Raw genomic sequence first — 57,671 nt, 5'->3', positions numbered from 1 at the left:
CAACATCGGCCCTGCCGTTTTACGCCAATCCGCCACAGCGAGAGCCAGGGCTGCAAGCAAGACATCGTTGACACCACAGTTGAACAACGCCGGCACTTCACCCAACAATCGTCTGGTCGCACGGGCATTCAGACGGCGCACCACACGACCGGCGTCGCCTGCCGTGTCTTGTGCGGATAATGGCCGGTCGCCAAGCTGGAGTTCGTCTACCGACAGCGTCTCGTGCCACCAGTCAAGCTCGGCCAGGCGTTCCGGGGCGTAGGCTTGAGCCTGCAGGTGTGTGGTCCAGTGTTTGAATGAAGTGGGCACTGGCGGCAAGGCAATGGCCGCCGCCGAACTGGCTTGGTCATACGCCTGCGCCAGATCTTCGATCAGGATGCGCCACGAAACGCCATCGACCACCCAATGATGCAGCGTCAATAACAGCCACCCGGCTGCATCGCCACGGTCAAACCAGGCAATGTGTGCCATCCGGCCTTGCTGCGGTGCCAGACGTTGTTCTGCATCCTGCTGGGCCGCAGCGATGGTGTCGGATAACGCCCGAGATATCAGCGTCGTCACATCGATACGCTTAACAGCCGTGTCGGTAATCGCCTGCTGCGCAGCCGGCACCTCCAACCCGCCATCCGGAGCCAATGTCGCCCCCAGCAATGCATGATGCTGCAGCACGGCCTGCAAGGCCTGGAACAACGGCTTTTGCTGAACGCCTTGAGGCAACTCGATCAACATCGACTGACTGAACTTGGCCAACGGTCCGCCACGCGAGCCAAACCATTGCATGACCGGCGTCGGTTCAATCCTGCCGGTTCCATCATCCCAACCCAGGGCAACCGGCGTTTGGCTACGAACCACCAGGGCCAGCCGGGCGGGCGTGCGTTGCATAAACACATCGGCAGGCGCGAAGGTAAGCCCGACCAGTCGAGCCCGACTTACCAATTTAATGGACAAGATACTGTCCCCGCCCAGGGCAAAAAACGAATCGTCCACCCCTACCTGCTCCAGCCCCAACACTTGGGCAAACAGCTGCACCAGCTGTGCTTCCTGTGCCGTTGCCGGTGCCCGGCCCGTACCCGCTGCACTGCGCGGAGCCGGCAATGCCTTGCGGTCAAGTTTGCCGTTCGGCGTCTGTGGCAGTGCGACCAGGGTCATGAACAGACGGGGCACCATGTAATCCGGCAGCACCAGAGCCAATCCGGTCTGAACCGACACTTCGTCATAATCCTCCCCAGGCACCACGTAGGCCGCGAGCCGTCCGTCCCGCACCGTCACGGCACACGCTGTCACTCCTGCCTGTGCCGACAGCTGCGCTTCAATTTCGCCCAGCTCAATGCGGAAGCCACGGATCTTCACCTGCTGATCGCTACGCCCTTGAAACATCAGGCTACCGTCTGCTCGCCAGCATGCCAGGTCGCCGGTACGGTACATGCGAGTCCCTCCGTCAGCGAACGGGTCGGCCACAAAGCGTTCCGCCGTCAACACCTGTTGCCCCAGATAACCGCGCGCCAGTCCTGCGCCCGCAATATAAAGGTCGCCGCTCACCCCCACCGGGCATGGCAGCAGGCCGCTATCGAGCACATACACCCGGGTGTTCCAGATTGGGCGCCCGATCGACAGTTGCGCCGATTCCTGCGCACACAAAGGCAGAGTCATGGTGGCACACACGGTCGACTCGGTCGGCCCGTAAGCGTTGATGAGCCTGCGTCCCTTTGCCCAACGCAGGACGGTATTGGCATTCGCGGCCTCACCTGCCATCACGATGGTGCAGTCGCTCGGAAATGATTTCGGATCCATGACTGACAGCAACGCCGGCGGCAATGTCGCGCATGTGATGTGCTGGCGCTCGACCAACCCGGCCAGCCTTTGCGCCGACATCAGTTGGGCATCGGCCAGCACGAGCCGGGCACCGCTGAGCAATGTGATAAAGACTTCAGAGACTGAAGCATCGAAGGACACCGACGCGAACTGCAAGACACGTGCTTTGCTATCGATACCGAAGCGCTCTGCCTGAGCCTCCACCAGGCTGGATATACCTCGATGTGTGACAGCAACCCCCTTCGGCCTGCCAGTCGACCCCGAGGTGTAAATGACATAGGCCAGTTGGTCTCGATCATTCCGGGGCAATACCGACGGCCGTGTCGTGGCCAAGGGCAGCACCAGGCTGTCCAACACGCGCTTAGGCCGTGCATCCTCGAGCATCGCCTGCAAGCGTTGCGGCGGGTAGCTGGGGTCGAGCGGCAAGTAAGCCGCGCCGCTCTTGAGCACCCCCAGTAACGCCACCACCATCGCCGGTGTCCGCGGTAGCATCACCGCCACCAGATCCTCGGCCCCGATCCCTTCTTGCAGCAGCGTCTGCGCCAGGCGGCTCGACTGATCATCCAGTTGCGCATAGGTCATGCACTCATCGCCCTGTTCAATCGCGATGGCCTGCGGCGTCAGCTTCGCCTGCGCCATGAAACGTTCGACCACGTCCCATGCCCCAACCTCGCGGTCTGTTGCATTCCACTGCTGCAGCGCTGCCTTTTCCTGCGCGCTGAGTGTGTGCAACTGCGCCAACGACCGCTCACCCGGCTGGGCCAGGCCCTGCAAAATCGTTTCCAGGCACGTCAGCCAGGCCCGAGCCTGCACCGGCGTGACGACATCCGGCCGATAATCCAGGCGCAACGTGAGTTGCTCTGCAGGTTGCACCATCAAGCTCACCGGGTAGTGCGTCGCATCGTGGGCATCCAACGCACTGAGCGTGACCCCACGCACCGTCGGCCACTGGCCTTCGAACGGGTAGTTTTCGAACACCACCAGGCTGTCAAACAGTTCGCCGTAACCGGCCTGACCTTGAATTTCTGTCAGCCCCAGGTGTTGATGCGCCAGCAGGTTCGCCTGAGCCGACTGAATGCGGCCCAGCAAGTCCATCAACGGCTCCTGCGGCGCCAGCACAACCCGTAGCGGTACGGTGTTGATAAACAACCCGATGCGCTGCTCCACTCGCGTCAATTCAGCCGGACGGCCCGAAACCGTGATGCCGAACACTACATCGTGCTGGCCTGTCTGACGGCTCAACAGGATCGCCCAAGCGCCCTGCAATACGGTACCCAACGTCAACTCATGACGTTTGGCCAGAGCCTCCAATGCGCTGGTCAGGCTCGCATCGAGGTCCACGCTTACTGCCTGCTGCCGCAAGCCCGTCGGCGACACCGTCAACGCCTGCCCCGCCAACAGCGTCGGCCCCTCCAGCCCGGCCAACGCGTCTCGCCAGGCGCTGTGGGCCGCAGCTTTGTCTTGGGTCGCCAACCAGGCAAACTGCTCACGCAGCGCCGGCCCAGTCCCCAGCACCTCACCGCCGTACAAGGCCAACAGGTCCTGCACCAGGATCGGCATCGACCAGCCATCAAGCAACATGTGATGGTTGGTCATCAACAGGCGGTAGCGCGTCGGCCCGAACCGCACCAGCCGGAACCGCGCCAGCGGTGCCAGCGCCAAGTCCAGGCGCTCACCTCGGTCGGCCTCCAGGAGCGCTTGCCATGCAGCCTCGGGGTCGGCTTCTGCTGACAGATCAACCTCAAACCAGGGCACGCTCACATGTTTGCACACCACTTGTACCAGCGGCTCCAGCCCCTCGACTTGCGGAATCGCAATGCGCAGCGCCTCGTGCCGGGCGAACAACGCCTGCACCGCCGCACGCAGCACGGCCACATCCAACGGCCCGTCCAGCGTCAACACCAGTTGCACCAGATACGGGTCCGGCCCTTGGGTTTCGTACAGCGAGTGAAAATGCAGACCTTGCTGCAACGGCGACAGGGGAAGTACCTCTTGGATATCGGGCAGCGCCGTGGACAACCGGTCCAGCTCGTCTTGTGTCAGCCCACCCAGCGGTGCATCCGAGGGTGTCAAGGCTGGTTCCACATCACGCGCCATGGCTGCCAGGGCGGCTGGCGTCTTGTGCCGGAAAACTTCCGCCAGTGTCAGGGCCAAACCTGCCGAACGAGCCCGGCTAACCAGTTGAATCGACAGAATGCTGTCTGCGCCCAAAGCAAAGAACGAGTCGTCGACTGACACGCCATCAATGCCTAGCAACGTACCGAACAACCGCACCAACTCGGCCTCGCGCGGAGTTGACGGCGCCCGGCCAGTACCCGACAACCGTTGCGGCGCGGGAAGCAGCTTGCGGTCGATTTTGCCATTCGCATTGATAGGCAGAGCACTCAGGGTGACAAAAGCAGCAGGCACCATGTAGTCAGGCAACCGTTTGCCTAGCGAAGCCTGAACCGCGGCCTCGTTGTACCCGTCGCTGACAACGACATACGCCACCAAACGCTTCTTGCCGGGCACGTCCTCGCGAACCATGACCGTGCATGCCCGCAAACCGGGCTCGCCTAGCAACGCAGTCTCTATCTCACCGAGCTCAATGCGAAAACCACGTATTTTGACTTGCGCGTCATCGCGACCGACGAACTCCAACTGCCCATCCTCGCGCCAGCGGGCCAGGTCTCCGGTACGCATCATGCGCTCACCCGTCGAAGCGAACTTGTTCGCCACAAACCGTTCGGCCGTTTTGACGGGTAACCCCAAATAACCGCGGGCAAGACCATTACCCGCTAGATACAACTCGCCTGTAACCCCGATTGGGCAATAACGCAGTTGCTCATCCAATACGTACACGCTGGTATTTAAACGCGCACTCCCAATGGGTATGGGATTGCGCATCCCCTGCGCCGGCGTGCAGAGGTAGCGAGTCGCATAGACCGTCATCTCGGTAGGGCCGTACATATTGATCAAGTTCAGGGAGGGGCAATGCCGGGCAACACGACTAAAGGAGGAAAATGACGCGGCCTCTCCGCCAGAACCCAGGTACTGCAACTGACTGAGGCTGTCGATATCCTCCTGTACGATCACATTCAGCAAACTCGATGTGAGGAAGATCGTGCTGGCGCCGTACGTCTTGCAGAGTGCGCGCAGAGACTCCGGCGTCATGGGGCCTGGCGGCGCAACGATCACTTCTCCACCGGTAAGCAGCGGCAACCACAACTCAAAGGTGCTGGCGTCGAAAGCATACGGGGAATGCAATACAACCCGATGGCGTCCCGCGCCCCAACAGGGGTCAGCAACCATGGCGATAATCCCCGACTGGGCCACCTCGATACCTTTGGGCTCACCGGTCGAACCAGAGGTGTACATGATGTAGGCCAGCGCCGACGGTGGCACCTCGACCTGCCGCTCTCGCTCATCGCCTTCGGCAAGCACGGTCGCGTTCACGAGCAACACGGCGGGACCATCGCCCCTGACAAACTCGGGATCATGGGTCAGTACCAGATGACAGGCGGTTTCATCCAGAATGCGCTGACGACGCTCCAGCGGTAGCCCGGCGTACAACGGCACATAACAGCCCCCCGCTTTGAGCACGGCCAGTGTCGCGACCACTTGCTCGATACTGCGTTCGATAGCAACCGCTACCCGTGTTTCGAGTGTGACCCCAAGGGATCGAAGGCGATTCGCCAGGCGATTGGCTTGGCGGTCAAGCTCACCATAAGTCAGCATTCGCGCGTTATCGCGCAGCGCCACGTGTTCGGGTTGACGCTGGACCTGCTGCTCAAAACAGGCATAAATACTTTGCGCCTGGAATGGCTCTGACTCTGCCCCTCGACTCCAGGCACTCACGCGGCCAAGCTCTTGTGGCGACATGATCTGAAAATCGCTGAGTTTGCGATCCGGGTCAGCGACCACCTGTTCCAGCAAATACAGAAAGTAATCAGCAATGCGTTGCGCCGTCGCCTGATCAAAGAGTTCCTTGGCGTATTCCAAACGTGCGCTGGCGTCGTGCTGACCCACGCTGAACTCAAATACCAGATCAAATTTCGCCTGGTCGGCGTTCACGGGGCGTGGCGCTACACTCAGGCCGGGAAGACTCAAGACCTCGGGGTCGGCATACTCGACATTGAGCATCACCTGGAACAGCGGGTGGCGGCTGGGCATGCGCTCAGGATTGAGCATTTCGACCACCCAGCCAAACGGAACGTCCTGGTGTGCAAATGCGCGAAGATCAACTTCACGGACCCGCTGTACCAATTCGACAAAACGGGGATTACCTGAGGTGTCAGTACGCAGCAGAACACTATTGACAAAATAACCGACGAGGTTTTTTAACTGATCGTCGGTGCGACCATCAGTCGGGGTACCAATCGGCAAATCGTGCCCAACCCCCAAGCGCTCAAGCAAGGCCGCCAGGGCGGCATGCAAGATCATGAATAAGCTGGCTCGACAGGCTAGCGCAAGCGCCTGCAGCCGTTGCAACAGCGCCGAACCGAGCCGAAAGTCGATGCTTCCTGCTGCGCGCAAGGCACCGGCCGGGCGCGTGCGATCCGTGGGCAACGCCAATTCCTGCGGCAAGTTGGCCAGCGTGTCACGCCAGAACGCGAGCTGGCGGTAAGCCAGGCTGGCGGGGTCATTGGGCGAACCCAGTACCTCGCATTGCCATTGGGAAAAGTCACGATACTGAACGGGCAGTGCAGCAAGAACGGGTTTGTGACCTGCACACCTGGAGGTATAAGCCTTGGCCAAATCCCCGAAGAACACCGGTATCGACGCGCCATCGGCGGCAGCATGGTGAAGATTGAACAACAACACACTGCGTTCCCTGCCCATACAGAACAGCCAGGCACGTAACGGCAAGTCATGCTCAAGATCAAATGGCTGACGTAGTGCTTGTGCCATTGACGGTACCAGTTGCGCGTCAGTGACATCCTGGGTCATCAACAGGCCAGACAGAGAATCCTGCGCAAGCACGGATTGATAGCTGACGGTCGCGGAGGGCTTGAACAGCGTACGCAGCACTTCGTGCCTTGCAACCAGATCACTCATGGCTTGATCAAGTGCGGGGATATCGACACAGCCTTGCATATCGAACGCGTAAGGAAGGTGGTAGCTAGTTAACGCGTCCTCCTCCAACCGCGACAATAACCACAACGCTTCTTGCCCGAAGGACAGTGGCACCTGAGCCCGCGCCTGGCGCGGTGCCAAAGCCGGTCGACCGCTTTCGGCCTGATCCAGTAGACACGTGAACTGCGCTACGGTTGGCGCGTCAAAGAGCGCACTGACGGTCAACTCCACGCCAAACACTCGGCGAACCCGGCTAACCAACCGGCTAGCCAGCAGCGAATGCCCGCCGAGCTCGAAGAAGTTGTCATCGATACCGACCTGGTCCAAATCGAGTATCTGCGCAAACAGATCCACCAACATCTGTTGCTGCCGAGTGCTAGCCATTTTTGTCCCGACTTGCCTTGTTGCTGCCGGCAAGGCAAGTCGATCGATTTTGCCGTTTGGCGTATGTGGCAGTGCGGCCAGCTCGATAAACGTCGCTGGAAGCATGTAGTCCACAACACGACTGGCCAACCAGGCCCTCACTTCATGGCGGTCATAATCCGCCCCAGGAACCAGGTAAGCGATTAATGCCATTTCGCCTGAACGGTGCTCACCCACGGTGACCACTGCTTGGGTCACCCCCGGAGCCTCCATTAAGGCAGACTCGATCTCGCCCAGTTCGATACGAAAGCCACGAATTTTGACCTGCTGGTCTTCGCGCCCAATGAACTCGAACTCGCCCTCGGCGCCCTTGCGCACCCGATCACCCGTACGAAAGAGGCACGACCCGATCGGGCCAAATGGATTGGCGACAAACCGCTCGGCCGTCAAGGCCGCGCGCCGTAGATACCCTCGGGCAAGATGGCGCCCACCCACATACAACTCACCGACCTCACCCGCCTGGCTGGGGCGTAATTGCTCATCCAGCACATACACTTGGTTATTCGGCACGGGTTGTCCGATCTGCGGTTCACCACCGCTGTAGACCGAATACAGGCAATCGCCACTGACCTCTGACGATCCATACAGATTGACCAAACGGGCATCCGGCAGCAATTGGACAAAACGCTCAGCCAGCGCCTTGGGCAGGCGTTCACCGCTGGTGAACCACAATTGGCACGTTCGCAGATCCTGGACACTCCCCTCATCCAACAGCGCTGCCAACAGGCTAGGCACGACGGTAATACGCCCGGCCTTGAAAGCTGCCAGCTCCCGTGCCAACCGTGCCGCATCCTGGCCGGATTTGGCCGACGCAAGCACGACAGTGGCACCAGACACCAGCGGTGCCAGCAACTCCGTGGTGCCATCAATGAAACTGAGGGAGCTTTTAGCGAAGACCACTTCTCCCGCACCGAAGGGGTAGTGACTGGCCATCCAGGCCAAGCGATTAATCAGGCCGTCGTGTAGCCCTATCACGCCCTTAGGCCGACCGGTCGAACCGGAGGTATAGATGATGTAGGCGGGGTGAAGTCGACTGGATGCAATCGTTCGCTGCGCTTGAGTCAGCGGGTAGTCGGGATAGTGCGCAAGGTTGTCTCTGAATGCCGAATCATCCAAGCATACGGCCGGCACACAGCCGACAACCTCGGCCAGGCTGACACGCAGTGCGTTGGTAGTCAGTAAACACGTCGCCTCGGCATCCGCCACCATAAAGCGAAGATGCTCCTGGGGATAGCTGGGGTCGAGCGGCAGATAGGCAGCACCCACTTTCAGGACGGCCAATAGCGCGATGACCATTTCTTCCGAGCGCGGCAGAGCCAGCGCCACGATTGCTTCCGGACCAACGCGCTGCCCAAGCAGATAGTGAGCCAGCCGGTTGGCCGCTGCCTCCAACTGGGCATAATTCAGGCAAACATTATCCTGGATCAGTGCAGTCGCTTGCGGTGTTCTTGCGACCTGCCGTTCAAAAAGCGCTGTAACGGTCTCTACCCCAGGATCTACGATTTGATCAGAGCGAGCCCAAGACTGTTGTGCCGCTGATGTTGTTGCAAAATACTGATCCATACACATCATCCCACTGCAATTAGGCCGCGAGCACGCAACTCAGGCATCACGGCATGCGCAAATTCATCGAACGTTCCAGGGAAATGGGTAGGGGTGATGACAAAACCGTCGCAGCTATCGGCAAACAACGCTTCTAACTGGTCGGCGATATCGGCCCCGGTACCCACCAGCCGCGGGGTGCCGGTACTGCCAGAAAACCTTCGTGCGGCCTCAATGACCGGCATGTTCGGGTCCTCATCCATCAGCTGTGCCAGCCACGGCATCAATCCGCCGGCATCGACCGTGCGTGAATACCCACGCATGTCCAGGAAAGACTGAAGCGTCATCTGCTTTTTTACGGAGGACAAATCGCCGCCAAACATGACGGCGAAGAACGACATCGCGGCGTCATCGGTGATCAGCGAGTCCAGATACGCCGCTCTTGCCTTGGCGATGTCCATTGTCTCGCCGATCACAGGCTGCACAGCCGCCATCAAGCGGATAGCTTCAGGGTCCCGACCATACCGGGCGGCACTGGCCCGGATATCGGCACGCAACTTACGCATTCCGGCGCCATCACTCTGGATCGCAAAAACGACCTCACCCCAGCGGGCGGCAAAATCACAAAAGCGCGCTGAGGTGCCCGCCATCATCAACACCGGCCCTGGCTCCGCCCCTGGTCCGCGCGGCAGGGTCAAGGGTCCCTGCACATCGAAAAACCGTCCGTTGTGCGCAATGGGATGGATGCGCCCCGTGTCGGCGTACACCCCGCTAGCCTTATCTGCCACGACCGCGTTCTTCTCCCACCCCCCCCAAAGTCCCCGACATACCTGGAGCACTTCGTCTGCACGGGTAAAGAGATCCTCGTGGCTGAGCGGGGGCAAGTGAGCAAAATTGAGGTGATTGCTGGGGCCGGCCGAGGTCACCACATTCCATGCCATTCGCCCATTACTGAAATGGTCAAGCGTGCTCAAGGTACGCGCCAAGTGATAGGGTTCGTTGAATGTCGTAGACAGGGTCACGGTGAACTTCAACTGGCGTGTCACTGATAGCATCGCAGATACGAGCGCCACCGGATCATGACGCACAGTGCCCACCCCACCGGCCTTCACCATGGTTTCGTAGTGACCATCAGCGCCCATTGGTAGCGCCAACGATTCAGGAATAAAGGCATAGTCAAAACCGCCCCGCTCCAACGACAACGCCAAGCTTTCGAATAACTCCCGGCGGCAGTAATCGACTTCACTATAGGGATGGCGCCACATGGCACCGAAATGACTACCGGGTACCAATACATAGGCGGACAAAAGCATATGTCTTTCAGTCATGCCGTTCTTCCTTACTGAGAGTCTTTGCATATGGCAGGCCTACAAACACTGGCCACCGCAGAATAAACCTGCTGTTTAAGTGGCTGGCGAACCCTTGAGCTATTACCTGGACAATCTCGTCACAGCAATAATGATGCGCCGACAACACTGTCAATCAGCGAATTAAACAGATGAGTTTCCATTCGAATCCAAGAACGCTCACGACAGACAATCCTCACAATCAAAACTGCAGGATGCCGCCAGCTACAACGCTAGCCAAACTACGGAAACTCAGAACTAAACGTCACTAAAATATATTTAATGATTTTGATTTTGCAGGCAGCACAGTTGACGTGCTAAAAATTCAATCAACCACGCCATTCATTCAGCACTAAAGACTCACCCTTCTTCAGCCCTCATAAAAATATCGTTAATCTTTAATATATAACCGCCTATATATTAGCTTCCAGGTATTTCACAATGAACAGATTTTCATCCCCCCCCATAACACCCTCCTCGAGCGCGATCCAACCCGCCGCCTTGCGAGAGTTTCTATACGACACCTACGCTGACACCCCGAAACTACTGCGGGTACTGGGATCACTTAGGCCTTATGTGTGCCCATTCGACCGGTTACTGCCTTTTGTGCCAGCAGGTGCTTCAGTGATCGATTTTGGCTGTGGTCATGGGGCATTGCTTGTCATGATGGGTGCGATTTCGCGCATATCCACAGGCATCGGCTGCGATATTGCAGTCCCGGCACTCGCCGCAGCGCGCGCAGCAGCACGGCGCCTGGGCTTGGAAGATACACTGACATTCCTACCGGTCCACACCATTGATGAAGTGCCCCAGGGACCGTTTGACGTGGTATCGATGGTTGACGTACTGCATCATGTTCCCGTCGCTGAGCGGGAAGCTTTTATCCACTGCGCAGCAAGCCGAGTTACTCCCGGCGGAGTGTTTATCTTTAAAGACATGACAACTCGCTCACGCGCGCGCCAGTTTGCTCATCAGCTGGATGACTGGATATTCACGCGGGAATGGGTTGTGCCTGTCAAATGCGAAGAAGTCGAACAATGGGCAAATACGGCCGGCCTCGAACTGCAGCATGATGCCTATATTCCAAGGCTGGTTTACGGTAACGAACTCAGGATATTCAAGCGTCCGCTGGAGTGACGACGTACGCACTCTACCGATGCTGTTCATTATTTTGCCGTATCAGACGGACAAGGCGGGACACATAAAAGCGTATAAAAAAATTCAACCCCACACATCTCATACAGGCGGCATGCAAAAAATATTACCCCCCAACATCAAACCAAAACTTCAACATCAAGCTTATTACTGAACATTTTCAAAAAACTATAACGACACTCTCTACGCACCTATACGGCACTTCCACAAACCTTATCAAATATTTCACGATTTTTTATATTGGAAACATTCAGATGCGTGTACTCACCCGCCCAATCCTGGCCCCTCCTCTTGCGCCGTCACGTCGAACAACATCTCGTTTATCCACTGCATCGGACCTGCTTGGGCTGAGCTCAATCGCCGCACAGGTCTGTTGGGCGTACTTCGGCTTGGGCTGCGCCCTGTCCTGGCCAGGGTCTTCAATTGAATCGCTGCAGCCGTGAAAACTCTAAAATGGGATCTATACTCAATTATGCAGCCGTGTGCTCTACCCATCCTGCATGGCGCTATTGCCGATAATGAGGTTCCTGCCATGTATGCCGGACAAATGAAAAGTATGGCGACAACCAATGGCGAGATACGCTGCCAGATGGTCGTACAAATTATCTGCCTACTGTCGGTGGCTACACTCTTCTGCTGATCATCCTTGATACATCGACGTGCGCCGCAAGGCGTCGCGGGGTTACCGTTACCAAAATTCCGAAATCGAGCAAAACGCAGCGGCGTATATGGCATTGCACGCTATGGGGTTAAGCCGTCTATCGTATTCAGTATCGAGACCCGTCACGCAGGAAGATAACCAGACACTATCAGGAGGGGCACGACGAAAAGAAGATCGAGTACTTGGAGGCTGGCACCGAATTGGCGATCTGAGGAGGGCGTTTTGCAAAAGTTTTGCAAATCGCAGTGTCTAGTCCTCTTGATGTCATAAGAGCACGAGCGCACACGCTGATTAATCAGTTGAGTGCCCGAGAGCTGGTCAATTGGCTTTCGCGCTCGTGTTACTAAGCCCACCGCCTCAGGCACCGAACTCTGCACGTTGAACGGCTTCGGTTGCGCAGCCGGGTCAACGAACTGTTTACGCAACGTCGAAGCGCTGGCGGTACGAACGGCGACGCCAAACCAGGGACATTACGATTGATTCAGGCCCAAGCAAACCATTAACTTTGGAACAATGAAGATAACGACGCAAATTATTAGTGGCAACATAAACACCTGCAAGTGCTTGCGCTGAATATCACCCCCAAATTTCGAGTTTATTATTGACGCCCCCCTTTACTGCAAGTGCCAAAAACAAAAACGAGCAACAGCGAAAGAATGATTGACATATCCCCACCAACCTGCAGAAGCACCGTAAAAACAATATGAAAATTTGATCAATACAATACAGCATCCCACGACACTCCATCATAAAATCGAAAGATCAAATTTACTATTTAACACCACTTTGGCTAAGAGCCATTGGTTAGCCGCCCCGCATTTCCGACGATAACACCTCCCGTAAAAGCGACACCCGCAGAAGCCAAGGTGCGGCCAATACTGGCGGGCCCCATAATCGCCCCACCCAATGCTCCCGACCCAACGGCTGCCATTAACTCACCTGCACTGAACGAGGCCCCGCCAATAAGCCCTCCAACATAAGCTGTAGCACCGGCAGCTGCGCCCCCAATGGCCCCCGGGACACCGTAAGCGCCAACCACGGCTTCCGCTTCCTCGATGGTAACTTCACGCATTTTTTACTCTCCCTGAATATAGATTAAATCACTTGAGCTTTGGCCTGCCCAAAGCAGTACATCATTTGAGATAACTTAACCCGCCAACCTTCAGGCATGTTAGGTGGAGCGCTAAAGGAGACATATTTTACGTAGCATCTTTACGTAGAATCCTGAGATGCAAAAAGCCTCGAGACCTTGATCTACGGGGCTTTTTTGTACGGCGCAGAAATAGCTGTTCGAATCCCAGATACCGATGAAGATACAACGGATTTCGAACCCGTCCGATTTGGCCAAAAGGGGCGCTCGCTAACGGCGTACCGATGATGCAGTTGCTGTCCAGAAGGTCCGCAACCGTACCGATACCCCGCCTCCAAATCCTTTCAGCGTTTGAGCGTACTCCGGCATTCACATTGCCCAGCGTGAACGAAGCCCATGAATTGTGAACGCTCTGCATAAATCCAAGACAACAAAAAAGGGCTCACCTTTCGGTGAGCCCTTCCAGACCGCCCAGCAGAGCGGATTTTGTTTGGTAGGCGCGATTGGACTCGAACCAACGACCCCCACCATGTCAAGGTGGTGCTCTAACCAACTGAGCTACGTGCCTGCTGTGAGGCGGCATTTTACGGAATTCCGGAGGGGTGTCAACATCTTTTTTGCAGCTAACCCTATGAATATGCGAATTTTTTATTTGCGGCGGGTATGCCCGTGATTTTTGGGTAGCTGGCAGGCAATTTTCAACTCAGGTAGGATCGGAGCACTCGTAAAAAATATAAAACAGAGGTTCCAGGATGGCGAACACCCCCTACCCCCAGTCGTATTACGCAGCCTCCGCCAATGCGGTCCCGCCTCGCCCGACGCTGCAGGGCGAAGTCGAAACCGATGTGTGCGTGATCGGCGCCGGCTATACCGGTCTTTCCAGCGCGCTGTTCCTGCTCGAAAACGGTTTTCGCGTGACGGTGCTGGAGGCCGCCAAAGTGGGGTTCGGCGCCTCGGGTCGTAATGGCGGGCAAATCGTCAACAGCTACAGCCGTGACATCGATGTGATCGAGCGCAGTGTCGGCCCCAGGCAAGCCCAGTTGCTGGGACAAATGGCATTCGAAGGCGGCAGGATCATTCGCGAGCGCGTGGCCAAGTATCAGATCCAGTGCGACTTGAAGGACGGCGGCGTGTTCGCCGCACTCAACAGCAAGCACATGGCTCATCTGGAGTCGCAGAAGCGCCTGTGGGAACGCTTCGGCCACACTCAGCTGGAATTGCTGGACGAACGCCGCATTCGCGACGTGGTGGCCTGTGACAACTATGTGGGTGGCATGCTGGACATGAGTGGCGGGCATATCCACCCACTCAACCTTGCATTGGGAGAAGCTGCGGCCGTCGAGTCCCTGGGGGGCGTCATTTATGAACAGTCGGCGGCGGTGCGCATCGAGCGCGGCGCCAACCCGGTAGTGCATACCGCCGAGGGCAAGGTCAGGGCCAAATTCATCATCGTCGCGGGTAACGCCTATCTGGGGAACCTGGTGCCGGAGCTGGCGGCCAAGTCGATGCCCTGCGGTACTCAAGTCATCACCACGGCGCCACTGGGCGATGAGCTGGCGAAGACACTGCTGCCGCAGGACTACTGCGTAGAAGACTGCAACTACCTGCTCGACTATTACCGTCTCACCCGCGACAAGCGCCTGATCTTCGGCGGCGGCGTGGTGTATGGAGCACGCGATCCGGCGAACATCGAAGCGATCATCCGACCGAAGATGCTCAAGGCCTTTCCGCAGCTCAAGGATGTGAAAATCGACTACGCCTGGACCGGCAATTTCCTGCTGACACTCTCCCGACTGCCGCAGGTCGGGCGCCTGGGCGACAACATCTACTATTCCCAGGGCTGCAGCGGCCATGGCGTGACGTACACGCACCTGGCAGGCAAGGTATTGGCCGAGGCACTGAAAGGCCAGGCAGAGCGTTTTGATGCGTTTGCCGACCTGCCGCACTACCCATTTCCGGGCGGACAACTACTGCGCACGCCGTTTGCGGCACTCGGGGCCTGGTACTACGGGCTGCGGGATAAGCTGGGGTTCTGACAGCACGGTGAGAGCCGGCTCGCCGGCTCTTCTGGTAGTTTTCCAAATCGCAGAAACAAAAAACCCCGGTCTTTCGACCAGGGTCTTTGCTATCGGATCAAAGTAGCCAGAGGCTTTCTTTGTGCTTCAAGGCGTTCAGTGGGCCTTGAGGCAGATATGGCGCAGCGGACGGGACTCGAACCCGCGACCCCCGGCGTGACAGGCCGGTATTCTAACCGACTGAACTACCGCTGCGTATCGCTTGACCAGCCAAGGCAAAACCTCAACTGTCTTGGAACATCTGATCGATCAGCCTTGGCTGTTCGATCTCAAGCCCGACATATCGGACCTGGAGAATATGGCGCAGCGGACGGGACTCGAACCCGCGACCCCCGGCGTGACAGGCCGGTATTCTAACCGACTGAACTACCGCTGCGCGTCGGTGCAACCTTTAACGTTGCGTCTTGCCCCAAGGCAAAACTCTCAAGAAGTGGTGGGTGATGACGGGATCGAACCGCCGACCCTCTGCTTGTAAGGCAGATGCTCTCCCAGCTGAGCTAATCACCCTTTGCTTCGTTGAGGCCGCGAAATTTACGCAGGTAACGGACCTAAGTCAATAGCCTGCTTGAAGTTTTTCTGAAAAAGACAAAATTACTTCAAGCCGGCCACCTGCCCTACTCGCTGTAAATCATCTTCTTGCTCATACCGCCGTCCACCACAAACTCCTGCCCGGTAACGAACCCCGCCTGGCGCGACAGCAACCACGCGACCATCGCTGCCACATCCTCCACCGTACCGACCCGGCCCGCCGGATGTTGAGCATGGTCGGCATCGGTCAGGGGCTCGGCACGCCGTGCGGCAGGATCACGCGCATCGATCCAGCCTGGGCTGACGGCGTTGACTCGCACTTCCGGCCCCAGGCTCATCGCCAAAGCGTGAGTCAGCGCCAGCAGGCCACCCTTGCTCGCCGCATAGGCCTCGGTGTCCGGTTCGGATTGACGCGCCCGGGTCGATGCCAGGTTGACGATGGCGCCACCATGGGCACGCAGGTACGGCGCGCAATGCTTGGCCAACAACATCGGCCCACTGAGGTTTACCGCCAGCACACGATTCCAATACGCCAGATCCAGGCTTTCCAGCGTGCTATTGCGCGGGTCGGCGACCGCCGCGTTGCACACCAACGCGTCCAGGCGACCAAACTGCCCCAAGACCTCGGCGACACCCTGGGCGACCTGTTTCTCGTCAGCCACGTCCATGCTGATAAACCAGGCATTTTCGCCCAGCACCTTGGACACCTTGGACCCACGCTCGCGGTCCAGATCGGTCAAGACCACCTGCCAGCCCTCGCTGATCAGCCAGGCGGCGATCCCGAGGCCGATCCCCCGCGCCGCGCCGGTGACCAGCGCGACACGCCCATTACTGGCGACCGCGGCTTCCATGGACCACTCGATCACAAGGCTGCCAGCCCGCGAGCCAGGTCCGCCTGCAGGTCGGCCACGTCTTCCAGGCCCACCGCGATGCGAATCAGGCTGTCACGGATGCCCGCCGCTTCACGCTCCTGCGGCGCCAGGCGGCCGTGGGAGGTGGTGCTCGGATGAGTAATAGTCGTTTTGCTGTCACCCAGGTTCGCAGTGATGGAGATCAGGCGCGTGGCATCGATAAAGCGCCAGGCGCCCTCTTTGCCGCCCTTCACTTCGAAACTCACCACGGCGCCGAAACCACGCTGCTGGCGCTGGGCCAACTCGTGCTGCGGGTGGCTCTTGAGGCCGGCGTAATGCACCTTCTCGATCCCTGCCTGCTGCTCCAGCCACTCGGCCAGGGCCTGGGCGTTGGCACAATGGGCCTTCATCCGCAGGTTGAGGGTTTCCAGGCCCTTGAGGAAGATCCAGGCGTTGAAAGGACTCAGGGTCGGGCCAGCGGTGCGCAAGAAGCCCACCACTTCTTTCATCTGCTCACTGCGCCCTGCTACCACGCCACCCATGCAACGGCCTTGGCCATCGATAAACTTGGTGGCCGAATGTACGACGATGTCCGCGCCCAGTTTCAACGGCTGCTGCAACGCCGGGGTACAGAAGCAGTTGTCGACTACCAGCATCGCGCCCTTTGCATGCGCCACCTCGGACAGCGCGGCAATGTCCACCAACTCGGCCAGCGGGTTGGATGGCGACTCGACGAACAGCAGCTTGGTATTGGGTTTGATCGCCGCATCCCAACCGGACAGGTCCGCCAGAGGCACGTAGTCCACTTCGATACCGAAGCGCTTGAAGTACTTTTCGAACAGGCTGATGGTCGAACCAAACACACTGCGTGATACCAGCACGTGGTCGCCGGCACTGCACAGGCTCATCACCACCGCCATGATGGCGGCCATGCCAGTTGCCGTGGCCACCGCCTGCTCGGCACCTTCCAGCGCCGCGATACGCTCTTCGAACGCACGGACGGTCGGGTTGGTATAACGCGAATACACATTGCCCGGCACTTCACCGGCAAAACGCGCAGCCGCGTCGGCAGCCGTGCGGAACACGTAGCTGGAGGTAAAGAACATCGGATCACCGTGCTCACCTTCCGGGGTGCGGTGCTGACCGGCGCGCACAGCCAGGGTATCGAAAGCTACGCCATCGAGGTCGCTGTCCAACCGACCGGCATCCCATTCCTGACTCATGCTGCGACTCCTTACTCAATGCTTTATTTAAGATACAAAACCGGCCCCTCAGGGCCGGTGTCTACTCAGTTGTTGTACAGATCGATGATCGCACTGACCGCCTGGGTCTTGATCTTCGAGGAGTCGTTACGCGCCTGCTCGATCTTGTTCAGGTAAGCCTCGTCGACATCACCGGTCACGTACTTGCCGTCGAACACGGCACAGTCGAACTGCTCGATCTTGATCTTGCCACCGCCAACCGCTTCGATCAGGTCCGGCAGGTCCTGGTAGATCAGCCAGTCGGCGCCGATCAGGTCAGCCACATCCTGGGTGGTGCGGTTATGGGCGATCAACTCGTGAGCACTCGGCATGTCGATCCCGTACACGTTCGGGTAACGCACGGCTGGCGCAGCGGAACAGAAGTACACGTTCTTCGCACCGGCTTCGCGGGCCATCTGGATGATCTGCTTGCAGGTGGTGCCACGCACGATGGAGTCATCCACCAGCATGACGTTCTTGCCGCGGAACTCCAGCTCGATGGCGTTGAGCTTCTGACGCACCGACTTCTTGCGCGCCGCCTGCCCCGGCATGATGAAGGTACGGCCGATGTAGCGGTTCTTCACAAAGCCTTCGCGGAACTTGACGCCCAGGTGGTTGGCCAACTCCAGTGCAGCGGTACGGCTGGTATCGGGAATCGGGATGACCACGTCGATGTCGTGCTCAGGACGCTCGCGCAGGATCTTCTCGGCCAGCTTCTCGCCCATGCGCAGGCGTGCCTTGTAAACCGAAACGCCATCGATGATCGAATCCGGGCGCGCCAGGTAGACGTGTTCGAAGATGCACGGGGTGAGTTTCGGGGCAACCGCGCACTGGCGGGTGTGCAGCTTGCCATCTTCGGTGATGTACACCGCTTCGCCCGGTGCCAGGTCGCGGATCAGGGTGAAGCCCAGCACGTCCAGGGACACGCTTTCGGAAGCGATCATGTACTCGACGCCTTCGTCGGTATGACGCTGGCCGAATACGATCGGACGGATACCATGGGGGTCGCGGAAACCGACGATGCCATAACCGGTGACCATGGCCACGACCGCATAACCACCGACACAACGGTTGTGCACGTCGGTGACGGCGGCGAACACGTCTTCTTCGGTCGGCTGCAGCTTGCCGCGCTGGGCCAGCTCGTGGGCGAACACGTTGAGCAACACTTCCGAGTCAGAGCTGGTGTTGACGTGGCGCAGGTCAGATTCGTAGATCTCCTTGGCCAGTTGCTCGACGTTGGTCAGGTTACCGTTGTGCGCCAGCGTAATGCCGTATGGCGAGTTGACGTAGAACGGTTGAGCTTCGGCCGAAGTCGAGCTACCGGCCGTCGGGTAACGCACATGGCCAATGCCCATGTGCCCAACGAGGCGCTGCATGTGACGCTGGTGAAACACGTCACGCACCAGGCCATTGTCCTTGCGCAGGAATAACCGGCCGTCATGGCTGGTCACAATACCGGCAGCGTCCTGGCCGCGGTGCTGGAGGACGGTTAGCGCGTCATACAGCGCCTGATTGACGTTCGACTTACCGACGATACCGACGATGCCACACATGCGACGCAACCCCTACTTAATGAATCTTGACTGAACACAACTTACTGAGGCGTTTTGGCCGGTAAGAGGTGCTCCTTGAACGGAAGATCAGCGGGTACGCTGATTCCGCTGGCCAGCCACTGACTGCTCCACCCCAATATGAGGTTCTTGGACCAATCTGCAACCAATAGAAATTTTGGCACGAGTACCGACTCCTGCCACCACGAATCCTGCTGTACCGGCCCCAGGCTCAACAGCCCGACCGCCACGACCACCAGCAACGCGCCACGCGCGGCACCGAAGGCCATGCCGAGAAATCGATCGGTCCCGGAGAGGCCGGTGACACGTATCAACTCGCCAATAAGATAATTGACCATTGCTCCCACCAGCAGCGTGGCGATGAACATGATGGCGCAGCCCGCGATGACGCGAGCCGAAGGTGTCTCGATGTATCCGGCCAGGTAGACCGACAATGAACCGCCGAACATCCAGGCTACGACTCCTGCGATGATCCAGGTCAGCAACGACAATGCTTCTTTTACAAAGCCGCGGCTCAGACTGATCAAAGCGGAGATGGCGACGATTGCAACGATCGCCCAATCAACCCAGGTAAATGCCACAGTGCAGCCTACATACGGATAAGGCGGCGCATTTTAGCAGAGCGTCGGGCTATCGGTAAGCGGTGATTGCGCGTGCTTTGCAAAACAATAGTTGGTGATGCAAAGGCCGCATTTCAACCCCACCCCAAAAGCACTGTGGGAGGGGGCTTGCTCCCGATGGCGCTGGGTCAGTCAAAAAATCTGAACTGACACACCACTATCGGGAACAACCCCCCTCCCACACTTGACTGCATTTCCAGCCGTAATCAGCCGCGCTCAGGCTGGAAACGGGTGACGAACCCCTTGAGGTTCTGCTGGCGGTCCAGCAAGTCGCGCAGGCGATCCGCCTCGGCGCGCTCGATCAGCGGGCCGATAAACACGCGATTCTTGCCGTCGGCGCTACGGATATAGGCGTTATAGCCTTGGCTGCGCAGCTTCTTCTGCAAGGCGTCGGCGCCTTCACGATTGCCCAGGCTGGCCACTTGAATCGACCAACTGACCGGCAAGCCATTCGGATCGATACGGCTCTGGCCCACATCCGGTTTGCCGGGTGCGGCAGGCTGCGGCACAACCGGCTTGGGTGCCGGCGCAGGCGCGGCAGGCTTGGCTGCCACCACGGGCGCCGCTGGAGCCGGTGCCGGCTTGGCCACGGGCACGCTTGGCTGTACCGGCATGGTCGGTGCCTGCTGTGTCGGTGCCTGCTGCGCCGCCACCTCAGCGTCGCTCGGCACGGGCTCTTCTTCAGGCAACGCCTGCGGTTCCGGCACCACCACCGGTTCGACCTGAACCTGCGGCATCACCGCCGCCTGCGGCGCAGCGGGCGCCTCGACAACCACCTGACGCTCTTCATCCTGACGGGAAAACAGCATCGGCAGGAAAATCACCGCCAACGCCACCAGCACCAATGCTCCAACCATTCGCTGCTTGTATGCGCTATCCAGTAATGCCATGTGCAGCTTCCTCCGTGGAGCGCCGGGACAACCACTCGAGCGCCTCGGCAACACAATAAAATGATCCGAACAACAGAATCTCGTCCTCGGCCGTAGCCACCGCACATTGCGCTTCGAGCGCGGCAGTGACGCTTGCATACGACGCCACTGGCGCGCCAAGGTTCTGCAACGCGACCGCCAATTCGTTGGCCGGACGGCTGCGCGGGGTATCCAGCGGCGCTACCGCCCAAGCCTGGACGCTGCCCAACAAAGGCGCAACCACACCGTCCAGATCCTTGTCGGCCAACAGCCCGAACACCGCCAGGCGACGACCGGCAGGCAGATCACGCGACAGACGCTGCGCCAGGTATTGCGCCGCATGCGGGTTATGCCCCACATCCAGCAGCAGGTTAAGGCGCTTACCCTCCCAGTCGAACGCACGACGATCCAGACGCCCGACCACACTGGTCGCCCGCAAGGTCTCGGCGATCTGCCGGGCATCCCAGGGCAGATCCAGCAAGAGATAGGCCTGCAGCGCGAGGGCTGCGTTTTCCATCGGCAAGTTAAGCAGCGGCAGGTCGCGCAGCTCTACGGCTTGGCCGCGCGCATCACGCCCGCGCCACTGCCAATGCTCAGCACCCACTTCGAGATTGAATTCACGCCCACGCAGGAAAAACGGGCAATCCAGCTCACGCACCTTGTCCAGCAAGGTATGCGGAGGGTCCAAGTCACCGCACAGGGCAGGTTTGCCCTGGCGGAAGATCCCGGCCTTCTCAAAGGCCACGGACTCGCGGGTGTTACCCAGGTAATCGGCGTGATCCACGCCAATGCTGGTCACCAGCGCCAGGTCGGCATCCACCACGTTGACCGTGTCCAGACGCCCACCCAGGCCAACCTCGAGGACCACCACATCCAACTGCGCACGCTCGAACAGCCAGAACGCCGCCAGAGTGCCCATCTCGAAATAGGTCAGGGAAATCTCGCCACGCCCCGCATCCAGCGCAGCGAACGCTTCGCAGAGCTGCTCGTCAGTGGCTTCGACACCCTCGATCTGCACCCGCTCGTTGTAACGCAGCAAGTGCGGCGAACTGTACACGCCGACCTTCAGCCCTTGAGCTTGCAGCAACGCCGCGACAAAGGCACAGGTAGAGCCTTTGCCGTTGGTGCCGGTCACCGTGATGACACGCGGTGCCGGCCGGCCCAACCCCAGGCGGGCCGCTACCTGTTGCGAGCGCTCCAGGCCCATGTCGATGGCGGACGGATGCAACTGCTCAAGGTAGGCGAGCCATTCGCCCAGGGTACGCTGGGTCATAGGTTTGCCGGTACCGGCGGAACCACGACAGGTTCCACTTTAGGCGCAACGTACACTGGCGTCGGCAGGCCCATCATTTGTGCCAGCAGGTTGCCCAGGCGTGGACGCAGTTCACCGCGCGGGATGATCAGGTCGATCGCGCCGTGCTCCAGCAGGAACTCACTGCGCTGGAAGCCTTCCGGCAGCTTTTCGCGCACGGTCTGCTCGATAACGCGCGGGCCGGCAAACCCGATCAGGGCCTTGGGTTCTGCGACGATCACGTCACCCAGCATCGCCAGGCTGGCGGACACACCGCCGTAGACCGGGTCGGTCAGCACGGAGATGAACGGGATACCTTCTTCACGCAGACGCGCCAGCACCGCCGAGGTCTTGGCCATTTGCATCAGGGAAATCAGGGCTTCCTGCATGCGTGCACCACCCGAGGCGGCGAAGCAGATCATCGGGCAGCGATTTTCCAGGGCATAGTTGGCGGCACGAACGAAGCGCTCGCCAACGATGGCGCCCATGGAGCCGCCCATGAAGGAGAATTCGAAGGCCGAAACGACCACCGGCATGCCCAGCAGCTTACCGCTGACGGAAACCAATGCGTCTTTCTCACCGGTCTGCTTCTGCGCAGCGGTCAGGCGGTCCTTGTACTTCTTGCCGTCGCGGAACTTGAGACGGTCAACCGGCTCCAGGTCTGCACCCAGCTCGGCACGACCATCGGCGTCCAGGAAGATATCGATGCGGGCGCGAGCGCCAATACGCATGTGGTGGTTGCACTTGGGGCAAACGTCCAGGGTCTTTTCCAGCTCGGGACGGTACAACACCGCGTCGCAGGACGGGCATTTGTGCCACAGACCTTCAGGAACCGAGCTTTTCTTCACCTCGGAACGCATGATCGAAGGGATCAGTTTGTCTACTAACCAGTTGCTCATGCTTTCTTTCTCCAGTACCGGTGGCTTGAACACAGCCCCGCGTATGCCCTTGAGCTAAATTCATATGTGGCGATGACACAGACTGGACGGGGTCAGACGTTCGACCTGCCATTTCCGGCCTGTATCCTCAGCCTTCCAGACAACCTGCCAGTGCAGGGTTGCCACTTCATTTCCGGGCCACCCACAGGCGGCGCCGGGCTGTTTTACACAGTGGTAGTTATGGACGGCGGCAGACTGCCAGCCGTCACATCCCGCCACTGCTGTTGCGCACAGCCTGCATGAATGCGCGAATCTTGCTGTGATCCTTGATGCCCTTGCCCTGCTCCACGCCGCCACTGACATCCACGGCATAGGGCCGAACCTGCTCGATTGCCGCCCCGACATTCGCGGGATTGAGCCCTCCGGCCAGGATAATCGGCTTGCTCAGCCCTTCAGGAATCAGCGACCAGTCGAATGCTTCACCGGTGCCACCAGGCACGCCTTCAACATAGGTGTCCAGGAGAATCCCGCGCGCGCCGGTATAGGCGGCACACGCAGCTGCAATGTCATCCCCGGCCTTGACGCGCAGCGCCTTGATATAAGGGCGCTGGTAGCTCTCGCATTCGTCCGAGTTTTCGTCACCGTGAAACTGCAGCATGTCCAGCGGCACGGCATCCAGGGTCTCGTTGAGTTCGCAACGGCTGGCGTTGACGAACAACCCCACCGTGGTCACAAATGGCGGCAGCGCAGCGATGATCGCCCGCGCCTGCAGTACATTCACTGCCCTCGGGCTCTTGGCGTAAAACACAAAACCGATGGCATCGGCCCCCGCCTCGACTGCCGCCAGCGCGTCTTCTATGCGGGTAATCCCGCAAATCTTGCTGCGAACGGCTGACATGTCGTGGAAACCTCAGGGTTGGACCGAGAAAGTCCCGGATGTTAACAAAAGCTTTTCCGGGCGTCAGCCGCCAAGTTCGCTGAAGCCTGTGAGGAAGTGCGGCCCGATGAAACGCTCCGGCAGTTCGAACTCGTCACGGTACTCGACCCCCACCAGGTACAGGCCGAATGGATGCGCGGTTACCCCTCCGGTGCGACGAATACGACTGTCCAGCACTTCCTTGGCCCACTCCACCGGGCGCTCACCGGCACCAATGGTCATCAGCACGCCGGCAATGTTGCGCACCATATGGTGCAGAAAGGCGCCGGCACGGATATCCAGCACGATCATCTTGCCGTGGCGCGTCACCCGCAGGTGATGGACTTCCTTGATCGGCGACTTGGCCTGGCACTGCCCCGCCCGGAAAGCGCTGAAATCATGCACGCCGACCAGATGTTGCGCGGCCTCGGCCATACGCTCGGTATCGAGCGGGCGATGGTTCCAGGTAATTTCTTCGTTGAGGTGCGCCGGGCGGATCTGATCGTTGTAGATCACATAACGGTAGCGCCGAGCGATGGCCTTGAAGCGCGCATGGAAGTGCGCAGGCATGACCTTGGCCCAACTGACACTGATGTCATGGGGCAAATTGATATTGGCGCCCATTACCCACGCCTTCATCGAGCGCTCGGCCTGGGTGTCGAAGTGCACCACCTGGCCGCAAGCGTGTACACCGGCGTCGGTACGCCCGGCGCACATCAGCGACACCGGCGAGTCGGCAACCTTCGACAAAGCGTTTTCCAAGGTTTCCTGCACGGTCAGCACACCGGAGGCCTGGCGCTGCCAGCCGCGATAACGCGAACCTTTGTATTCCACGCCCAGGGCGATGCGATGAAAGCCTGCGGCCGCCATTTCGGCGGCCGCGTTATCTATATTTGCCAAGAACTGAGAGCCCGATGAGTTGCGCAAAGGCCGCCATTATAAGGAAGCAGGCCCGCGCCAGGCGCTTTTTTTGCGATCAAGGAACGAGTGCCTTCTGCCGCAAAAGCCAGCGATCGGATCAGGCCAGTCGCCCGAGCATTTCCTTGGCTTCACCGCGTTGGGCTTCATCACCTTCGGTGAGCACTTCGGACAGAATGTCCCGTGCGCCGTCCGCATCGCCCATGTCGATATATGCCTGGGCCAAGTCCAGCTTGGTCGCGACCTCGTTGGTGCCGGAGAGGAAGTCATACTCAGGCTCATCACTGCCCAAAGCCGCATCCTGCTCCGTGAAGGACGGCTCGATCGGCGGATGCTCCAGGGTCTGGGACAGGCGATCAAGCTCGGCGTTGACGTCGCCCAGCTCAGTTGCAAAGGCATCGGGCTTGGTCGCCGCAGCGCCAGCAGGTTCATTCTCCAGGGACAGGTCGAAGTCTTCCGGCAGCTCGAAATCGTCCAATGCGCCGGCCGTGAGGGTCGGCGGCTCGACCGCCGGCACGTCCTTCATGGAGTCTTCAAGGCCGGAAAGGAAATCTTCATCGGCCTGCGAGGCTGGCGGATCAAGCTGCAGATCCAGGTCGAAGTCCGACAGATCGTCTGCATTGCTCTTGGCTTCAGTCTGCTGTTGCAGCAGCGCCTCGAACGTCTGTTGATCAGCCTTGACCTCGGCCGGCGATGCCGCTTCCAGGTCGTCCAGGCTCAAGTCAAAATCCGTATCGAACGGCTCTGGCTCGGGAGCTGGGGTTGGCTTGTCTTCCAGCAGATCCTTGACGTACTGGGCATCCAGGGCCGCCGCCGCGACGGCAGCACTGACGCCCGCCGCCAGCACGGCCATGGCCGGGAAGCGGCTCTTGAGCTGCTCGACCTGGGCGTGGTTTTGACCATTGGCCACCAGTTGACGCTCTTGGGTGACGAAACCGTCCTTGTCACCCTGCAGGCCGTAGACTTCCATCAGTTTCAAACGCAGATCGCTGCGCTTGGGCTCATGCTTGATCGCCTGCTCCAGTATGTCGGCGGCCTGGTTCAGATGGCCGCGATCGATATGGGATTGGGCCTGGGCCAACGCATCGCTGGAGTTTTCCGGGGCCACGGCCACGGCCAGCGGGGCCAGCACGGACGCCACCGTCGGCGCGACAACGGGCTCAACCACGTGGGCTGGGGCTGGGGCTGGAGCTGGAGCTGGAGCTGGAGCTGGAGCCAGCTTGACGCTCGGCGGTGGTACTTCCAGACCTTCAAAGCTGTCAGGCGGCAGGTCTTGGTCGATATTCGAGGCGAACACCGGCTCTTCCGCCAAGGCCCGCGCCATGCGCAGGTGCTTTTCTTCTTCGCGCCGGGCATTGCGATGACGTGCCCACAGCAGCAGGAGCAGCAACACCAGCAAACCCGCCGCCCCCCCTATTACGCCAAGCACAATCGGGTTGGTCAGCAGTTCGTTGAACGGTCCATCGGCGCTGGCGGGGGCCGCGCCAGGCTTGCTGGCTTCAGGCTTGGCCGCTTCAGGCGCCGGGGTCACGGTGGCCACGGGCGCCACAGGCTGCGCCGGAGCAGCGGCGGGCTCGCCGGGCAACTGCGCCGGCATTACCGCCGGCGCAGGCGCGGCCGGGTCAGCCTTTTCAGCCTGCAAACGCGCCAATTGATCATTTTTCAGTTGAATCAGCTTTTGCAGCTTGTCCAACTGGCTTTGCAGGTCCGCCGCACGGCTTTTCAGCTCGGCGTTGTCACGGCGGGTGGTATCCAGTTCTTCCTGGGTCATCGCCAGCTTGTCGCTCAGGCCGCGATTGTCACCCGCTTTACCCTTGGCACCTTTTTTCGCGGACTCGGCCGAGACCAGGCTCAAGTTGTCCTTGCCTGTGGTGCTCGATGGCGCGTTGCCCGCCTGGGTGCGCTTGGTGGCGTCCAGCTGGGGCTTGCCGGTGGCTTGACGGCTCGCGGTACGACGCCCCTCCCGCCACGCCGCGTTTTGCGCACGCACTTCTGCGATGGCTTTGGGTTGCGGCAGGCTGGTCGCTTGCACGCGATCGGGCAAGCGCAGGACCTGGCCGGTTTTCAGGCGGTTGATATTGCCATCGATAAAAGCATCGGGGTTGAGCGCCTGGATCGCCAGCATCGTTTGCTGGACCGACGCGCCATTGCGGCTCTTCTCGGCAATTTCCCACAAAGTGTCGCGGGACGTGGTCGTGTACTGGGCGGGCTTGCTGGCAGCGGGCGCAGCGCCTGCCGGTGCGCTCAAGCGCGGGGCGGGTGCACTGGCGACAGGCGCCGGCTGATCAAACTTGGCCGGGTCGAGCAGCACACTGTAGTCACGCATCAAGCGGCCGTTAGGCCATTGCACCTGCAACAGGAAACGGATGTAGGAGTCCGGCAGCGGCTTGCTGGACGTGACACGCACGACACTGCGACCGCTAGGGTTGACCACCGGGGTGAACGTCAGGTCATCGAGAAACGCCTGGCGATCCACGCCGGCATCCACAAACGCCTGGGACGATGCCAGGCTCGGCGTGATCTCGGAAGCCGTGAGGCCACCGACATCGAGCAATTCGATTTCCACCGACAACGGCTGGTTCAACTTCGACTTGAGGGTCATCTCCCCAAGCTGCAGCGCCTGCGCCATACCGGAGGACAGCGCCGAGGCGGCCGCTATTGCTAACACCAGTTTGCGAACTTGAACCATAGCCTCATCCTTTGTTTTGAACACTCCCCGGCCTGCGAGAAGGTTGGTAACCGCTGCCATAAGGCATGGCGAGCCGATAGGTCACCGACGCACTTCTATTGCGCTTCGGGCCAAGCATAGCGCTTAGTTAGAATCAATCTACAAATTGCCGCCAAGTATCTTTTACACAAGGCGTTTTATCAACAACTGCGCCAGCTCTACGGCGTTGAGGGCCGAGCCCTTGCGTACGTTATCTGACGTCAGCCACAGATTTAGTTCCGCAGGGTCGTCCACGCCTGCGCGAACCCGTCCTACGTACACCACATCCTGGCCGACGGCATCGCCTACCGCCGTCGGGTAGTCACCCTCCTCCACCAGCTCGATTCCAGACGCTGCGTCCAGTACACGGTTGATAGTGGCCAGGTCGACCGGCGCGCCCAGCTGCAACGACACAGTCAGGCTATCGCCAAAAAACACCGGGGCTTGAACGCAGGTTGCGGAAATCTTCAGCAAAGGGGTTTCCAGTACCGCTCGCAGCTCGTGTACGAGGCGTTTCTCCAGAGCGGTATGACCTTGGGTATCCGGGGTGCCGACTTGCGCCAACAGGTTGAAGGCCATTTGCCGATCAAAAAACTGCGGCTCCAGCGGACGCACATTCAGCAGCTCGGCGGTCTGCCGGGCCAGCTCGCTGACGGCCTCTCGCCCCAGGGCAGATACGGCCAGGCTGGCGGTAACGCTGACGCGCTGAATGTCCAGCACGTCGCGCAACGGTGCGAGCACTACGGCCAGGTTCGTCGTCGACGGGCTTGGGCTGCCGAGCTGGAAGGGCTTTTTCAAACCCTCCAGGACATGCGCATTCGCTTGCGGCACGACTTGAGGCGCCTGATCGGCCGGCAAGGCCCCGGACAGGTCGATCACCGCGCAGCCTGCCGCCGTGGCGCGCGGAGCGAAACTCAGGGTGACTGCCGGGCCGGCCGCAAAGAACGCCAGCTGCGCCTTGTTGAAATCGAACTCATCGACCTCCCTGACCCGCACGTTCTTGCCGCGAAACGGTACCGATGCGCCGGCGGAGTTGCTGCCCGCCAGCAGATACAAGGTGCCTACCGGAAAATCCAGCTCCTCGAGAATCTGCACCAAGGCTTCACCGACGATGCCGGTGGCGCCGATCACGGCAATTTCAAAGGTCTGGGTCATAGGGGCTGCCTCGGGCATTGCGGGGGGAGCCGCACTTTACCGGGTGGCTTGGGGTGAGGCAATTAAACTGGGGGTTGCGGTGTGGCTGATGGCCCTATCGGGGGCAAGCCCCCTCCCACAGTGAGTGTGTTCCCCCATCAAAATTGTGGGAGGGGGCTTGCTCCCGATAAGGCCCGCAAGAACCATAAAAAAACCCCGCGACTGTCACCAGCGCGGGGTTCTTCAACAGCAGCAAACGATCAACGTTCGAGCAGGATCCGCAGCATGCGACGCAGCGGTTCGGCCGCGCCCCACAGCAGTTGGTCGCCGACGGTGAACGCACCAAGGAACTGGCTGCCCATGTTCAGCTTGCGCAGACGCCCCACCGGTACATTCAGGGTGCCGGTCACCTTGGTCGGGCTCAGCTCCTGCATGCTGATATCGCGGTTGTTCGGCACCAGCTTGACCCATGGGTTGTGCTGGCTGATCAGCGCTTCGATATCCGCGATCGGCACGTCTTTGTTCAGCTTGATGGTCAGCGCCTGGCTGTGGCAACGCATGGCGCCGATGCGCACGCAGATGCCATCCACCGGGATCGGGCTCTTGAAGCGACCCAGGATCTTGTTGGTTTCGGCCTGGGCCTTCCACTCTTCACGGCTCTGGCCGTTCGGCAGTTCCTTGTCGATCCATGGGATCAGGCTACCGGCCAGCGGCACGCCGAAATTCTCGGTCGGGTAGGCATCGCTGCGCATGGCTTCGGCAACGCGACGGTCAATGTCGAGAATCGCACTGGCAGGGTCTGCCAGTTGATCGGCGACCGCAGCGTGGGTGGCGCCCATCTGCTTGATCAGTTCACGCATATTCTGCGCGCCGGCACCGGAGGCCGCCTGATAGGTCATGGCGCTCATCCACTCGACCAGGCCCGCTTCGAACAAGCCACCCAGGCCCATCAGCATCAGGCTGACGGTGCAGTTGCCGCCGACGTAGTTCTTGGTGCCGGCATCCAGCTGCTGGTCGATGACCTTGCGGTTCACCGGATCCAGGATGATCACGGCGTCGTCCTGCATGCGCAGGCTCGATGCGGCGTCGATCCAGTAACCCTGCCAGCCGGCTTCGCGCAGCTTGGGGAAGACTTCGCTGGTGTAGTCGCCGCCTTGGCAGGTCAAAATCACGTCGAGGGTCTTCAGCTCTTCAATGCTGTAGGCGTCCTTGAGCGGGGCAATATCCTTGCCCACGGACGGCCCTTGGCCACCCACGTTCGACGTGGTGAAAAACACCGGCTCAATAAGATCGAAATCCTGCTCTTCCAGCATCCGCTGCATGAGCACGGAACCGACCATACCGCGCCAACCGATCAGACCTACACGTTTCATCGCAACTACACCTTGTTAAAAAGTGGGCCGCCTTGCAGCAACAACTGCAAGTGGGCCCGAGAGATTACAGATTCCGCAGCGCGGCGACTACTGCGTCGCCCATTTCTTGCGTGCCGACCTTGGTGCAACCCTGCGACCAGATGTCGCCGGTACGCAAGCCCTGATCCAGCACCAGGCTCACGGCTTTCTCGATTGCGTCTGCCGCATCAGCCAGGTTGAAGCTGTAACGCAGCATCATCGACACCGACAAAATGGTTGCCAGCGGGTTGGCAATGCCCTGGCCCGCGATGTCCGGCGCCGAACCGTGGCACGGCTCATACATGCCCTTGTTATGGGTGTCCAGGGACGCCGACGGCAGCATGCCGATGGAACCGGTGAGCATCGACGCCTGGTCGGACAGGATGTCGCCGAACAGGTTGTCGGTGACGATCACGTCGAACTGCTTGGGTGCGCGCACCAGCTGCATGGCGGCGTTGTCGACGTACATGTGGCTCAGCTCGACATCCGGGTAGTCCTTGGCCACTTCTTCGACGATCTCACGCCACAGCTGGCTGGATGCCAGGACGTTGGCCTTGTCCACCGAGCAGACCTTCTTGCCGCGCACGCGGGCCATGTCGAAGCCGACGCGGGCGATACGGCGGATTTCGCTCTCGCTGTACGGCAGCGTGTCGTAGGCCTGGCGCTCACCATTGTCCAGTTCGCGCACGCCGCGTGGCGAGCCAAAGTAGATACCGCCAGTCAGCTCACGCACGATCAGGATATCCAGGCCCGATACCACTTCCGGCTTCAGGCTCGACGCATCGGCCAGTTGTGGGTAGAGGATCGCCGGGCGCAGGTTGCCGAACAGGCCCAGTTGCGCGCGGATTTTCAACAGGCCGCGCTCAGGGCGGATGTCACGCTCGATCTTGTCCCACTTCGGGCCACCGACGGCGCCGAGCAGCACGGCGTCGGCAGCGCGAGCACGCTCCAGGGTCTCGTCAGCCAGCGGCACGCCGTGCTTGTCGATGGCGGCACCGCCGATCACGTCGTGGCTCAATTCGAAGCCCAGGCTGTACTTGGTGTTGGCCAGTTCCAGAACCTTGACCGCTTCGGCCATGATTTCCGGACCAATACCGTCGCCAGGGAGAATCAGAATCTGCTTGCTCATGGGTTCCTCATTTCATCAAGCGACCCGCCCGCAGGCAGGTCGGGGAAAATTGATCAGCGTTCGGCCCACACCACCAGCACATCGGTGCTGAAGGTGCCGTCGGCTTGAATTTCGAAGTAATCGCGCACTTCCTGGCCCATTGCCTGCTGCAGCTCAAGGATCGCGGCGCGCAAGGCCTGCGGCGTGCGCATGCGCTCGACCCAGGAGGTGTATTCCAGTCGCAGGCGCTGGCGACTGCTGTTGCGTACATGCAAACCGGCTTCGCTGAGCTGGCGCATCCATTCGGCGGCGGAGTAATCGCGCACGTGGCTGGTGTCGCGCAGCACTTCGACGGTTTGCAGGTAAGTGTCCAACAGCGGGCTGCCCGGTGACAAGACGTCGACAAACGCCGCCACGCCACCCGGCTTGAGCACCCGACGCACTTCACGCAGGGCCAGGCCCAGGTCGCTCCAGTGGTGCGCCGAGTAACGACTGAACACGAAATCGAACTCGCCGTCGGCAAACGGCAAGCGTTCAGCGGCGCCGTGTACGGTACGGATATTGGCCAGGCCCCGGTCTTTCGCAGCGGCGGCGACCACCTCGAGCATCGGCTGGGACAGGTCGTAGGCCACCACTTCCTGGACCAGCGGCGCCACGTTGAAGCTCACATGACCGGCGCCACACCCCAGGTCCAGCAGGCGTGCACTGCCCTGCCCGGCCAGTTCGGCCTGCAGCAGCGCGAACTCGGTGCCTTGGGCGTGCACGGCACTGCTCAGGTAGGCCGAGGCTTGCTCGCCGAATTGTTTTTGCACGACTTGGGTGTGGGCGGTGGTGGTCATGGGGGGGTTCCTCAATGGACCTTGGGGTGTTGGTTCTGGCCTCATCGGGAGCAAGCCCCCTCCCACATTTTGTTTTGTGAACACCTTCAAAATGTGGGAGGGGGCTTGCTCCCGATGGCGGCGGTCCTGCCTACAGCGGTTTACGCGTCGCGAAACAACCAAGGCTGGCTGGCCCGGTGCTTGGCCTCAAACGCTGCAATCGCGTCGCCGTCCTGCAAGGTCAGGCCGATGTCATCCAGGCCGTTGAGTAGGCAATGCTTGCGGAAGGCATCGACCTCGAAGTGGTAAACCTTGCCATCCGGACGGGTCACGGTTTGCGCGGCCAGGTCGACGGTCAGCTGGTAGCCCTCCTCGGCCTCCACCTGCTTGAACAGCTCATCCACTTCGGCATCGCTCAAGATGATCGGCAACAGGCCGTTCTTGAAGCTGTTGTTGAAGAAGATGTCGGCATAGCTCGGCGCGATGATGCTGCGAAAGCCGTATTCTTCCAGGGCCCAAGGCGCGTGTTCACGGCTGGAGCCGCAACCGAAGTTTTCCCGGGCCAACAACACGCTGGCGCCTTGGTAGCGCTGGGCGTTGAGCACGAAATCCTTGTTCAGCGGGCGCTTGGAGTTGTCCTGGTAGGCGTAGCCCACGTCCAGGTAGCGCCACTCGTCGAACAGGTTGGGGCCGAAGCCGGTACGCTTGATCGACTTCAGGAACTGCTTGGGGATGATCTGGTCGGTGTCGACGTTGGCACGATCCAAAGGGGCGACAAGGCCGGTGTGTTGGGTAAAAGCACGCATCGGGTATTCCTCAGATCAATTCGCGAACGTCGATGAAACGACCGTTGACGGCGGCCGCAGCAGCCATGGCCGGGCTGACCAGGTGGGTACGCCCGCCGGCACCCTGACGCCCTTCGAAGTTACGGTTGGAGGTCGACGCGCAATGCTCGCCCGACTCCAGGCGGTCCGGGTTCATCGCCAGGCACATGGAGCACCCCGGCTCACGCCATTCAAAACCGGCTTCGAGGAAAATCTTGTCCAGGCCTTCCGCCTCGGCTTGCGCTTTGACCAGGCCCGAGCCCGGCACCACGATGGCCTGCTTGATGGTCGAGGCCACTTTGCGGCCCTTGGCGATCACGGCCGCAGCACGCAGGTCTTCGATCCGCGAATTGGTGCAGGAGCCGATGAACACACGGTCCAACTGGATATCGGTGATCGCCTGGTTGGCCTGCAAGCCCATGTATTTCAAGGCCCGTTCGATGGAGCCGCGCTTGACCAAATCGGCTTCCTGGGCCGGGTCCGGCACGTTCTGGTCGACGGCCAGCACCATTTCCGGCGAGGTACCCCAGCTGACTTGCGGCTTGATCTGGGCCGCATCGAGCTCGACCACAGTGTCGAACACCGCATCGGCGTCGGAGACCAGGTCTTTCCAGGCTTCGACAGCGGCATCCCAATCGGCACCTTGCGGAGCGAATGGACGGCCTTTTACGTATTCAACGGTCTTTTCGTCCGCTGCCACCATGCCCACGCGGGCGCCGGCTTCGATGGACATATTGCAGATAGTCATGCGGCCTTCGATGGACAGATCACGAATGGCGCTGCCGGCGAACTCGATGGCATGGCCGTTACCACCGGCGGTGCCAATCTTGCCGATCACGGCCAGTACGATGTCCTTGGCGGTAACGCCGAACGGCAGCTTACCTTCGACCCGCACCAGCATGTTCTTCATTTTCTTGGCGACCAGGCACTGGGTGGCGAACACATGCTCCACCTCGGAAGTGCCGATGCCGTGGGCCAGAGCGCCGAAGGCACCGTGGGTGGAGGTGTGGGAGTCGCCGCAGACCACAGTCATGCCGGGCAAGGTGGCACCCTGCTCCGGGCCGATCACATGCACGATGCCTTGACGCACGTCATTCATCTTGAATTCGGTGATGCCATATTCGTCGCAATAGTCGTCGAGGGTCTGCACCTGCAAACGCGAGACCTGGTCGGCAATAGCGTCGATGCCGCCCTTGCGCTCAGGGGTGGTCGGCACGTTGTGATCCGGGGTGGCAATGATGGAATCGACGCGCCAAGGCTTGCGCCCGGCCAGTCGCAGGCCTTCGAACGCTTGGGGCGAGGTCACTTCATGGATGATGTGACGGTCGATATAGATCAGCGACGAGCCATCGTCGCGCCGTTTCACTTCATGGGAATCCCAAAGCTTGTCGTAAAGCGTTTTGCCGGCCATCAGTCGGTCCTCATCAGCGGTCTTTCTATGCCCCGGGTCTTGAGACATTCAATAACCCTTTGGCTTGTGAGGCTGATGGTATGGCGCTACATTAAATAACTCAAATTCATATTTTTTATGCTTTGGATTACCAACTGGAATACATAAATGGACTTGGCCAACCTCAATGCCTTTATTGCCATCGCCGAAACCGGCAGTTTCTCCGGCGCCGGTGAACGCCTGCACCTGACGCAACCGGCCATCAGCAAACGTATTGCCGGGCTGGAACAACAATTGAAGGTGCGCCTGTTCGATCGCCTGGGCCGCGAAGTGGGTTTGACCGAAGCCGGGCGGGCCTTGCTGCCGCGCGCTTATCAGATTCTCAACGTGCTGGACGATACGCGTCGCGCCCTCACCAACCTGACCGGCGAGGTGAGCGGACGGCTGACCCTGGCCACCAGCCATCATATTGGTCTGCACCGTTTGCCGCCGATCCTGCGCACGTTCACCCGTGAATATCCCAATGTGGCGCTGGATATCCAGTTTCTCGATTCAGAAGTGGCCTACGAAGAAATCCTGCATGGGCGTGCCGAAGTGGCGGTGATCACCCTGGCGCCCGACCCGCACCACGTAGTGAAGGCCACGCCGGTGTGGGATGACCCGCTGGATTTTGTGGTGGCGCCGGAGCACAGCCTCATCAGTAACGGCAGGGTCAACCTGGCCGACATCGCCCGCCACCCGGCCGTCTTTCCCGGCGGCAATACCTTTACCCACCATATCGTCAGCCGCCTGTTCGAGGCCCAGGGCCTGACGCCGAACATCGCGATGAGCACTAACTACCTGGAAACTATCAAGATGATGGTCTCCATCGGCCTGGCCTGGAGCGTGCTGCCACGGACTATGCTGGATGATCAGGTGGCAAGTATCGCTTTACCGGGCATACAGCTCAGTCGCCAGCTAGGCTATATCGTGCACACCGAAAGGACGCTGTCGAACGCTGCGCGGGCTTTCATGAGCCTATTGGATGCACAGGTCGATCTGCCAGGGATACCGGCATGAAACCGTGCGGCCTCAAGGCCTGAACCAAACCGCGCCGAACGCCCATTGAGCCAAGGCCCTCGAATAATGCGCAACCCCGTCGATTCCGTGCCACCCCTGCCCCGCATCTACGCCTTGGACCCCAAGGACGCCGAGCAAAGCTGGGACAGCGCGCCCCAACTGCTGGCAGCGCTCAACGCGGCGCGGCTGGGTGCGTGGTGCTGGGAAATCGATACCGGCCGCATCAGTTGGTCACGGGGCACCCAGGCGCTGTTCGGCTTTGACCCCAGACAACCGCTGCCCCAGGACCTGGATTACCTGGACCTGCTTGCACCGTCCGATCGCACCCGGGTGATACGGGCCTTCCATGCCGTGGTGGCGGGCGAGCCATTCGAGCAGGCTATGCATCACCGTATCCAGTGGCCGGACGGCAGCCTGCACTGGCTGGAAATCAGCGGCAGCCTGGCCCCGGACAAAACCGGCCGACGCCGAATGATCGGGGTGATCCGCGAAATCACCCAACAGCGCGAGCGGGAAACCGCCCTGAGCCATTCCGAAAAACGTTTCGCCACGCTGTTTCACCTGTGCCCCAACATGGTCTTGTTGACCCGCCAGGCCGACGGGCTGATCAGCGAGGCCAACCAGTATTTCGAAATGCTGTTCGGCTGGCCGGTAGCCGATGCCATCGGCCGCACCACCCTGGAACTGGGCCTGTGGCGTGACCCGGAACAACGTGAAACGCTGGTCAAGGCTACCCAGCGCAAAGGTGAACAGATCACCATGGAAGTGCAGTTCTGCGCCAGCAACGGGCAGATCCATGACGGCACCCTCAGCGCGCAAAAGGTCGAGCTGGAGGGCGAGGCCTACCTGATCAGCACCTTTCTGGACACCACCGAACGCAAAAACGCCGAACAAGCGCTCAAGGACAGCCAGGAACGCCTTGACCTGGCGCTGGACTCGGCACAACTGGGCACCTGGGACTGGCACATCCCCAGCGGCATGCTCTACGGTTCGGCCCGCGCCGCCCAACTGCACGGCCTGCCGCCCAAGCCTTTTCACGAGTCTTTCGACGCGTTTTTTGAAGGGATGACCGATGAAGACCGCGAGGGCATGCGCAACGCCTACCGCAGCTTGCGCGAAGGTCCGGAAGGCAACTACCAGATGACCTATCGCGTGCTGATGGAGGACGGCAGCCCGCGCTACCTGGAAAGCCGCGCCCGTCTCTATCGCGATGAAGCCGGCAAGCCCCTGCGCATGGCCGGCACCTTGCTCGACATCACCGATCAGGTGGAACGCGAACAACGCCTGACGGCCTCCGAAGAAAAGTTTGCCAGCCTGTTCCAGGCCAGCCCCGACCCGATCTGTGTCACTTATCTGGACAGCGGCGCCTTTATCGAAATCAACCCGGCCTTTACCCAGACCTTTGGCTGGACCGCTGCCGAGGTGATCGACAGAAGCGCCGAACAGATCGGCCTGTGGGAAGACTCCAGCAAGCGCTTGCAACGCATCGAACAGGTGATCCGCGAACAGTCGTTAAACAATGTGGCCATCGTGGTCCATCACAAAGATGGCCAAAGCCTGACCTGCATGATTTCCAGCCGGCTGATCACAGTCGGCGACCAACCCTGCATCGTCACCACCCTGCGTGACATCACCCAGCAGCAACGCTCGGAAGCCGCCCTCAAGGCCAGTGAGGAGAAGTTCGCCAAAGCCTTTCACTCCAGCCCCGACGCCATTTCCATCACCGAGCGCGATACCGGCCGCTACGTCGAGGTCAACGACGGTTTCTGCCGCCTGACCGGCTACCGCGCCGAAGAAGCCATCGGTTTGACGCTGTACCAGATCGGCATCTGGGCCGACGAAAACCAGCGCACGGCGTTGCTGGCCGAGCTGCAGATCAAAGGCCGTATTCATCACCTGGAAATGCTCTGGCACAACAAGCGTGGCGATTTACTGGCCGTAGAAGTCTCGGTCGAGCCCATCACCTTGAATGAAACCCCGTGCCTGCTGTTGACGGCCCGGGACGTGAGCCTGCTGAAAAACGCCCAGGCACAGATTCGTCACCTGGCCTATCACGACCCGCTGACCAACCTGCCCAATCGCGCACTGTTGATGGACCGCCTGAGCCAGCAGATCGCCCTGCTCAAGCGCCATAACCTGCGGGGCGCCTTGCTGTTCCTGGACCTTGACCACTTCAAACACATCAACGACTCCCTCGGCCACCCTGTGGGCGACACCGTGTTGAAAATCGTCACGGCGCGCCTGGAAGCCAGCGTGCGCATGGAGGATACGGTGGCGCGCCTGGGCGGCGATGAGTTCGTGGTGCTGCTCAGTGGCCTGGACGGCACGCGAATGGAGGTCAGCGCTCAGGTACAGGAGCTGGCCGATACCTTGCGCGAATTGCTTTCGGAGCCGATGTTCCTCGATGGTCACCGCTTGCAGGTCACGCCGAGCATCGGCGTGGCGCTGATTCCCGATCACGGCTCCACGCCGGCCGACCTGCTCAAGCGCGCCGACATTGCCCTGTATCGGGCCAAGGATTCGGGGCGCAATACCACCCAGATGTTCCATAACAGCATGCAAAAAACCGCCAGTGAACGCCAGCGCATGGAGACTGACCTGCGCCTGGCGCTGTCACGCGGCGAGTTCAGCATGCATTACCAACCCCAAGTGGATGCACGGGGCAATGTGCTTGTCGGCGCTGAAGCCCTGGTACGCTGGCAGCATCCACAACTGGGCGCACAGTCTCCCAGCGAATTTATCAAGGTGCTGGAGGACAGCGGCCTGATCCTGGAGGTCGGCACCTGGATTCTCGATGAGGCGTGCGCCGCCTTTGCGCAGTTGATTGCCGAGCGCCTGATCGACCCGCTTAACTTCAGCCTGTGCGTCAACATCAGCCCTCGACAGTTTCGCCAGAACGACTTCGTTGAGCAGGTTGAGTACAGCCTCAGGCAGCACCAACTGCCCTACAGCCTGCTGAAGCTGGAAATCACGGAAGGCATCGTGATCCAGAACCTGGACGACACCGTCGCCAAGATGCGTCGCCTGAAAAAACTCGGGATCAGTTTTGCGATGGACGACTTTGGCACCGGCTATTCATCGCTGACTTACCTCAAACGCTTGCCGGTGGACACGCTGAAGATCGATCAATCCTTTGTGCGCGACGCAACCCATGACCCCAACGACGCGGAAATCATCCGCGCCATTGTGGCCATGGCGCGCAGCCTGAACCTGAAGGTGATTGCCGAAGGCGTGGAAACCCCGGAACAGCTGGCATTCCTGCAACTGCTGGGGTGTCACGTGTTCCAAGGGTATCTGCATAGCCGGCCGTTGCCGATCGACGAGTTCCGGCGGTTGCTGGAATGAGCCCGGCGCCTGTCAAACCAGCTTCAACGCACGGAACCCCGTGTTCATCCATTCGGACGAAGCCAAGTCATGTTTTTGCCCGTAAAAGTCGAGCACACCGTCAATGACGACCACCGAATGGTGGCCGTCCGCCAGTGTGCCGATGGCGCCTTTGGCCAATTCACTCACATCACTTTCCCGTAGATAACCAAACAGCCCCAGTCGGCGCAGGGCCTGCCCGGGAAATTCGCCATCGTTGAGCGTCTCCAAGGCGGCTGCATAGCTCTGGCCGGCACGGCAATCGTTGTTCTTCAACTGCGCACGCTTGGCACTTACGGCGTACAGGAAGTTGGCGTCGTCGAGCAGACGCTGGTCACTACCGGCCAGCCCTGAGGCGGCCCTGGCTTGGTTGATCTCTTCATGGGTGAGCCGCAGGCTGAAACTATCGCGCATGACCACTTCATACCCCCCAGGAATGGCAGTGACCTGTCGGAAAATAGTTTGGGGGCTTTGTCCGAACCGCATCATTGCAGCCTTGATCGCCGACACCGTCACGCAATTACCCGGCGCGCCCTGGAAGAAGCCGCTCCACACATCTTTCGGTTTCTGGCCCGCCAACACCTTATGCGCTGCTGCACCCGTGCGGGGCTTGTCGGCAAACAACCTGTAACCATAACGGTCCCCCACCTGGCACGGGCAGCCGTGGTCGTACCCCACCCCGCTCACCACCAGCGCACTGCCGAACTGTCGGGTGCCCATCACTGCCACTACCCCCTCGCCCATCATTTCGCTCGGCGGTACCGACTGGGACAGTCCATACACGCCCATGCCCTGCAAGCACCGCAGGGTGGTTTCGCCCTGGAGTGTCTTGGCCAGTGCAACCTCGAAACCGGGGTAATCGCCGACTTGCTGCTTGCGCTTCACAAACACCGCCAATGCGAAGTTGGCCGCCCTGACCGCCTCACTGTCATCACCGCTGAACCTGGATGCCTGCGCTGCCTGCCTCAGTTCATCCTGCGTGACATGAACCTTGAATTCATCCTTCATCGTGACGTCATAGCCGTTACCCGAAGGCGTCACTTGCTCGAACATATCGGCAGGCGTGGGGCCCAGTATCGCCATCATCAGCTGGATCACGGCGGCGTGGGTGCTGCCGTCGAAGTGCTCACCAAACCGCCGCTCGGCGACTTTGAAGGTGTTCACGACAGGCTGCGTCTTCCCGGCAGCCGGCCCAGTGCAGGACATCAATTGAGGATGGGCTGAAGAAACAGCGGGGTTTAGGCTTGAAGCATTCATGGGCCAGATTCCTGAGGTGTATGCCCTGATGTTCGTGGAGTGACGCGCTGTTCGGTTCCAACAGTTACGTTTCAGCATAAAAAAGGGCGCCAATGGCGCCCTTGCTAGAGGTGTCTGTGCGTTACGCGGCCGCGGCAGGATGCGGCATGCCCAACAACCGGCTGATCGCCACCAGCTCCGTCTCGCGACGCATCGCGGTGAATAGTTCCACCGCTTGCGGATAATTGCGCGTCAACATTGCCAGCCACTGCTTCAAACGGCCTGGCGCCTGACGCTCGGTCAGTTGCGCCACCGATTGGCTCCAGAAGTCCTGGAGCATGGGCTGCATCTGCGCCCAGGTCATTTCCACGACTTCTTCGCCGGCCCGCGCGGCGGCGATCTGCCGTGCCAAGTCTGGGCGTGCTACCAGGCCGCGGCCGAGCATGATGTCCTCGGCGCCACTGACTTCGCGACAACGCCGCCAGTCTTCCACGCTCCAGATATCGCCGTTGGCGAACACCGGCACCTTGACCACGTCCTGTACTCGCGGGATCCATTCCCAGTGGGCCGGTGGTTTGTAACCGTCGGTCTTGGTGCGCGCATGCACCACGATATGCGCCGCGCCCCCCTCGGCCAGGGCCGTGGCGCAGACCAGCGCGCCGTCCGGGCTGTCGAAGCCCAGGCGCATCTTGGCGGTGACCGGGATATGCGCCGGAACCGCACGGCGTACGTGTTCGACGATCTGGTTGAGCAGTTCCGGCTCCTTGAGCAGCACCGCGCCGCCACGAGACTTGTTGACGGTCTTGGCCGGGCAGCCGAAGTTCAGGTCGATCACCTCGGAGCCCAGTTCGCACGCCAGGGCAGCGTTTTCCGCCAGGCAGACCGGGTCGGAGCCAAGCAATTGCACGCGCAACGGCACACCGGCCGCGGTGTGGGCACCGTGCAGCAGTTCCGGGGCAAGTTTATGGAAATAGGCAGGCGTGAGCAGGCGGTCGTTAACGCGGATGAACTCGGTCACGCACCAATCAATACCGCCCACGCGGGTCAATACGTCCCGCAGGATGTTGTCGACCAACCCCTCCATGGGCGCCAAAGCAATTTGCATGGGAAACACTCAACAAAAATCGTCGCGCAGTTTACTGGGTTTCCTGCGGCAACCGTTAACCCCCTGTCAGGGCGGGGCCATAACCTTCAAGAAACTCGACGGGCATGCGTTTGGGCTTGCCGCTGGACAGCTCGATACAGACAAAGGTGGTTTGCGCACGCAGCAGCGTCACGCCGTCGCGGGGGCGCACCAGTTGGAAACGACGGGTCATTTTCAGGCGCTGGTCCCAATCGACGATCCAGGTGGCCAGTTGAAGCTCGTCACCTTCATAACCCGCCGCCAGGTAATCAATCTCATGGCGGACCACGGCCATGGCACGGTCCAGGCGACGGTACTCGGTGAGGTCCAGCCCCAGACGCTGGGAATGACGCCAGGCGCAACGCTCCAACCAGGACACATACACCGCATTGTTGGCGTGCCCCAGGCCATCAATGTCCTCAGGGGCAACCTGCAGATCGATGATAAACGGCGTTGCCAAATCCCAGCCCATGCCTTGCTCCAGTCGATTAATGTCGGCGGGAGCAGTGTATCAGGCGGTTTGCCGTGCCTGTAGATGACAACCGGCGAGCAGGCTCAGTACGCCGTCGATCACTCGGGGATCGGCCAGCACTTTCTGGTGCCCCCCACTTTCCAGGCGCAACAGCCGGCTGTCGAACCACGCCTCGTGGATGGCCTGAGAAGCCCTGACCGGCACGAACGTATCGTCTTCGGCATGCACGATCAGACCCGGCATATTCATTTGGTAGTGAGCGACATCCAGATGCTTGAGCGGCATGCCGAAGGCCCATTCGACCTCCTGGATAAAGGCCGAGCGTGCCCGTGGCGGCAAACCGACCATGCCGGCGAACCCGCGCAGCACATCCAGGAAACGCGACGGCGCAGCGATACTGACCAACGCCTCGGTCCGCAGGCCCAATTGAACAGCCAGCATGGCACTGGCACCGCCCATGGAATGACCGATCACCGCATGCAGCGGTGGCAATTCGGCTGCGGCTTCCAGCATGGCGCGGGCGAACAGCAACACATGCGCTTCACGCCCCGGCGAACGTCCGTGGGCAGGTCCTTCCAGCGCGATGACCGAATACCCCTCGCGCACCAACGCCGTGATCAAGCTGGCGAACTGCGTGGGGCGCCCTTCCCAGCCGTGCATCAGCAAAACGGCGGGCCCTTGCCCCCATCGCAGCGCAGACAGGCCGAAACGCAAAGTGATGCGCTCAGATTGGGCCAGCAGCGGCAACTCCCAATCACGCGCAGGCAGGTCACGCGGGGTCATGAAGGTGCGACGCATCTTGCTTGCCACGGTGTGCGGCGCCAAGCGGCCGACAGTGCGGTTGAAGCCACGAATCCAGGTCAGTGCGCCCATGCTGGAACTCCTCTCCTTATTTAGCGCACCGCCGACTTGGCTGCGCGTAACACACGGTCAGACAGCTCGCCCGGGCCCAGGGCACGCGCCAAGGCCAGGCCACCGATCATCAACGCCATGTCAGCCAGGGCTTTGTCGGTGTCTTCAGGACTGGCGGCCAGCTGCGCGGCCATCAGCTCCACGTGCTCATTCAGGGCATGGCGAAATTCGTCCGGCAGGCGGCTCATCTCGCCGACGGTCGCCGGTATGGGGCACGCCTGGGCGGTGGAGTCGCGGTGTTTGCGCGACAGATAAAACGCCGCCACTAGACTTCTGCGCTCCTCACCCGTTAGCTGCGCATCCATATCGTCAATCGAAGCACGCCGCCTCGCCAATAACTGGGTGAATGCCTCCAGCATCAGCGCGTCCTTGCTTTCAAAGTGCGCATAGAAACCGCCAACCGTAAGCCCGGCGGCGCCCATGACTTCACCCACACTAGGCTCGGCAGGGCCGCGCTGGATCAATGCAGCGCTGGCAGCTTGCAGAATGCGTTCGCGGGTTTGCGCTTTTTTATCACTCATCGTTGCCTCCCTCTCTCATGGGTTGAATATTATTACCATAATAATATTGCGCAAGCGACAGGCATGACCGCTGGTCAGAAGAGAAGATTGAAATAAAGGAGAGAGTTGGCTGAACGCCAGACAAACAAAAGGGCCATTCAATAATTGAATGACCCTTTAAAATCCCGCAGAGCGGGTAATCGTGGCGTCCCCTAGGGGACTCGAACCCCTGTTACCGCCGTGAAAGGGCGGTGTCCTAGGCCACTAGACGAAGGGGACACAAACCTTCTGTACATTGATCAGTGCTGAGAACTGATCGATTCAAGGACGGTGTGGCCAGACCTTGAACCTGTAAATTGGTGGAGCTAAACGGGATCGAACCGTTGACCTCTTGCATGCCATGCAAGCGCTCTCCCAGCTGAGCTATAGCCCCGGATTTTTCGCCTCGCGGCGCAGCAGACCTTTCGAACTGCTTGTTGAAACTGGCGTCCCCTAGGGGACTCGAACCCCTGTTACCGCCGTGAAAGGGCGGTGTCCTAGGCCACTAGACGAAGGGGACAAAACCTTCTGAACAACTGATCAGCGCTGACAACTGATCGATTCAAGGACGGTGTGGCCAGACCTTGAACCTGTAATTGGTGGAGCTAAACGGGATCGAACCGTTGACCTCTTGCATGCCATGCAAGCGCTCTCCCAGCTGAGCTATAGCCCCTCATCGGTGAGGACGGGGCGAATCTTAATGGCGGTTTGGAAGTGTGTCAAATTTATTTTCAACAATTTCCAAAATTTTTTGCCGGGATAACAAACACTTACCGGCGAAACCCCGGAAAACCTGGGTTTCGCCGTTACCACAGCCTGCTTAAGCAATCGCGACCAGCAGCTTTTCCCACTCTTTGTTTTCTTTCTTCGACACACCACCAAGCAAATCAAGGGCTTGGCGCAGACGGAAACGCGTGAGGTCCGGGCCGAGGATTTCCATCGCATCGAGCACCGACACCGAACTGGCCTGCCCGGTGATCGCGGCAAACATCAGCGGCATGGCATCACGCAATTTCAGTTCAAGGGATTCAACCACCGCCTGGATCGTTGCGGTAATCGCCTCTTTCTCCCACTGACGCAGGCTTTCGAGCTTCCACAGGATCAGCTGCATCAACTGGCGAACCTGATCGCCCGAAAGTTTCTTGGACTCGAACAGCTTGGCATCCGGGTTCACGCCACCGGCAAAGAAGAAGCTGGCCAACGGTGCGACCTGGCTGAACGTCTCCACCCTGCCCTGCACCAACGGTGCGATCTTCATCATGTACTCGGGGTTCAATGCCCATTGCTGCACACGACTGGCGAACTCTTCCACCGGCAGATCACGCAACCACTGGCCATTGAGCCACGAGAGTTTCTCGATATCGAAGATCGGCCCACCCAGCGACACCCGGGACAGGTCGAAGTTGTCGACCATTTCCTGCAGCGAGAACTTCTCACGCTCGTCCGGCATCGACCAGCCCATGCGGCCCAGGTAGTTGAGCATCGCCTCCGGCATGAAGCCCATACGCTCATAGAAGGTCACCGAGGTCGGGTTCTTGCGCTTGGACAACTTGCTCTTGTCCGGGTTACGCAGCAGCGGCATGTAGCACAACTGCGGCTGCTCCCAGCCGAAGTACTCATAGAGCAGGATCAGCTTCGGCGCCGACGGCAGCCATTCTTCGCCACGCAGCACATGGGTGATGCCCATCAGGTGGTCGTCGACCACGTTGGCCAGGAAGTACGTCGGCAGGCCGTCGGTCTTCATCAGCACCTGCATGTCCATGCGGTCCCACGGGATCTCGACGTCACCGCGCAGCATGTCCGGCACTACGCACACGCCTTCGCTCGGCACTTTCATGCGGATAACGTGCGGCTCGCCAGCGGCCAGGCGCCGAGCCACTTCTTCTTTCGACAACAACAGCGCACGACCGTCGTAGCGCGGGGTTTCGCCGCGTGCCATTTGCTCGGCACGCATCTGGTCCAGTTCCTCTGCGGTGCAGAAGCAGGGGAACGCGTGCCCCATGTCGACCAATTGCTGGGTGTACTGCTTGTAGATGTCGCTACGCTCGCTCTGGCGATACGGACCGTGCGGGCCGCCGACGTCCGGGCCTTCCGCCCAGGTAATGCCCAGCCAGCGCAGGGCATCGAAAATCTGCTGTTCCGACTCGCGGGTAGAACGCAGTTGGTCGGTGTCTTCGATCCGCAGGATGAATTCACCACCGTGCTGCTTGGCAAAGCAGTAGTTGAACAAGGCGATGTAAGCAGTGCCGACGTGGGGATCCCCAGTAGGCGATGGCGCAATGCGCGTGCGGACGGTGGTCATGGCAGGTCTCGAATGGGCGATAAAACTGAAAATTGAAACAAGGGGCGAATGGTAACAGCCTGGGTGATTTCTGGAAAACCGAGGGGATGCCATCGGGGGCAAGCCCCCTCCCACTCCGACCGATTTCCAACATGAGAATGCGGTCAACGTGGGAGGGGGCTTGCCCCCGATGAGGCCGGCGGACTCAGCGCAAATCAGACAGCCAACAGCCGCTCACGCAACTTGCCAATCTCATCGCGTGTCTGCGCCGCCGCCTCAAACTCCAGATCCCGCGCCAATTGGTACATCTTCTCTTCCAACTGCCGAATACGCTTGGTGATCTCACTCGGCGAACGCAGTTCGTTCTCGTACTTGGCGCTCTCCTCGGCCGCCTTGGCCATCCCCTTGCGTTTCTTGCTGCGCGAGCCGGGCACAGTGGCGCCTTCCATGATATCGGCGACGTCCTTGAACACGCCCTTGGGCGTAATGCCATTGGCGAGGTTGAAGGCAATCTGCTTGTCGCGACGCCGCTCGGTCTCGCCAATCGCCCGCTCCATGGAGCCTGTCATGCGGTCGGCGTAGAGAATCGCACGCCCATTGAGGTTACGCGCAGCTCGGCCAATGGTCTGAATCAACGAGCGCTCCGAACGCAGGAAGCCCTCCTTGTCCGCATCCAGGATCGCCACCAGTGACACTTCCGGCATATCCAGGCCTTCACGCAACAGGTTGATGCCCACCAGCACATCAAAGGTGCCCAGGCGCAGGTCGCGGATGATTTCCACGCGCTCCACGGTGTCGATGTCCGAGTGCAGGTAGCGCACGCGCACGCCGTGGTCGGCCAGGTAGTCGGTGAGGTCTTCGGCCATGCGCTTGGTCAGCGTGGTCACCAGCACCCGCTCCTCCACGGCCACGCGCTTGTTGATTTCCGACAGCAGGTCGTCCACCTGGGTCAACGCCGGGCGGATTTCTACCTGCGGGTCGACCAGGCCCGTCGGCCTGACCACCTGTTCGATCACGCGTCCGGCATGCTCGGCTTCGTAGTTGCCCGGCGTTGCGGAGACGAAAATGGTCTGCGGGCTGATGGCTTCCCATTCATCAAAGCGCATCGGCCGGTTATCCAGCGCCGAAGGCAGGCGGAAGCCGTATTCCACCAGCGTTTCTTTACGCGAACGGTCGCCCTTATACATGGCGCCGACCTGCGGCACGCTGACGTGGGACTCGTCGATCACCAGCAAAGCGTCGGGCGGCAGATAATCGTAGAGGGTCGGCGGCGGCGCACCGGCTTCGCGGCCCGACAAGTAGCGCGAGTAGTTTTCGATCCCGTTGCAGTAGCCCAGCTCCAGGATCATCTCCAGGTCGAAGCGGGTGCGCTGCTCCAGGCGCTGGGCCTCTACCAGCTTGTTATTGGCGCGCAAGTATTCCAGGCGCTCAGCCAGCTCGACCTTGATCCCCTCGATGGCGCCCATCAGGGTTTCACGGGGCGTCACGTAGTGGCTTTTCGGATAGAAGGTAAAGCGCGGCAACTTGCGGATCACCTCGCCGGTCAACGGGTCGAAAGCCGACAGGCTCTCGACTTCATCGTCAAACAGCTCGATGCGGATCGCTTCCAGGTCGGATTCGGCCGGGTAGATGTCGATCACGTCGCCACGCACGCGGAATGTGGCGCGGGCAAAGTCCATGTCGTTACGGGTGTACTGCAAGCTGGCCAGGCGGCGCAGCAGTTCGCGCTGGTCGAGTTTGTCGCCGCGGTCGACGTGCAGCACCATCTTCAAATAGGTTTCCGGGCTGCCCAGGCCATAGATGCACGACACCGTGGTGACGATGATCGCGTCCTTGCGCTCGAGCAACGCCTTGGTCGCCGACAGCCGCATCTGTTCGATGTGGTCGTTGATCGACGCATCCTTTTCGATAAAGGTGTCGGACGACGGTACGTAGGCCTCGGGCTGGTAGTAGTCGTAGTAGGAAACGAAGTACTCCACCGCATTGTTCGGGAAGAATGCCTTGAACTCGCCGTACAACTGCGCGGCCAGGGTCTTGTTCGGTGCCAGCACCAAGGTTGGGCGATTGATCTGGGCGATGACATTGGCGATGCTGAAGGTCTTGCCCGAACCGGTTACCCCGAGCAGCGTCTGGTGCGCCAGGCCGGCCTCGATACCCTCGACCATCTGGCGAATGGCTTCCGGCTGATCGCCGGCGGGTTCAAAGCGGGTGACGAGTTGGAAATCCGACATAACGTACCTCGTGAAGTCACCCCCAGACTGTAAACCCGTCGAGGACGAAATAGACCACCCTCCGCGAAGATTCAGCGCGCAGAGTAGGAAAAGATCATGATAGCCATAGAACTGGTGGCGAATGTGACGGGTTTCAAGGCAATCGTCCTACTTGCCGTTCAGAATCGATGTTGCAATAAGACTAACGGTCAGCAAATAAACCGAAAAACTTGGCCGAAAAGCCGTTTCGGTTGTCGCCTCAAGCGGTGATGGCCTCTATACTAGCTCCCCGTTTGTGCACCGCTCTAGTGCCTTCGGCCGGAGCGCGACACGTCCCTCCTTTCCCCCATAGAGCTGCCGCAAAAATGAGCCTGTTCTCCGCTGTCGAAATGGCACCACGCGATCCTATCCTGGGCCTCAACGAAGCATTCAACGCCGATACACGTACCACCAAGGTCAACCTTGGCGTAGGCGTTTACTGCAACGAGGAGGGGAAGATTCCACTCTTGCGTGCCGTTGCCGAAGCGGAAGCCATTCGCGTGGCGCAACACGCTGCCCGTGGCTACTTGCCGATCGACGGCATCGCCGCCTATGACAAGGCCGTACAAACCTTGCTGTTCGGCGCCGAGTCGCCACTGCTGAGCGCCGGCCGCGTCGTCACTGTCCAGGCCGTGGGCGGCACCGGTGCCCTGAAGATTGGCGCCGACTTCCTCAAGCAACTGCTGCCCAACGCCGTCGTCGCCATCAGCGACCCGAGCTGGGAAAACCACCGCGCGCTGTTCGAAACCGCCGGCTTCCCGGTGCAGAACTACCGCTACTACGACGCCGCCACCCACGATGTGAACCGTGCCGGCCTGCTGGAAGACCTCAACGCCCTGCCGCCACAGTCGATCGTCGTGCTGCACGCCTGCTGCCACAACCCGACCGGCGTCGACCTGAGCCCGGCCGACTGGCAGAACGTGCTGGACGTGGTCAAGGCCAGGAACCTGGTGCCGTTCCTCGACATGGCCTACCAGGGCTTTGGCGACGGCATCCACGAAGACGCCGCGGCGGTGCGCTTGTTTGCTGAATCGGGCCTGACCTTCTTTGTGTCCAGCTCGTTCTCCAAGTCGTTCTCCCTGTACGGCGAACGTGTCGGCGCGTTGTCCATCGTCGGCGAATCCAACGAGGAAAGCGCGCGCATCCTGTCCCAGGTCAAGCGCGTGATCCGTACCAACTACTCCAACCCGCCAACCCACGGCGCGGCAATCGTGGCAGCCGTGTTGAACAACCCTGAGTTGCGTGCCCAGTGGGAAGCCGAATTGGCCGAAATGCGCCTGCGCATCCGTGGCATGCGTGAGCAGATGGTCGCCGACCTGGCCAAAGCGGCTCCAGGTCATGACTTCAGCTTCGTCGGCCGCCAGCGTGGGATGTTCTCCTACTCGGGCCTGACCGTTGAACAAGTCACCCGCCTGCGCAGCGAGTTTGGTATCTACGCGCTGGATACCGGGCGTATCTGTGTGGCGGCGTTGAACCAATCGAACATTGATGCCGTCACAAAGGCAATCGTTCAGGTGCTGTAAACCTGTAGCCGTTGCACGCGAGGGGGAAGCCGATGGCTTCCCCTTTTTCGTCTGCAGCTCCTAGACTGAACCCCAACTGCCCCTTTGCTGTGAGAGCCTCATGAGAAACGATGACCTGGACCTGCGCGCAGACCGCGATGAACTGGACGACGACTACACCCCGCGCGCACCACGCGCCAAGCACCAGAAGAGCCTCGTGCTGCAAGTTGCGCTGGGGGTGTTTCTCGGTGGGTTGGCCCTGTGGCTGGTGCAACTGGGCGCCACGGCGCTGATGGCAAAGCTGGCCATGGGCACCTTGCAGTTCGGCGGCTGATTAAATCGTGTGGATCTCACATTGATCTACGAAATTTCCAGCCCACGCTCTTCCAGAAGTCTTACGAAGCTGTTCAAACTCTGCGACACCGTGCCCCGCCGCCAGATCAACCAGGTGTGCAAAATGCGGAAATTGTCCGCCAACGGCCACACACTCACGGCGGCAAATCCCGGCATGCTTTCCAGCATGCTGCGCGGCATCAATGCCAGGCCGGCCCCGGCGCTGACGCAGGCGAGCATGCCGTGGTAAGACTCGATCTCGAAGATCTTGCCTGGTACCGCGCCATCCTGGGAAAACCAGCGCTCCAAGTGGTGCCGGTAGGAGCAGTTCGAGCGAAACGTATAGATGCTTTCCCCGTTCACGTCCTGCCCCCGGTTGATCGGCGCGTGATGCAACGGCGCAATCACCACCATCTCCTCCTCGAATACCGGCACGCCTTCCAGCGTGGCATGCAGCACCGGCCCATCGACAAATGCCGCGGTCAGCCGACCTGACAGCACCCCCTCGATCATCGTGCCCGACGGCCCCGTGCTCAGGTCCAGCTCGACCTTGGTGTACTGCTGGTTATACGCCGCCAGCAACGTTGGGATACGCACCGCGGCTGTACTTTCCAGGGAGCCAAGGGCAAACGTGCCCTGGGGTTCCTCTCCCGCGACCGTCGCCCGGGCCTCCTGGACCAAGTCGAGAATGCGCCGCGCATAGCCGAGGAAATTCCAGCCGGCCGGTGACAGGCGCAGACGGCTCTTCTCGCGGATAAACAACTCGACGCCCAAGTCCTGCTCCAGTTGCTTGATGCGCGTGGTCAGGTTCGACGGCACGCGATGAATCAACTGTGCGGCGGCGCTGATGCTGCCCTGCTCGGCAACCGCCTTGAAGATTTCCAACTGCACCAGGTCCAAATCATTCTCCAAACGTGAACGTATTGCTTAATATTATTCAGTTTCCAGAAAACATACAGCCCCGTACGCTGACCCCATTCCACTCATTCAGCAGGACGGTGCCATGAACCCGACGACCCACGCCCTCTCGATCAACCCGGCCAATGGCGAAACGGTCGGCAGCTATCCCTACGAAACCGAGCAGCAACTGGACGCAGCCCTCGAGCGCGCCACCCATGCCTTTCGTACCTGGCGCCGCCAGCCGGTCAGCCAGCGTGCCGAGTTGCTGCTGGCCCTGGCCGCCACCCTGCGCGAACAGGCCGAAACCATGGCGCAGATGATTACTCTGGAAATGGGCAAACCTATCGCCCAGGCCCGCGCTGAAATCGAAAAATGCGCCCAGCTCAGCGAATGGTATGCCGCCCACGGCCCGGCCATGCTCGCCCCGGAACCGACCCTCGTGGACAACGGCAGCGCCAGGATCGAATATCGCCCACTGGGCCCGATCTTCGCCGTGATGCCGTGGAATTTCCCGGTGTGGCAAGTACTGCGCGGCGCCGTGCCGACCTTGCTGGCCGGTAACACCTACGTGCTCAAACATGCGCCGAACGTCATGGGCAGCGCCTACCTGATCCAGCAAGCGCTGCAGAAAGCCGGCTTCGCCGACGGGCTTTTTGAAGTGGTCAACGTGACGAACGAGGGCGTTTCCAAGGCGATTGCCGACCCGCGCATCGCCGCCGTCACCCTCACCGGCAGCGTGCGTGCAGGTATTGCCATTGGCTCCCAGGCGGGTGCCGCGCTGAAAAAATGCGTGCTGGAACTGGGCGGCTCCGACCCGTTCATCGTACTCAACGACGCCGACCTCGACGCCGCCGTGCAGGCCGCCGTGATTGGCCGTTTCCAGAACAGCGGCCAAGTCTGCGCCGCCGCCAAGCGCCTGATCATCGAAGCAGGCGTCGTGGAAGCTTTCACCGCCAAATTCCTCGAAGCCAGCCGCAAACTGGTAATGGGTGACCCGACCTCGTCCCAGACCTACATCGGCCCGATGGCACGCTTTGACCTGCGCGACGAGTTGCACGGTCAAGTGCAGGCCACATTGGAAGAAGGTGCGACCCTGTTGCTGGGCGGCAATAAAGTCGCAGGTGCCGGCAACTACTACGAGCCGACCGTATTGGCGAACGTCACCGACCAGATGACCTCATTCAAGCAGGAGTTGTTTGGCCCTGTGGCCTCGATCATCACGGCCCGTGACGCCGAGCACGCGGTGGCCCTGGCCAACGACAGTGAATTCGGCCTGACTGCGAGCCTCTTCACCACCGATGCGGCAAAGGCCCGTGATATCGCCAACCAACTGGAAACCGGCGGCATCTTCGTCAACGCATTCAGCGTGTCTGACCCGCGAGTGGCGTTTGGTGGCGTGAAGAAAAGTGGTTTCGGGCGCGAGTTGTCGCACTTCGGCGTGCGGGAATTCTGCAATGCGCAGACCGTGTGGCTGGATCGCAAGTAAACCCGGCCAGTCCCCTTACGACACCTTACCTGTGGCGAGGGAGCTCGCTCCCGTGGGGCTGCGCAGCAGCCCTCAACAGCCTCAGCCACGCACATGCCGGCGCACGCACTGCACCAACCCATCCAGCGCCTGGGACTTCACCGGCGCCAGCACACAGACCGTGTGTTCGCGCTGGCCCTCGGTCACGGTCAGGGTGTAGTGCACCTGGCCCGGGTTACCGGGCGCGGGCGGGTTGTTTGGCGGCAACTCAAAGAAGTCTGAAGCCTTGATCAGTTGCCGCAATTCCTGCTGGTCTTGCTCAGGCAGTGTGTCCAGCTCCACCGTACGCGGCTTGGCCAGGCCCGGAAAAAACCCCGGCCCGCCGTTTTCCTTGATTGAGATGTGCATGGCTGCTCCTCACGTCAAACAGCAATACCGACCGCTTGCCAACCGTCCTTGACCGCCTTCTGTTCGTCCTTGTTCACGCCGTACAGGCGCCCCGCAACATCGTAAGTAATACGCGCAAAGCGCACAAACCCCGAATTAGGCCGCAGCCGCGCATCACGCAGCGCGTCATACCAGATGCGCCCTGCGCGCTCCCAGGCAAACCCACCCAACCTGGTCGCCACCTGGTAGAACGCATGGTTGGGAATACCGGAATTGATATGCACCCCACCATTGTCCTCGTAGGTCTGGACAAAATCATCCATGTGCCCCGGTTGCGGGTCCTTACCCAACAACTTGTCGTCAAAGGCGGTGCCGGGCGCTTTCATCGAGCGCAGTGCAGTGCCTTTGATCTTTTTGGTAAACAACCCTTTGCCGATCAACCAATCGGCATCTTCAGCCTTTTGTTTCAAGGCATATTGCTTGATCAGTGAGCCGAACACGTCCGACAACGACTCGTTCAACGCCCCGGACTGATTGAAATACATCAGCTTGGCCTCATCCTCCGTGACGCCATGGGCCAACTCATGGCCAATCACGTCGAGGGCCACGGTGAAGCGGTTGAACAACTCGCCGTCCCCATCCCCGAACACCATCTGGGTCGAGTTCCAGAACGCGTTGTTATAGTTCTGGCCAAAATGCACGGTCGCGTCCAGCGCCATGCCCGCGTCGTCGATGGAGTTGCGGTCGAAGACCTGTTCAAAAAAATCGAAGGTGGCGCCCAGGCCATCATAGGCTTCGTCCACCGCCGCATCACCGCTCACGGGCTGCCCTTCACCACGGATCAGTTTTCCTGGCAGGCTGTCGCTGCCCTCGGCGCTGTAGATCGAGCGCTGTTTCTCGGCGCCCATGGCCAAGGCCAAGCGGGCCGGCCCCTTGGCGGGCACCGCGACCATGCGCAGCGAGCGGAACGTGCTGTCCTTGGCGCGGGTACGTAACGCGACGTCCCGCTGCGCCTTGTCGCCGTTGCGCGCGATCTGGTCGAGCATATAGGGCGGGATCAGGCAAAAAACCGGGTTACGCAAAGGGTGATCACACATGAACTGGCTCCTTGTTGGCATGGGGTGAACGTCCGGGTAACCGTTTCAGGATAGCCCCCAGGGGTTAACGCGTGTCATCAATTGTCATTAACCTATGTTGCAGTCGTGTTTATCCAAGGAGGACTTACCGATGCCCGCACGTAAAGCCAAGATTGACCTGTCGTACCGCCCACGGCTCGCTGACCTGCGCCCGTTGATCACTGCGAGCCCCACGCTGCTGGAGGCACGGGCGGCGACGCCCCGCGTCACCTCGGCCAACGACCTGAAGGACCGGCACGGCTACGCAGAGGATTTCCTCGGCAGTTTCGTGGTGCCCTGGCCCACGGCTGAAGGGGCCTTGGCGGATGATGTACAGGTCTTGAAGGGGGGTGGTGAGCGCCTGGACTACACGCACTTCTCGATCACCATGTCGCGCTCGAAACGGCTCGCGCTGTATGTCGGCGTCAACATCGACGGCAACCAGCACGTGGAGATTATTCGCAGCAACGACAGCTGGGCCTATGACGGTCGCTTGCCTATCGAAGCACAGGTAGGCGACGCGCTTTATGCCAACAATGGCCTGGATCGCGGCCATCTGGTGCGCCGCCAAGATCCCAATTGGGGTGACGTGGCGCAGACCGCCAACCTCGACACCTTCCACTTCACCAACTGCTCGCCGCAGATGAGCGGGTTCAACCAGAAGACCTGGCTGGAACTCGAAGACTACATTCTGGACAACACGCAACGCTGGAAAGCCAGGGCCACGGTATTTACCGGCCCGGTGTACGCCGACGATGACCGCGTATACCGCGGCGTGCAAATCCCCAAGGCCTTCTGGAAAGTGGTCGCCTACCTCAACGACGACGGCAAACCGTCCGCCAGCGCCTACATGATCGACCAAACCCGCGAACTGGGGCAGCTCGACCTGGTGTTCGGCCAGCTCAGGACCTACCAGCGCAGCGTGATCCAGATAGAACGCCTGACCGGCATCCGCTTCGCCAACCTGGCCGACTACGACGGTTTCAGCAACGAAGAACGCGCCACCGGCACGCGAATCGAAGCGCTGATCCAGGGCCCTGAGGACATTCGTCTGTGAGCAGGCCCACCTTGGGCTATTTCACCTCGCTCTAATCAACTACCATACCGCGCCGGTTCCCAAACGGGACTAATAGGGAATCCGAAGCGCGGTCCACCCGCGTCAATCGGAACTGCCCCCGCAACTGTAGGTGCTGAGCCTGCTCCTGGATGCCACTGGACCTTGTCCGGGAAGGCCGGAGCCTGGCGACGACGCATCAGTCAGGAGACCTGCCGGCTCAAGCTCGATCACTAACCGGCGGGGTGTCCGGGAAGGACATCCTTGCCCTGCCCCATCGGCAGCGTTAATGGCTGTATTTCCACGACCGTACCTCCCCAGCTACTTGTACGGTTCAAACGGAGATTGCCCCATGCTGCCACGCTTTAGCGCATTGCTCACCGGTCTTGGCTTCTGTGCCCTGGCCCAAGCCGCCCCCAGCCAGTACCCATTGACCGTGGAAAACTGTGGCAACCCAGTCACCTTCCAACAGGCCCCTGCACGCAGCGTGACCATCGGCCAGGCCGCCACCGAAATGCTCTACACCCTGGGTGTGGCGGATAAAGTGGTCGGCACCTCGCTGTGGTTCAACGATGTGCTGCCCCGGTTCAAGGCGCAGAACGACCAGGTCGAGCGCCTGGCCAACAACGAGCCGAGTTTCGAAGCCGTGATCGCCAAGCGCCCGCAACTGGTGGCCGCCGAGCTGGAATGGGTGGTCGGCCCGCAAGGTGTGGTCGGCACCCGCGAGCAATTTGCTGAACTGAAGATTCCCACCTACGTGCTGCCCTCCGATTGCGAAGGCAAGGACAACCTGGTGGGTGCCGACGGGACGCGGCTGGAGCCTTTCCGTATCGACACCGTGTATAAAAGCATCCGCCAACTGGCCGAGATCTTCGACGTGCAGGCGCGCGGCCAACAAGTGAACGATGAGCTCAAGGCACGCCTGGCAAAATCCGTTGCCACCGCGCAAAGCAAAGGGCTCAAACAGGCCAGTGCATTGGTCTGGTTCTCCAGCGCCGAAATGGCCAGCGACCCCTACGTGGCCGGGCATAAGGGCGTTCCGCAATTCATGCTGGACACCCTGGGCCTGACCAATGTGGTGCAGTCCGATGAAGAGTGGCCTGCCGTCGGCTGGGAAACCCTGGCCAAGGCCAACCCGACCTTCCTGGTAATCGCCCGCATGGACCGCCGCCGCTACCCGGCCGACGACCATGAAAAGAAACTCGCGTTCCTGCGCACCGACCCGGTGACCCGCAACATGGATGCGGTGAAAAACAACCGCATCATCATTATTGACGCCCTGGCCCTACAGGCCAGCCTGCGCACGTTCGATGGCCTGGAACAACTGGCCGGTGCCATCGACGGCTACGACCTGCCGAAATGATCCGTCCCTTGCTCGCCCTCATCCTGCTACTGCTCGCGATCCTCGCGGGCGTGGCCATTGGTGAAACCGCCATCGAACCGCAGGTGGTGTTGCAGGTACTCGCCAACAAACTGTGGGCGGCCGGCTACGCACTGGACCCGATCGATGAAGGCGTGGTGTGGAACTACCGCCTGACCCGCACCCTGGTCGCCGCCGCCTGCGGTGCGGGGTTGGCGACGTGCGGAGTGATCTTGCAGTCATTGCTGCGTAACCCGCTGGCCGACCCATACCTGCTGGGCATCAGCGCCGGCGCCTCGACCGGCGCCGTGCTGGTGGCGCTGATCGGCGTGGGCGGCGGGTTGATTTCGCTGTCGGCCGGCGCCTTTGTCGGCGCCATGGCGGCGTTTGCCCTGGTGATTCTGCTGGCGCGCGCCAGCGGTTCGGCCAGCGGTACCGGGCAGATCATCCTCGCCGGCATTGCCGGCTCACAGCTGTTCAATGCCCTCACCGCCTTCCTGATCACCAAGTCGGCCAGTTCCGAACAGGCCCGGGGCATCCTGTTCTGGCTGCTGGGCAACCTCAGCGGCGTACGCTGGCCCTCGGTAGGGCTGGCGGTGCCGGTGGCGGTCCTGGGCCTGGCGGTGTGCCTGTGGCATCGCCGTGCGCTGGATGCGTTTACCTTCGGCACCGACTCGGCGGCGTCCCTCGGCATCCCGGTACGGCGTGTGCAGTTCCTGTTGGTGGGCTGTGCGGCACTGGTGACGGCGGTGATGGTGTCGATTGTCGGCTCCATCGGTTTTGTGGGGCTGGTGATTCCCCATGCGGTGCGCCTGCTGCTCGGCACCGGGCATTCGCGTCTGCTGCCGGCCAGTGCGCTGGGAGGCGCGCTGTTTCTGATCGCCGCCGATGTGCTGTCGCGGACCTTGATCAAGGGCCAGGTGATTCCTGTCGGCGTGGTCACCGCGCTGGTCGGCGCGCCTGTGTTTGCGCTGATCCTGATCGGTCGGAGGAACGCGCGATGAGTGTGCTGAGCTGCAACGGCCTGGGCTTCAAGGTGCGTGATGCCGAGTTGCTGCGCGATATCCATCTGGATGTTCAACGGGGCGAAACCCTGGGCATCGTCGGGCCGAACGGTTCGGGCAAATCCACCTTGCTCAAACTGCTTGCCGGTTTGCGCACGCCGGCCAGCGGCGAAGTACGCTTGGGCGGCCAACGCCTGAATGAACTGTCACGCCGTGCCATCGCCCAACAGCTGGCGGTGGTGGAGCAACAGGCCGACACCGACGACGCGATCCGCGTGTTCGACGCCGTGGCCCTGGGCCGTACGCCGTGGCTGTCGGCGTTGAGCCCATGGTCCAGCGAAGACCACGCCATCGTCACCCAAGCCTTGCATGACGTCGACGCCACGCACCTCAGCCAGCGTGCCTGGCGCAGCCTCTCGGGCGGTGAACGCCAGCGCGTGCACATCGCCCGCGCCCTGGCGCAACGGCCGCAGATCCTGTTGCTGGACGAGCCCACCAACCACCTGGATATCCAGCATCAACTGGCGATCCTCAAAGGCGTGCAGGCGCTGCCCGTGACCACCTTGATTGCATTGCATGATCTTAATCAGGCACTGACCTGTGATCGCCTGGCCGTGCTGGATCACGGCCGATTGGTGGCGTTGGGCAAACCACTGCAGGTGCTGACGCCGCAACGGTTACAGCAGACCTTCGGGGTGCAGGCGCATTACCTGACAGACCCGTTCGATGGCGCGCAGATACTGCGGTTGCGCCCCAGTTGATGGCCCATTCGGTTGGCTATCCATTGGCGAGCGTAGCCGAGCACATCCCGCGCCATATCCACGGGAAAATGGATAAACCCATGCGCCGCCTCCGGCAGCAGATACGCCTCAGCGCCAGGCCATCGCTCGGCGATCAATAAGGTGTCATCTTTGAGCGGGTCCAACTCGCCGACAAACATCAACGCCGGCGGCAACCCTGCGAAATCGCCATATAACGGCGACCATCGCGGCTGGCGGCGCTCATCATCAGTCAACCCCGGCGTCAGCATACGCAGCGCTGCAACCATCCCCGGCCCGTCCAGC

The 57,671-nt window shown here is 60.6% G+C and carries 40 protein-coding genes, 8 tRNA genes, 1 pseudogene and 1 riboswitch (2 of these 50 running past the window's edge); of the genes and pseudogenes, 12 read left to right on the top strand and 37 right to left on the bottom strand.

The genetic code is table 11. The features are described from left to right. Both MJP36_RS12170 and MJP36_RS12165 read right to left on the bottom strand, forming a co-directional pair. Positions 1-8,853, bottom strand: the 5' portion of a protein-coding gene (locus MJP36_RS12170) for a non-ribosomal peptide synthetase (RefSeq protein ID WP_244385432.1). Its footprint begins 4,392 nt before the window's first position; only the first 8,853 of its 13,245 coding nucleotides appear in the window; its start codon is at positions 8,851-8,853; its stop codon lies beyond the left edge, outside the window. 5 nt (positions 8,854-8,858) lie between these two features. Next, positions 8,859-10,160, bottom strand: coding sequence for an NtaA/DmoA family FMN-dependent monooxygenase (locus tag MJP36_RS12165; RefSeq protein ID WP_218580638.1), 1,302 nt, complete (start codon positions 10,158-10,160; stop codon positions 8,859-8,861). Between the two features lie 642 nt (positions 10,161-10,802). On the opposite strand from MJP36_RS12165, the gene MJP36_RS12160 reads away from it, so the two are divergent. Together MJP36_RS12160 and MJP36_RS12155 are read left to right on the top strand one after the other, a co-directional pair. Next, on the top strand, positions 10,803-11,315 hold the full coding sequence (locus MJP36_RS12160; RefSeq protein ID WP_244385431.1) for a methyltransferase domain-containing protein: 513 nt from the start codon (positions 10,803-10,805) through the stop codon (positions 11,313-11,315). A 936-nt stretch (positions 11,316-12,251) separates the two neighbouring features. Further along, positions 12,252-12,440, top strand: a pseudogene (locus tag MJP36_RS12155) (IS3 family transposase); the annotation flags it as partial. A 1,135-nt stretch (positions 12,441-13,575) separates the two neighbouring features. Here the strand turns inward: MJP36_RS12155 and MJP36_RS12150 are convergent. After that, positions 13,576-13,652: transfer RNA gene (locus MJP36_RS12150), tRNA-Val, on the bottom strand. Positions 13,653-13,836: 184 nt separating this feature from the next. On the opposite strand from MJP36_RS12150, the gene MJP36_RS12145 reads away from it, so the two are divergent. After that, positions 13,837-15,120 carry an NAD(P)/FAD-dependent oxidoreductase gene (locus tag MJP36_RS12145; RefSeq protein WP_244385430.1) on the top strand — a complete coding sequence of 428 codons (1,284 nt, stop codon included), beginning with the start codon at positions 13,837-13,839 and terminating at the stop codon, positions 15,118-15,120. 157 nt (positions 15,121-15,277) lie between these two features. On the opposite strand, the gene MJP36_RS12140 is transcribed toward MJP36_RS12145, so the two are convergent. From MJP36_RS12140 to leuC, 19 genes are all read right to left on the bottom strand, one after another. Beyond that, positions 15,278-15,354, bottom strand: a tRNA-Asp gene (locus tag MJP36_RS12140). Between the two features lie 104 nt (positions 15,355-15,458). Next, positions 15,459-15,535: transfer RNA gene (locus MJP36_RS12135), tRNA-Asp, on the bottom strand. A gap of 55 nt (positions 15,536-15,590) precedes the next feature. Next, a tRNA-Val gene (locus tag MJP36_RS12130) sits at positions 15,591-15,666 on the bottom strand. Between the two features lie 107 nt (positions 15,667-15,773). Continuing rightward, a complete protein-coding gene (locus MJP36_RS12125) occupies positions 15,774-16,538 on the bottom strand; it encodes an SDR family oxidoreductase (RefSeq protein WP_161549918.1) in 765 nt (254 codons plus the stop codon). 11 nt (positions 16,539-16,549) lie between these two features. Next, positions 16,550-17,761: an O-succinylhomoserine sulfhydrylase gene (locus tag MJP36_RS12120; RefSeq protein WP_244385429.1), complete on the bottom strand. Its 1,212-nt coding sequence runs from the start codon at positions 17,759-17,761 to the stop codon at positions 16,550-16,552. A gap of 65 nt (positions 17,762-17,826) precedes the next feature. Next, on the bottom strand, positions 17,827-19,332 hold the full coding sequence (gene purF / locus MJP36_RS12115) for an amidophosphoribosyltransferase (protein WP_017737850.1): 1,506 nt from the start codon (positions 19,330-19,332) through the stop codon (positions 17,827-17,829). Positions 19,333-19,373: 41 nt separating this feature from the next. After that, entirely contained in the window at positions 19,374-19,931 is a 558-nt protein-coding gene (locus MJP36_RS12110; protein WP_060755779.1) for a CvpA family protein, read from the bottom strand. Positions 19,932-20,176: 245 nt separating this feature from the next. Then, positions 20,177-20,860 carry an SPOR domain-containing protein gene (locus tag MJP36_RS12105; protein WP_244385428.1) on the bottom strand — a complete coding sequence of 228 codons (684 nt, stop codon included), beginning with the start codon at positions 20,858-20,860 and terminating at the stop codon, positions 20,177-20,179. Beyond that, positions 20,844-22,151, bottom strand: a complete 1,308-nt coding sequence (folC, locus tag MJP36_RS12100; protein WP_244385427.1) for a bifunctional tetrahydrofolate synthase/dihydrofolate synthase — start codon at positions 22,149-22,151, stop codon at positions 20,844-20,846. Before folC ends, MJP36_RS12105 begins: the two co-directional genes overlap by 17 nt. Continuing rightward, positions 22,148-23,068 carry an acetyl-CoA carboxylase, carboxyltransferase subunit beta gene (gene accD / locus MJP36_RS12095; RefSeq protein WP_198762132.1) on the bottom strand — a complete coding sequence of 307 codons (921 nt, stop codon included), beginning with the start codon at positions 23,066-23,068 and terminating at the stop codon, positions 22,148-22,150. The genes folC and accD overlap by 4 nt, the downstream gene beginning before the upstream one ends. 244 nt (positions 23,069-23,312) lie before the next feature. Beyond that, positions 23,313-23,945 carry a phosphoribosylanthranilate isomerase gene (locus tag MJP36_RS12090; protein WP_244385426.1) on the bottom strand — a complete coding sequence of 211 codons (633 nt, stop codon included), beginning with the start codon at positions 23,943-23,945 and terminating at the stop codon, positions 23,313-23,315. Between the two features lie 63 nt (positions 23,946-24,008). Beyond that, positions 24,009-24,833, bottom strand: coding sequence for a tRNA pseudouridine(38-40) synthase TruA (truA, locus tag MJP36_RS12085; protein ID WP_060755784.1), 825 nt, complete (start codon positions 24,831-24,833; stop codon positions 24,009-24,011). 148 nt (positions 24,834-24,981) lie between these two features. Then, positions 24,982-27,570, bottom strand: a complete 2,589-nt coding sequence (locus tag MJP36_RS12080; RefSeq protein WP_244385425.1) for a motility hub landmark protein FimV — start codon at positions 27,568-27,570, stop codon at positions 24,982-24,984. Between the two features lie 162 nt (positions 27,571-27,732). Continuing rightward, on the bottom strand, positions 27,733-28,743 hold the full coding sequence (locus tag MJP36_RS12075) for an aspartate-semialdehyde dehydrogenase (protein WP_244385424.1): 1,011 nt from the start codon (positions 28,741-28,743) through the stop codon (positions 27,733-27,735). A gap of 239 nt (positions 28,744-28,982) precedes the next feature. Further along, the gene (gene asd / locus MJP36_RS12070) at positions 28,983-30,095 is read right to left on the bottom strand and encodes an aspartate-semialdehyde dehydrogenase (protein WP_025856452.1); all 1,113 of its coding nucleotides are present in this window, start codon (positions 30,093-30,095) and stop codon (positions 28,983-28,985) included. A 64-nt stretch (positions 30,096-30,159) separates the two neighbouring features. Next, the gene (gene leuB, locus MJP36_RS12065; protein WP_060755787.1) at positions 30,160-31,242 is read right to left on the bottom strand and encodes a 3-isopropylmalate dehydrogenase; all 1,083 of its coding nucleotides are present in this window, start codon (positions 31,240-31,242) and stop codon (positions 30,160-30,162) included. Positions 31,243-31,295: 53 nt separating this feature from the next. Then, on the bottom strand, positions 31,296-32,060 hold the full coding sequence (locus MJP36_RS12060) for a class I SAM-dependent methyltransferase (protein WP_104994328.1): 765 nt from the start codon (positions 32,058-32,060) through the stop codon (positions 31,296-31,298). A gap of 140 nt (positions 32,061-32,200) precedes the next feature. Continuing rightward, positions 32,201-32,845 carry a 3-isopropylmalate dehydratase small subunit gene (gene leuD, locus MJP36_RS12055; protein WP_090369791.1) on the bottom strand — a complete coding sequence of 215 codons (645 nt, stop codon included), beginning with the start codon at positions 32,843-32,845 and terminating at the stop codon, positions 32,201-32,203. Between the two features lie 10 nt (positions 32,846-32,855). Beyond that, positions 32,856-34,274 (bottom strand): 3-isopropylmalate dehydratase large subunit, encoded by a 1,419-nt coding sequence (leuC, locus tag MJP36_RS12050; protein ID WP_161549929.1) that lies wholly within the window; start codon positions 34,272-34,274, stop codon positions 32,856-32,858. A gap of 147 nt (positions 34,275-34,421) precedes the next feature. Between leuC and MJP36_RS12045 the strand changes: the two genes are divergently transcribed. Together MJP36_RS12045 and MJP36_RS12040 are read left to right on the top strand one after the other, a co-directional pair. Further along, a complete protein-coding gene (locus MJP36_RS12045; protein ID WP_244385423.1) occupies positions 34,422-35,312 on the top strand; it encodes a LysR family transcriptional regulator in 891 nt (296 codons plus the stop codon). A 66-nt stretch (positions 35,313-35,378) separates the two neighbouring features. Next, entirely contained in the window at positions 35,379-38,657 is a 3,279-nt protein-coding gene (locus MJP36_RS12040; RefSeq protein ID WP_244385422.1) for an EAL domain-containing protein, read from the top strand. 12 nt (positions 38,658-38,669) lie between these two features. On the opposite strand, the gene MJP36_RS12035 is transcribed toward MJP36_RS12040, so the two are convergent. From MJP36_RS12035 to uvrB, 11 genes are all read right to left on the bottom strand, one after another. After that, complete coding sequence (locus tag MJP36_RS12035; RefSeq protein ID WP_244385421.1) at positions 38,670-39,839, bottom strand: hypothetical protein; 1,170 nt, start codon at positions 39,837-39,839, stop codon at positions 38,670-38,672. 214 nt (positions 39,840-40,053) lie between these two features. Further along, positions 40,054-41,016: a tRNA dihydrouridine synthase gene (locus MJP36_RS12030; protein WP_060755794.1), complete on the bottom strand. Its 963-nt coding sequence runs from the start codon at positions 41,014-41,016 to the stop codon at positions 40,054-40,056. Positions 41,017-41,071: 55 nt separating this feature from the next. Beyond that, positions 41,072-41,506 carry an acyl-CoA thioesterase gene (locus tag MJP36_RS12025; protein ID WP_060755795.1) on the bottom strand — a complete coding sequence of 145 codons (435 nt, stop codon included), beginning with the start codon at positions 41,504-41,506 and terminating at the stop codon, positions 41,072-41,074. Positions 41,507-41,545: 39 nt separating this feature from the next. Then, a complete protein-coding gene (locus MJP36_RS12020; RefSeq protein WP_244385420.1) occupies positions 41,546-42,379 on the bottom strand; it encodes an alpha/beta fold hydrolase in 834 nt (277 codons plus the stop codon). A gap of 20 nt (positions 42,380-42,399) precedes the next feature. Further along, positions 42,400-42,939, bottom strand: a complete 540-nt coding sequence (locus MJP36_RS12015) for a TetR/AcrR family transcriptional regulator (protein WP_060755797.1) — start codon at positions 42,937-42,939, stop codon at positions 42,400-42,402. Between the two features lie 182 nt (positions 42,940-43,121). After that, positions 43,122-43,197 (bottom strand) — tRNA-Glu (locus MJP36_RS12010). Between the two features lie 78 nt (positions 43,198-43,275). Next, positions 43,276-43,351 (bottom strand) — tRNA-Ala (locus MJP36_RS12005). A 50-nt stretch (positions 43,352-43,401) separates the two neighbouring features. Further along, a tRNA-Glu gene (locus MJP36_RS12000) sits at positions 43,402-43,477 on the bottom strand. Positions 43,478-43,554: 77 nt separating this feature from the next. Beyond that, positions 43,555-43,630, bottom strand: a tRNA-Ala gene (locus MJP36_RS11995). Positions 43,631-43,777: 147 nt separating this feature from the next. Next, on the bottom strand, positions 43,778-45,259 hold the full coding sequence (gene gltX, locus MJP36_RS11990) for a glutamate--tRNA ligase (protein WP_060755798.1): 1,482 nt from the start codon (positions 45,257-45,259) through the stop codon (positions 43,778-43,780). 194 nt (positions 45,260-45,453) lie between these two features. Then, positions 45,454-47,469, bottom strand: coding sequence for an excinuclease ABC subunit UvrB (gene uvrB, locus MJP36_RS11985; protein ID WP_060755799.1), 2,016 nt, complete (start codon positions 47,467-47,469; stop codon positions 45,454-45,456). Between the two features lie 344 nt (positions 47,470-47,813). Between uvrB and MJP36_RS11980 the strand changes: the two genes are divergently transcribed. Together MJP36_RS11980 and MJP36_RS11975 are read left to right on the top strand one after the other, a co-directional pair. Then, a complete protein-coding gene (locus tag MJP36_RS11980; RefSeq protein WP_244385419.1) occupies positions 47,814-49,010 on the top strand; it encodes an amino acid aminotransferase in 1,197 nt (398 codons plus the stop codon). 100 nt (positions 49,011-49,110) lie between these two features. Then, positions 49,111-49,323, top strand: a complete 213-nt coding sequence (locus MJP36_RS11975) for a hypothetical protein (protein ID WP_244385418.1) — start codon at positions 49,111-49,113, stop codon at positions 49,321-49,323. A 26-nt stretch (positions 49,324-49,349) separates the two neighbouring features. Here the strand turns inward: MJP36_RS11975 and ptrR are convergent, their stop codons facing one another. Next, positions 49,350-50,222 carry a putrescine utilization regulator PtrR gene (gene ptrR / locus MJP36_RS11970; RefSeq protein ID WP_090369782.1) on the bottom strand — a complete coding sequence of 291 codons (873 nt, stop codon included), beginning with the start codon at positions 50,220-50,222 and terminating at the stop codon, positions 49,350-49,352. A 103-nt stretch (positions 50,223-50,325) separates the two neighbouring features. On the opposite strand from ptrR, the gene MJP36_RS11965 reads away from it, so the two are divergent. Beyond that, positions 50,326-51,708, top strand: coding sequence for an aldehyde dehydrogenase family protein (locus MJP36_RS11965; RefSeq protein ID WP_104994337.1), 1,383 nt, complete (start codon positions 50,326-50,328; stop codon positions 51,706-51,708). 81 nt (positions 51,709-51,789) lie between these two features. Here the strand turns inward: MJP36_RS11965 and MJP36_RS11960 are convergent, their stop codons facing one another. Beyond that, a complete protein-coding gene (locus tag MJP36_RS11960) occupies positions 51,790-52,095 on the bottom strand; it encodes a protealysin inhibitor emfourin (RefSeq protein ID WP_060755803.1) in 306 nt (101 codons plus the stop codon). Between the two features lie 14 nt (positions 52,096-52,109). Continuing rightward, positions 52,110-53,171 carry a M4 family metallopeptidase gene (locus tag MJP36_RS11955; RefSeq protein WP_060755804.1) on the bottom strand — a complete coding sequence of 354 codons (1,062 nt, stop codon included), beginning with the start codon at positions 53,169-53,171 and terminating at the stop codon, positions 52,110-52,112. Between the two features lie 130 nt (positions 53,172-53,301). On the opposite strand from MJP36_RS11955, the gene MJP36_RS11950 reads away from it, so the two are divergent. The 4 genes from MJP36_RS11950 (at position 53,302) to MJP36_RS11935 (ending at position 57,368) form a co-directional block, all read left to right on the top strand. Then, on the top strand, positions 53,302-54,246 hold the full coding sequence (locus tag MJP36_RS11950; RefSeq protein ID WP_060755805.1) for a DNA/RNA non-specific endonuclease: 945 nt from the start codon (positions 53,302-53,304) through the stop codon (positions 54,244-54,246). A gap of 36 nt (positions 54,247-54,282) precedes the next feature. Beyond that, positions 54,283-54,477, top strand: a riboswitch (cobalamin riboswitch). A 118-nt stretch (positions 54,478-54,595) separates the two neighbouring features. Further along, a complete protein-coding gene (locus MJP36_RS11945) occupies positions 54,596-55,606 on the top strand; it encodes an ABC transporter substrate-binding protein (protein ID WP_244385417.1) in 1,011 nt (336 codons plus the stop codon). Next, complete coding sequence (locus MJP36_RS11940) at positions 55,603-56,607, top strand: FecCD family ABC transporter permease (protein WP_244385416.1); 1,005 nt, start codon at positions 55,603-55,605, stop codon at positions 56,605-56,607. Before MJP36_RS11945 ends, MJP36_RS11940 begins: the two co-directional genes overlap by 4 nt. Further along, positions 56,604-57,368, top strand: a complete 765-nt coding sequence (locus tag MJP36_RS11935) for an ABC transporter ATP-binding protein (RefSeq protein WP_104994341.1) — start codon at positions 56,604-56,606, stop codon at positions 57,366-57,368. Before MJP36_RS11940 ends, MJP36_RS11935 begins: the two co-directional genes overlap by 4 nt. On the opposite strand, the gene MJP36_RS11930 is transcribed toward MJP36_RS11935, so the two are convergent. Continuing rightward, a protein-coding gene (locus MJP36_RS11930) for an alpha/beta hydrolase (RefSeq protein ID WP_244385415.1) crosses the window boundary here: on the bottom strand, positions 57,314-57,671 show its 3' end. Its footprint extends 614 nt past the window's final position; only the last 358 of its 972 coding nucleotides appear in the window; its start codon lies beyond the right edge, outside the window; the stop codon is at positions 57,314-57,316. The genes MJP36_RS11935 and MJP36_RS11930 overlap by 55 nt on opposite strands.

It is taken from the genome of Pseudomonas palleroniana (genome assembly GCF_022836895.1).
Taxonomy (GTDB): domain Bacteria; phylum Pseudomonadota; class Gammaproteobacteria; order Pseudomonadales; family Pseudomonadaceae; genus Aquipseudomonas; species Aquipseudomonas palleroniana.
Note: the sequence above shows the minus strand (reverse complement) of the source record. Positions and strands in the feature narration are given on the sequence as shown.

Coding starts and splice junctions, on each gene's coding strand:
- MJP36_RS12165 (WP_218580638.1), bottom strand. CDS start 10,160: ATGACTGAAAGACATATGCTTTTGTCCGCCTATGTATTGGTACCCGGT.
- MJP36_RS12145 (WP_244385430.1), top strand. CDS start 13,837: ATGGCGAACACCCCCTACCCCCAGTCGTATTACGCAGCCTCCGCCAAT.
- MJP36_RS12125 (WP_161549918.1), bottom strand. CDS start 16,538: ATGGAAGCCGCGGTCGCCAGTAATGGGCGTGTCGCGCTGGTCACCGGC.
- MJP36_RS12120 (WP_244385429.1), bottom strand. CDS start 17,761: ATGAGTCAGGAATGGGATGCCGGTCGGTTGGACAGCGACCTCGATGGC.
- purF (WP_017737850.1), bottom strand. CDS start 19,332: ATGTGTGGCATCGTCGGTATCGTCGGTAAGTCGAACGTCAATCAGGCG.
- MJP36_RS12105 (WP_244385428.1), bottom strand. CDS start 20,860: ATGGCATTACTGGATAGCGCATACAAGCAGCGAATGGTTGGAGCATTG.
- folC (WP_244385427.1), bottom strand. CDS start 22,151: ATGACCCAGCGTACCCTGGGCGAATGGCTCGCCTACCTTGAGCAGTTG.
- accD (WP_198762132.1), bottom strand. CDS start 23,068: ATGAGCAACTGGTTAGTAGACAAACTGATCCCTTCGATCATGCGTTCC.
- MJP36_RS12090 (WP_244385426.1), bottom strand. CDS start 23,945: ATGTCAGCCGTTCGCAGCAAGATTTGCGGGATTACCCGCATAGAAGAC.
- truA (WP_060755784.1), bottom strand. CDS start 24,833: ATGGCGGCCGCAGGCTTTCATCGCATCGCCCTGGGCGTGGAATACAAA.
- MJP36_RS12080 (WP_244385425.1), bottom strand. CDS start 27,570: ATGGTTCAAGTTCGCAAACTGGTGTTAGCAATAGCGGCCGCCTCGGCG.
- MJP36_RS12075 (WP_244385424.1), bottom strand. CDS start 28,743: ATGACCCAGACCTTTGAAATTGCCGTGATCGGCGCCACCGGCATCGTC.
- asd (WP_025856452.1), bottom strand. CDS start 30,095: ATGAAACGTGTAGGTCTGATCGGTTGGCGCGGTATGGTCGGTTCCGTG.
- leuB (WP_060755787.1), bottom strand. CDS start 31,242: ATGAGCAAGCAGATTCTGATTCTCCCTGGCGACGGTATTGGTCCGGAA.
- MJP36_RS12060 (WP_104994328.1), bottom strand. CDS start 32,060: ATGACCACCACCGCCCACACCCAAGTCGTGCAAAAACAATTCGGCGAG.
- leuD (WP_090369791.1), bottom strand. CDS start 32,845: ATGCGTGCTTTTACCCAACACACCGGCCTTGTCGCCCCTTTGGATCGT.
- leuC (WP_161549929.1), bottom strand. CDS start 34,274: ATGGCCGGCAAAACGCTTTACGACAAGCTTTGGGATTCCCATGAAGTG.
- MJP36_RS12045 (WP_244385423.1), top strand. CDS start 34,422: ATGGACTTGGCCAACCTCAATGCCTTTATTGCCATCGCCGAAACCGGC.
- MJP36_RS12040 (WP_244385422.1), top strand. CDS start 35,379: ATGCGCAACCCCGTCGATTCCGTGCCACCCCTGCCCCGCATCTACGCC.
- MJP36_RS12030 (WP_060755794.1), bottom strand. CDS start 41,016: ATGCAAATTGCTTTGGCGCCCATGGAGGGGTTGGTCGACAACATCCTG.
- MJP36_RS12025 (WP_060755795.1), bottom strand. CDS start 41,506: ATGGGCTGGGATTTGGCAACGCCGTTTATCATCGATCTGCAGGTTGCC.
- MJP36_RS12020 (WP_244385420.1), bottom strand. CDS start 42,379: ATGGGCGCACTGACCTGGATTCGTGGCTTCAACCGCACTGTCGGCCGC.
- MJP36_RS12015 (WP_060755797.1), bottom strand. CDS start 42,939: ATGAGTGATAAAAAAGCGCAAACCCGCGAACGCATTCTGCAAGCTGCC.
- gltX (WP_060755798.1), bottom strand. CDS start 45,259: ATGACCACCGTCCGCACGCGCATTGCGCCATCGCCTACTGGGGATCCC.
- uvrB (WP_060755799.1), bottom strand. CDS start 47,469: ATGTCGGATTTCCAACTCGTCACCCGCTTTGAACCCGCCGGCGATCAG.
- MJP36_RS11980 (WP_244385419.1), top strand. CDS start 47,814: ATGAGCCTGTTCTCCGCTGTCGAAATGGCACCACGCGATCCTATCCTG.
- MJP36_RS11975 (WP_244385418.1), top strand. CDS start 49,111: ATGAGAAACGATGACCTGGACCTGCGCGCAGACCGCGATGAACTGGAC.
- MJP36_RS11965 (WP_104994337.1), top strand. CDS start 50,326: ATGAACCCGACGACCCACGCCCTCTCGATCAACCCGGCCAATGGCGAA.
- MJP36_RS11960 (WP_060755803.1), bottom strand. CDS start 52,095: ATGCACATCTCAATCAAGGAAAACGGCGGGCCGGGGTTTTTTCCGGGC.
- MJP36_RS11955 (WP_060755804.1), bottom strand. CDS start 53,171: ATGTGTGATCACCCTTTGCGTAACCCGGTTTTTTGCCTGATCCCGCCC.
- MJP36_RS11950 (WP_060755805.1), top strand. CDS start 53,302: ATGCCCGCACGTAAAGCCAAGATTGACCTGTCGTACCGCCCACGGCTC.
- MJP36_RS11945 (WP_244385417.1), top strand. CDS start 54,596: ATGCTGCCACGCTTTAGCGCATTGCTCACCGGTCTTGGCTTCTGTGCC.
- MJP36_RS11940 (WP_244385416.1), top strand. CDS start 55,603: ATGATCCGTCCCTTGCTCGCCCTCATCCTGCTACTGCTCGCGATCCTC.
- MJP36_RS11935 (WP_104994341.1), top strand. CDS start 56,604: ATGAGTGTGCTGAGCTGCAACGGCCTGGGCTTCAAGGTGCGTGATGCC.